50 protein-coding genes and 1 tRNA gene are annotated in these 56,412 nt (G+C 73.4%); 27 read left to right on the forward strand and 24 right to left on the reverse strand.

Going from position 1 to position 56,412, the window contains the following annotated elements; translation table 11 throughout:
• Positions 1–178: 178 nt before the first annotated feature.
• From PKC53_RS01680 to PKC53_RS01700, 5 genes are all read left to right on the forward strand, one after another.
• The gene (locus PKC53_RS01680; protein ID WP_324425645.1) at positions 179–607 is read left to right on the forward strand and encodes a PaaI family thioesterase; all 429 of its coding nucleotides are present in this window, start codon (positions 179–181) and stop codon (positions 605–607) included.
• A 7-nt stretch (positions 608–614) separates the two neighbouring features.
• Positions 615–1,172, forward strand: a complete 558-nt coding sequence (locus tag PKC53_RS01685) for a LuxR C-terminal-related transcriptional regulator (protein ID WP_324425873.1) — start codon at positions 615–617, stop codon at positions 1,170–1,172.
• Positions 1,173–1,372: 200 nt separating this feature from the next.
• Positions 1,373–3,301, forward strand: coding sequence for a DUF6351 family protein (locus PKC53_RS01690; RefSeq protein ID WP_324425647.1), 1,929 nt, complete (start codon positions 1,373–1,375; stop codon positions 3,299–3,301).
• Positions 3,302–3,398: 97 nt separating this feature from the next.
• On the forward strand, positions 3,399–3,872 hold the full coding sequence (locus PKC53_RS01695) for a MarR family winged helix-turn-helix transcriptional regulator (protein ID WP_324425649.1): 474 nt from the start codon (positions 3,399–3,401) through the stop codon (positions 3,870–3,872).
• A 156-nt stretch (positions 3,873–4,028) separates the two neighbouring features.
• Positions 4,029–4,703: a glutathione S-transferase gene (locus tag PKC53_RS01700; protein ID WP_324425651.1), complete on the forward strand. Its 675-nt coding sequence runs from the start codon at positions 4,029–4,031 to the stop codon at positions 4,701–4,703.
• Between the two features lie 251 nt (positions 4,704–4,954).
• Here the strand turns inward: PKC53_RS01700 and PKC53_RS01705 are convergent, their stop codons facing one another.
• The 4 genes from PKC53_RS01705 to PKC53_RS01720 form a co-directional block, all read right to left on the reverse strand.
• Entirely contained in the window at positions 4,955–7,486 is a 2,532-nt protein-coding gene (locus PKC53_RS01705; RefSeq protein WP_324425653.1) for a transporter substrate-binding domain-containing protein, read from the reverse strand.
• Positions 7,487–7,626: 140 nt separating this feature from the next.
• A complete protein-coding gene (locus PKC53_RS01710) occupies positions 7,627–8,046 on the reverse strand; it encodes a thioesterase family protein (protein WP_324425655.1) in 420 nt (139 codons plus the stop codon).
• A 6-nt stretch (positions 8,047–8,052) separates the two neighbouring features.
• Positions 8,053–8,718, reverse strand: a complete 666-nt coding sequence (locus PKC53_RS01715) for a YceH family protein (protein WP_324425657.1) — start codon at positions 8,716–8,718, stop codon at positions 8,053–8,055.
• Between the two features lie 144 nt (positions 8,719–8,862).
• Entirely contained in the window at positions 8,863–9,645 is a 783-nt protein-coding gene (locus PKC53_RS01720; RefSeq protein ID WP_324425659.1) for an SDR family oxidoreductase, read from the reverse strand.
• Between the two features lie 160 nt (positions 9,646–9,805).
• On the opposite strand from PKC53_RS01720, the gene PKC53_RS01725 reads away from it, so the two are divergent.
• The 6 genes from PKC53_RS01725 (at position 9,806) to PKC53_RS01750 (ending at position 17,009) form a co-directional block, all read left to right on the forward strand.
• Complete coding sequence (locus tag PKC53_RS01725; RefSeq protein ID WP_324425661.1) at positions 9,806–11,479, forward strand: electron transfer flavoprotein-ubiquinone oxidoreductase; 1,674 nt, start codon at positions 9,806–9,808, stop codon at positions 11,477–11,479.
• A 180-nt stretch (positions 11,480–11,659) separates the two neighbouring features.
• Positions 11,660–13,177: a Ni/Fe hydrogenase subunit alpha gene (locus PKC53_RS01730; RefSeq protein WP_324425663.1), complete on the forward strand. Its 1,518-nt coding sequence runs from the start codon at positions 11,660–11,662 to the stop codon at positions 13,175–13,177.
• Positions 13,174–13,656 (forward strand): hydrogenase maturation protease, encoded by a 483-nt coding sequence (locus PKC53_RS01735; protein ID WP_324425665.1) that lies wholly within the window; start codon positions 13,174–13,176, stop codon positions 13,654–13,656. Before PKC53_RS01730 ends, PKC53_RS01735 begins: the two co-directional genes overlap by 4 nt.
• The gene (locus tag PKC53_RS01740) at positions 13,653–15,467 is read left to right on the forward strand and encodes an NAD(P)H-dependent oxidoreductase subunit E (protein WP_324425667.1); all 1,815 of its coding nucleotides are present in this window, start codon (positions 13,653–13,655) and stop codon (positions 15,465–15,467) included. Before PKC53_RS01735 ends, PKC53_RS01740 begins: the two co-directional genes overlap by 4 nt.
• Before the next feature lie 244 nt (positions 15,468–15,711).
• Positions 15,712–16,446 (forward strand): 2Fe-2S iron-sulfur cluster-binding protein, encoded by a 735-nt coding sequence (locus tag PKC53_RS01745; RefSeq protein ID WP_324425669.1) that lies wholly within the window; start codon positions 15,712–15,714, stop codon positions 16,444–16,446.
• On the forward strand, positions 16,443–17,009 hold the full coding sequence (locus tag PKC53_RS01750; protein ID WP_324425671.1) for an NADP oxidoreductase: 567 nt from the start codon (positions 16,443–16,445) through the stop codon (positions 17,007–17,009). The genes PKC53_RS01745 and PKC53_RS01750 overlap by 4 nt, the downstream gene beginning before the upstream one ends.
• Here PKC53_RS01750 and PKC53_RS01755 read toward each other — a convergent pair.
• Positions 17,000–17,548, reverse strand: a complete 549-nt coding sequence (locus tag PKC53_RS01755) for a DUF2505 domain-containing protein (protein ID WP_324425673.1) — start codon at positions 17,546–17,548, stop codon at positions 17,000–17,002. The genes PKC53_RS01750 and PKC53_RS01755 overlap by 10 nt on opposite strands.
• Entirely contained in the window at positions 17,541–18,431 is an 891-nt protein-coding gene (locus PKC53_RS01760) for a MaoC family dehydratase N-terminal domain-containing protein (protein ID WP_324425675.1), read from the reverse strand. Before PKC53_RS01760 ends, PKC53_RS01755 begins: the two co-directional genes overlap by 8 nt.
• Positions 18,432–18,496: 65 nt before the next feature.
• On the opposite strand from PKC53_RS01760, the gene PKC53_RS01765 reads away from it, so the two are divergent.
• The 3 genes from PKC53_RS01765 to PKC53_RS01775 all read left to right on the forward strand — a co-directional run bounded on the left by PKC53_RS01765 (position 18,497) and on the right by PKC53_RS01775 (position 23,243).
• Positions 18,497–19,825 carry an MFS transporter gene (locus tag PKC53_RS01765; protein ID WP_324425677.1) on the forward strand — a complete coding sequence of 443 codons (1,329 nt, stop codon included), beginning with the start codon at positions 18,497–18,499 and terminating at the stop codon, positions 19,823–19,825.
• 15 nt (positions 19,826–19,840) lie between these two features.
• Positions 19,841–20,917 carry an acyltransferase gene (locus PKC53_RS01770; RefSeq protein WP_324425679.1) on the forward strand — a complete coding sequence of 359 codons (1,077 nt, stop codon included), beginning with the start codon at positions 19,841–19,843 and terminating at the stop codon, positions 20,915–20,917.
• A 442-nt stretch (positions 20,918–21,359) separates the two neighbouring features.
• Positions 21,360–23,243 (forward strand): SLC13 family permease, encoded by a 1,884-nt coding sequence (locus tag PKC53_RS01775; protein WP_324425681.1) that lies wholly within the window; start codon positions 21,360–21,362, stop codon positions 23,241–23,243.
• A gap of 32 nt (positions 23,244–23,275) precedes the next feature.
• On the opposite strand, the gene PKC53_RS01780 is transcribed toward PKC53_RS01775, so the two are convergent.
• Positions 23,276–23,974, reverse strand: coding sequence for a MarC family protein (locus PKC53_RS01780; protein WP_324425683.1), 699 nt, complete (start codon positions 23,972–23,974; stop codon positions 23,276–23,278).
• Between the two features lie 5 nt (positions 23,975–23,979).
• Positions 23,980–25,500 carry a BCCT family transporter gene (locus tag PKC53_RS01785; protein WP_324425685.1) on the reverse strand — a complete coding sequence of 507 codons (1,521 nt, stop codon included), beginning with the start codon at positions 25,498–25,500 and terminating at the stop codon, positions 23,980–23,982.
• Between the two features lie 145 nt (positions 25,501–25,645).
• Between PKC53_RS01785 and PKC53_RS01790 the strand changes: the two genes are divergently transcribed.
• The 8 genes from PKC53_RS01790 to PKC53_RS01825 all read left to right on the forward strand — a co-directional run bounded on the left by PKC53_RS01790 (position 25,646) and on the right by PKC53_RS01825 (position 33,574).
• Complete coding sequence (locus PKC53_RS01790) at positions 25,646–25,993, forward strand: hydrogenase maturation nickel metallochaperone HypA (RefSeq protein WP_324425687.1); 348 nt, start codon at positions 25,646–25,648, stop codon at positions 25,991–25,993.
• Positions 25,994–26,038: 45 nt separating this feature from the next.
• Entirely contained in the window at positions 26,039–26,956 is a 918-nt protein-coding gene (hypB, locus tag PKC53_RS01795) for a hydrogenase nickel incorporation protein HypB (protein WP_324425875.1), read from the forward strand.
• Positions 26,957–26,965: 9 nt separating this feature from the next.
• The gene (locus PKC53_RS01800) at positions 26,966–28,174 is read left to right on the forward strand and encodes a carbamoyltransferase HypF (protein ID WP_324425689.1); all 1,209 of its coding nucleotides are present in this window, start codon (positions 26,966–26,968) and stop codon (positions 28,172–28,174) included.
• A complete protein-coding gene (locus tag PKC53_RS01805; RefSeq protein WP_324425691.1) occupies positions 28,150–28,383 on the forward strand; it encodes a HypC/HybG/HupF family hydrogenase formation chaperone in 234 nt (77 codons plus the stop codon). Before PKC53_RS01800 ends, PKC53_RS01805 begins: the two co-directional genes overlap by 25 nt.
• Positions 28,380–29,564: a hydrogenase formation protein HypD gene (gene hypD / locus PKC53_RS01810; protein WP_324425693.1), complete on the forward strand. Its 1,185-nt coding sequence runs from the start codon at positions 28,380–28,382 to the stop codon at positions 29,562–29,564. Before PKC53_RS01805 ends, hypD begins: the two co-directional genes overlap by 4 nt.
• Positions 29,561–30,613, forward strand: a complete 1,053-nt coding sequence (gene hypE, locus PKC53_RS01815; protein WP_324425695.1) for a hydrogenase expression/formation protein HypE — start codon at positions 29,561–29,563, stop codon at positions 30,611–30,613. The genes hypD and hypE overlap by 4 nt, the downstream gene beginning before the upstream one ends.
• 355 nt (positions 30,614–30,968) lie before the next feature.
• Entirely contained in the window at positions 30,969–31,784 is an 816-nt protein-coding gene (locus PKC53_RS01820) for an SDR family oxidoreductase (protein ID WP_324425698.1), read from the forward strand.
• Between the two features lie 44 nt (positions 31,785–31,828).
• The gene (locus tag PKC53_RS01825; protein WP_324425700.1) at positions 31,829–33,574 is read left to right on the forward strand and encodes an alpha/beta fold hydrolase; all 1,746 of its coding nucleotides are present in this window, start codon (positions 31,829–31,831) and stop codon (positions 33,572–33,574) included.
• A gap of 39 nt (positions 33,575–33,613) precedes the next feature.
• Here PKC53_RS01825 and PKC53_RS01830 read toward each other — a convergent pair whose 3' ends face one another.
• Together PKC53_RS01830 and PKC53_RS01835 are read right to left on the reverse strand one after the other, a co-directional pair.
• The gene (locus PKC53_RS01830; RefSeq protein ID WP_324425702.1) at positions 33,614–34,813 is read right to left on the reverse strand and encodes an MFS transporter; all 1,200 of its coding nucleotides are present in this window, start codon (positions 34,811–34,813) and stop codon (positions 33,614–33,616) included.
• Between the two features lie 89 nt (positions 34,814–34,902).
• Positions 34,903–35,241 carry a hypothetical protein gene (locus PKC53_RS01835; protein ID WP_324425704.1) on the reverse strand — a complete coding sequence of 113 codons (339 nt, stop codon included), beginning with the start codon at positions 35,239–35,241 and terminating at the stop codon, positions 34,903–34,905.
• Between the two features lie 81 nt (positions 35,242–35,322).
• Between PKC53_RS01835 and PKC53_RS01840 the strand changes: the two genes are divergently transcribed.
• Positions 35,323–35,682, forward strand: coding sequence for a group 1 truncated hemoglobin (locus tag PKC53_RS01840; protein WP_324425706.1), 360 nt, complete (start codon positions 35,323–35,325; stop codon positions 35,680–35,682).
• 34 nt (positions 35,683–35,716) lie between these two features.
• On the opposite strand, the gene PKC53_RS01845 is transcribed toward PKC53_RS01840, so the two are convergent.
• The 11 genes from PKC53_RS01845 to PKC53_RS01895 all read right to left on the reverse strand — a co-directional run bounded on the left by PKC53_RS01845 (position 35,717) and on the right by PKC53_RS01895 (position 50,366).
• Complete coding sequence (locus PKC53_RS01845; protein WP_324425708.1) at positions 35,717–37,834, reverse strand: PQQ-dependent dehydrogenase, methanol/ethanol family; 2,118 nt, start codon at positions 37,832–37,834, stop codon at positions 35,717–35,719.
• Between the two features lie 246 nt (positions 37,835–38,080).
• Positions 38,081–38,695 carry a leucine efflux protein LeuE gene (leuE, locus tag PKC53_RS01850; RefSeq protein WP_324425710.1) on the reverse strand — a complete coding sequence of 205 codons (615 nt, stop codon included), beginning with the start codon at positions 38,693–38,695 and terminating at the stop codon, positions 38,081–38,083.
• Positions 38,696–38,793: 98 nt separating this feature from the next.
• On the reverse strand, positions 38,794–41,676 hold the full coding sequence (locus PKC53_RS01855; RefSeq protein WP_324425712.1) for an AMP-binding protein: 2,883 nt from the start codon (positions 41,674–41,676) through the stop codon (positions 38,794–38,796).
• Positions 41,677–41,787: 111 nt separating this feature from the next.
• Positions 41,788–43,113, reverse strand: a complete 1,326-nt coding sequence (locus PKC53_RS01860) for a TRAP transporter large permease (protein WP_324425714.1) — start codon at positions 43,111–43,113, stop codon at positions 41,788–41,790.
• Positions 43,110–43,601, reverse strand: coding sequence for a TRAP transporter small permease subunit (locus tag PKC53_RS01865; RefSeq protein ID WP_324425716.1), 492 nt, complete (start codon positions 43,599–43,601; stop codon positions 43,110–43,112). The genes PKC53_RS01860 and PKC53_RS01865 overlap by 4 nt, the downstream gene beginning before the upstream one ends.
• Before the next feature lie 102 nt (positions 43,602–43,703).
• On the reverse strand, positions 43,704–44,735 hold the full coding sequence (locus PKC53_RS01870) for a TRAP transporter substrate-binding protein (protein WP_324425718.1): 1,032 nt from the start codon (positions 44,733–44,735) through the stop codon (positions 43,704–43,706).
• Between the two features lie 203 nt (positions 44,736–44,938).
• On the reverse strand, positions 44,939–46,246 hold the full coding sequence (gene fahA / locus PKC53_RS01875) for a fumarylacetoacetase (protein ID WP_324425720.1): 1,308 nt from the start codon (positions 46,244–46,246) through the stop codon (positions 44,939–44,941).
• Positions 46,243–47,532, reverse strand: coding sequence for a homogentisate 1,2-dioxygenase (hmgA, locus tag PKC53_RS01880; protein WP_324425722.1), 1,290 nt, complete (start codon positions 47,530–47,532; stop codon positions 46,243–46,245). The genes fahA and hmgA overlap by 4 nt, the downstream gene beginning before the upstream one ends.
• Positions 47,529–47,750, reverse strand: a complete 222-nt coding sequence (locus tag PKC53_RS01885; RefSeq protein WP_324425724.1) for a DUF2783 domain-containing protein — start codon at positions 47,748–47,750, stop codon at positions 47,529–47,531. The genes hmgA and PKC53_RS01885 overlap by 4 nt, the downstream gene beginning before the upstream one ends.
• A 10-nt stretch (positions 47,751–47,760) precedes the next feature.
• Positions 47,761–49,404 (reverse strand): FAD-dependent oxidoreductase, encoded by a 1,644-nt coding sequence (locus tag PKC53_RS01890; RefSeq protein ID WP_324425726.1) that lies wholly within the window; start codon positions 49,402–49,404, stop codon positions 47,761–47,763.
• Positions 49,405–49,412: 8 nt separating this feature from the next.
• A complete protein-coding gene (locus PKC53_RS01895) occupies positions 49,413–50,366 on the reverse strand; it encodes an MBL fold metallo-hydrolase (RefSeq protein WP_324425728.1) in 954 nt (317 codons plus the stop codon).
• Between the two features lie 121 nt (positions 50,367–50,487).
• Here PKC53_RS01895 and PKC53_RS01900 point away from each other — a divergent pair, with 121 nt between their 5' ends.
• Entirely contained in the window at positions 50,488–51,279 is a 792-nt protein-coding gene (locus tag PKC53_RS01900; RefSeq protein WP_324425730.1) for an IclR family transcriptional regulator, read from the forward strand.
• A gap of 13 nt (positions 51,280–51,292) precedes the next feature.
• Here the strand turns inward: PKC53_RS01900 and pcaD are convergent, their stop codons facing one another.
• From pcaD to PKC53_RS01915, 3 genes are read right to left on the reverse strand one after another with little or no spacing between them, the layout of a single operon-like run.
• Positions 51,293–52,102: a 3-oxoadipate enol-lactonase gene (pcaD, locus tag PKC53_RS01905; protein WP_324425732.1), complete on the reverse strand. Its 810-nt coding sequence runs from the start codon at positions 52,100–52,102 to the stop codon at positions 51,293–51,295.
• A gap of 14 nt (positions 52,103–52,116) precedes the next feature.
• Positions 52,117–52,860 (reverse strand): SapC family protein, encoded by a 744-nt coding sequence (locus tag PKC53_RS01910; protein ID WP_324425734.1) that lies wholly within the window; start codon positions 52,858–52,860, stop codon positions 52,117–52,119.
• Positions 52,857–54,173: a hemolysin family protein gene (locus PKC53_RS01915; protein ID WP_324425736.1), complete on the reverse strand. Its 1,317-nt coding sequence runs from the start codon at positions 54,171–54,173 to the stop codon at positions 52,857–52,859. Before PKC53_RS01915 ends, PKC53_RS01910 begins: the two co-directional genes overlap by 4 nt.
• A gap of 96 nt (positions 54,174–54,269) precedes the next feature.
• Here PKC53_RS01915 and PKC53_RS01920 point away from each other — a divergent pair, with 96 nt between their 5' ends.
• The 3 genes from PKC53_RS01920 (at position 54,270) to PKC53_RS01930 (ending at position 56,379) form a co-directional block, all read left to right on the forward strand.
• On the forward strand, positions 54,270–55,091 hold the full coding sequence (locus PKC53_RS01920; protein WP_324425738.1) for a symmetrical bis(5'-nucleosyl)-tetraphosphatase: 822 nt from the start codon (positions 54,270–54,272) through the stop codon (positions 55,089–55,091).
• Between the two features lie 56 nt (positions 55,092–55,147).
• Positions 55,148–55,235, forward strand: a tRNA-Ser gene (locus PKC53_RS01925).
• A gap of 7 nt (positions 55,236–55,242) precedes the next feature.
• Positions 55,243–56,379 carry an FAD-dependent oxidoreductase gene (locus tag PKC53_RS01930; protein ID WP_324425740.1) on the forward strand — a complete coding sequence of 379 codons (1,137 nt, stop codon included), beginning with the start codon at positions 55,243–55,245 and terminating at the stop codon, positions 56,377–56,379.
• The last annotated feature ends 33 nt before the right edge of the window (positions 56,380–56,412 follow it).

The following is a 56,412-nucleotide window of genomic DNA, read 5'->3' on the forward strand; positions in this document are numbered from 1 at the left end:
CTGGCCGTCGCGCACGATGCCCCTCAGCGCCGCGTCGGCACTGGGATAGAGCTTGTTCATCAGGATGCCTCCGGGAGAGCGAGGGGAAGTCCGAGGCGGGAAGATACTACGTAATGCGTTACGTAGTCAGTACGTAGAATCAACTAGCGGCGAACCCTGCCGCTGTCGAGGGACAAAGATGAAGCGACCGAGCGACGATGAACTCGTCAGCCGCCTCGAAGCGACGTACGCCCGGGTCGCTGCGCCTTTCGTGCAGTCGCTGAACCTGCGCGTGGTCTCGGCGACGAAGACCGAGTCGGTGCTGGCGCTGCCGATCGTGCCGCACCTGGTGCACGGCGGCGGCGTGCTGTGCGGGCAGGCGATGCTCGCCGCGGCCGACACCGCGATGGTGCTCGCGCTGTCGGCGTGGTTCGGCGAGTTCCGGCCGATGACCACCGTGCAGCTGAGCACCAGCTTCATTCGCCCGGTGCCCGGCGACGCCGGCGAGGCCTTGGTCGCCTGCCGCATCCTGCGCTGCGGCAAGTCGCTGGCCTTCGGCGAGATCGACCTGAGGCTCGCCGACGGCACGCTGTTCGCACACGCGACCACCACCTACGCGCTGCTGTGACGTGAGCGTGCCGCCACTGGACTACCGCACGGCGTTCGACCTGGCGCCGATCGGGCTGGTGCTGTCGCGCAACCGGCTGATGGTCGACTGCAACCGGCGCGTGCTCGAGATGTTCGGCGCCGAGCGCGAGCAGCTCGTCGGGCGCTCGTTCGAGGTGCTGTACCCCACGCACGAGGAGTTCGAGCGCACCGGCGAGCGCATCGTCGCCAGCCTCGACCGCGACGGCTGGTACGCCGACGACCGGGTGATGAAACGCGTCGACGGCCCGCGCCGCGGCGAGCTGTTCTGGTGCCACGTCTCGGGCCGCGCGCTCGACCCGGCGCGCCCGCACGCCGCCGGCATCTGGGCTTTCGAGGACCTGTCGTCGCGGCGCGTGCTCAAGGTCGAGTTCACCGCGCGCGAACGCGAGATCGCCGCGCTGCTGATCGAGGGGCTGACGAGCAAGCTGATCGGCAAGAAGCTGGCGATCAGCCCGCGCACCGTCGACGTCTACCGCGCGCGGCTGATGCGCAAGGTCGGCGCGGCCACCACGCCCGAGCTGGTGCAGAAGCTGTTGAGCGCCTGAAGCAGCCCCGCCCGCCGGGCCGCGGCGCCCGATGGTCGCGCCCCTGCGCGGGCCGCTCGGGACACGGGCGCGCCACAGGTAATCCCTAGGTCGCCATCGTGTCTTTAGTTATATAAATTAACTAATGATCTGAATCAACGGCCGCGACACCCGCCGGCCCGCCAGGCCGGCACCCCCCACCGAGGAAGGAGACCACGACCATGCTTCCCCATGCTCTCGGCGCCACCGCACTGGCGGTGGCCGCGCTCGCGGTCCTGCCGGCCGCGACGGCGCAGGCACGCAGTCCGTTCGGGTTCGACACCTACAGCTTTCCTCCGTCGGCCGCCGATGCCGTCTCGCTGACCGTTCGTGCGCCGTCGCACGCGACCGCGCGGCAGGTCGCCGTGTTCCTCAACGGCAAGGACGTCACCGTGTCACTGCAACCGGTTCCGGACACCGACACGCTGGCCGGCACCGTGACCGGCCTGGTGCCCGGCGCCAACACGCTCGAGCTGCGGCCGCGCGCCAACGCCGCGGCGGTCGCCCGGCTGAAGGTGCACGTCATCACCGCCGCCGACTGCAACAGCGCCCGCCTCGGTTCCGACATCGACCCCGCATCGATCGGCGAGCCGGTCTCCGCCGTGACACTGACCAGCACCACCTGGACCGCCGCCACGGCGTCGAACCAGGCCTTCTGCCGCGTCAACGGCAGCATGGCGCCGATCGACCCGGCGGCACCGAACATCAACTTTGGCACCACGCTGCCCGCACGCTGGGCCTACCGCTACGCGCAGATGGGCGGCGGCGGCATGAACGGCTCGATTCCCGCGCTGGCCGGGGCCGCCTACAACAACCGCGGCATGGCCACCGCGGGCAGCGACTCGGGTCATCAGTTCGTCGGCGGCAACGCCTGGGCGCTGAACGAGGAGGCGATCAAGAACCTCGGCTACATGCAGATGAAGAAGACCTACGACGCCGCCCGCGTGCTGCAGCAGCGCGCCTACGGTGCGGCGCCGCAGCACACCTACTGGTTCGGCAGCTCGCAGGGCGGCCGCGAGGGCCTGACGATGGCCCAGCGCTATCCAGAGGCCTTCGACGGCGTCTCGGTGCAGGTGCAGATCGTCAACTTCTCGTCGCTGATGCTGGGGCCGGTGCTGCTGCGCCAGCAGGAGATCGCGCTGGCCAACTGGGTGACCCAGGCCAAGCGCACCGCGATCGCGACCGAGGTGATTCGCCAGTGCGACGGCCTCGACGGGCTGTTCGACGGTCTGATCAACAACTACCAGGCCTGTCGAGCGATCTTCGACGTCAACCAGGGGACGCCGAACCGCCAGCCCTGGGCCGCCAAACGCTGCCCGGGCAACATCGACCCCAACCCGGCGGACACCTCGGCGAACGCCTGCCTGACCGACGGGCAGATCGAGACGCTGCAGTTCACGCACACGCCATATCTGTTCGCGACCCCGCTGGCGCACGACAACCCGCGGTTCGGCATGTGGCTGCCCGGCACCGACCCCGGCGGCAGCGGGCTGATCGTGCCGACGCGCTACCGCGGCCAGGAGGGCGCGGCCGCCAACGCCCCGCTGTACACCCACCTGGGCATCGTGGGCGTCACCGGCTTCCTGTTCCAGGACCTGAACGCCAACGCGCTGGACTACGTGGAAGGCGGGCCGCTGAACGACCGGCGGGTCGAGATCTCGGCCTGGCTGGACGCCACCGACCCGGACCTGCGCCCGTTCAAGAACCGCGGCGGCAAGCTGATCTCGGTGATCGGCACCAACGACACGCTGGCCTCGCCGGGCGCGCAGCTGGACTATTACCAGTCGGTGCTCGACACCATGGGCCGAGGCTCGGTCGACCAGTTCGCGCGGCTGTGGGTGCTGCCGATGACCAACCACGGCCTGGGCGGCAGCAGCTACAACGTCAACGGCGCCGGCGAGCCGAATGCGCCCTTCCCCATCCCGAACGGTCACGACCGGGTGACGATGATCGTCGACTGGGTCGAACAGGGCGTCGCGCCGCCGAAGGCGCCGACCGTCACCGCCGGCGCACGGTCGCTGCCGATGTGCTCGTACCCGGCGTATCCACGCTACCTCGGCGAGGGTCGCCCGGCGACCGAGGCCGCCTCGTACGAGTGCACCGTCGACTGACGCGCAAGGACCCGCCGCGGGCCCGGCAGCAGCAACTGCCGGGCCCGTGCCGATCGTCGGCGACTGGGTTGCGGACGGGCGGGTACACTGACCGTCGATGGCCAGTCCTCGCAGCAGCGACGGTGCCCCGACGCCGGTCGACCAGTCCTCGCTGGCGCATTTGCTCGGCTACCACATGGCCCAGGCCGACATCCCGGCCAAGGCCGCCTTCTACAAGTACATCGGTGAGCCGCTGGCGCTGCGGCACGTCGATTTCACGATCCTGATGCTGGTGCGGTCCAACCCCGGCATCACTCAGAAGCAGCTGTCGCAGACCCTGGCGGTCTCGGCGCCGAACATCACCACGCTGCTCGAGCGCATCGAGTCCAAGGGCCTGATCGAGCGCGTCCGCTCCGACGCCGATCGCCGGCTGCAGCACGTGCGATTGACACCTGCCGGTGCCCGCATCGCGAAGCGCTCGTACGAACTCTCGCTGGACTGCGAGCGCGAGATGCTCAAGCACCTGACCGCCGGTGAACGGGCCCTGCTGCTGGAGCTGCTCGACAAGGTCGCCAGGCACCGGCGCGTTTGACGGACACGCGCTTGCCTGGCGGTGCGCACCCGTGGCAGGCGCGCTGACGGCCCGCCGGCCGTCGGCGGCGTCGGTGCAGGCGGCTTGCCCGGCTCGTGTCGCGCGCCACGCCGGGGCGATGCATGATGTAGAGCACGCGTTACGAAGGCCGCCGCGATGATCACCGTCCACCACCTGGAAAACTCGCGCTCGCAGCGCGTGCTGTGGCTGCTCGAGGAGCTCGGCGTGGGCTACGAGATCCGGCGCTACGCGCGCGACCCGAAGACCCTGTACGCGCCGCCCGAACTGCGGCGCGTGCACCCGCTGGGCAAGAGCCCGGTGATCACCGACGGCGACGTGACCGTGGCCGAGTCGGGCGCGATCGTCGAGTACCTGCTCGACACCTACGACGCGAAGGGTCGCCTGCGCCCGCCGCCGGGCACGCCCGAGCGGCGCCGCTTCACCTACTGGCTGCACTTCGCCGAAGGCAGCGCGATGCCGCCGCTGCTGATGAAGCTGGTGTTCGACAAGGTGCGCCGCGCGCCGGTGCCGTTCTTCGTCAAGCCGGTGACGCGCGGCATCGCCGACAAGGTCATGGCGAGCTTCGTCACGCCCAACCTCGAGCGCATGTACGCGTTCATGGAAGGCGAACTGGGCGAGCGGGCCTGGTTCGCCGGCGACGCCTTCAGCGCGGCCGATGTGCAGATGAGCTTTGCGCTCGAGGCCGCGGCGCAGCGCGGCGGGCTCGACGCGCGCTACCCGCGCCTTCGCGACTGGCTCGAACGCGTCCACGCGCGCCCGGCGTACCGCCGTGCACTCGAACGCGGCGGGCCGTACACGATCGCCGACTGACGCCGCGTCCGACGTGGCGCCACGCGGGCGCCGTCGGCGCAAGCCGCCGCCCACCGGCCGGTGGATCGGCGCCGCTCGTGCGTCGATCCGCGACCGCATGGTCGCGGCCGCAACGGCCGCACCACCACGGGCGCGCAAGCCACGACGTCGACGAGGCGGCACGAAGGCGGCGGGAAGGCGGCATGACATCCGACGCCCTGGCCCGTCAAGACCTCCTGGGCGCAGGTCGTCCCGGAACCGCCGGCACGCCGTCAGTGCCTCGCGGCGCCGCCGCCGAACTCACGCCAGGGCGGGCGAGCGCGATCGCCGCCGGCCGGCCCCGCGCCGCCTGCCGCGCCGGCAGTGGCCGCGCCCGCCGGCTGCGGCGGTGCGGCCACCGGCTGCGGCGGTGCGGCCACCGGAACGACGACACGGAACACCGCGCCGCCTTCGTCGCGGTTGCCGGCGTCGATGCGCCCGCCCATCGCGGTGACGATCTGCCGGCTGATCGCCAGGCCCAGCCCGGCGCCCTGCCGGCGCGCGCGGCCCTGCTCGCCTTGCGCGTAGGGCTCGAACAGGCGATCGAGGTCGGCCGCACTGAGCCCGGGGCCGTCGTCGAGCACCTCGACGCACAGCTCGCGCCGCCCTTCGCGCTCGCGCGCCTCGGCACGCACCGCCACCGGCCCCCGGCGCGCGAACTTGACCGCGTTGTGCACCAGGTTCTGCACCACCTGTTGCAGCCGCGTCGCGTCGATCTCCAGCGTCGCCGGCATGCGCTGCACGTCGCGTTCGAGCCGCAGGCCGCGCGCGCGCGCCGCCAGCTCGCCCGGCGCCAGCGCCTGCGTCCAGAACGCCGCCATCGACGTCGGCTTCACGTCGAGCACCAGCGGTGCGCCGAGCAGCTGCTCGTAGGCCAGTGTGTCGTCGAGCACCTGCCGCAGCCCCTGCGAGCTGCGGGCGATCGCGTCGAGCAGCTTGTCGCGCAACGCCGGGTCGTCGTGCTCGCGAAGCATCTCGGCGCCGGCGCTGACCGCGCCGAGCCCGCCGCGCAGTTCGTGCGACAGGTAGGCGAGGAAACGCCCGCGCGCGGCGGTGGCCTGCTCGGCCATCCGGCGTGCGTCGCGCTCGAACTCGCGCGCCGCGCGCAACCGGCGGTTGCCGCGCGCCAGCAGGTACAGGTAGCCGAGCAAGGCAGCGAGCACCGGCAACGCGATCGACGCGACGCGGGCCCAGTCGGTGCCCGCTTTCACCTGCACCGTCATCCAGCGCGACTGCAGCATCGCACGATCGCTGTCGTTGAGCGCCTCGAACCCGCGGTGCAGCAGCCGGGTGAGCTCGGGCAGCCGGCGCGGCACGGCGAAGTACAGCTCGCTGTCGCCGCCGCGCACGATGCCGGTGATGCGCAGCTGGCCGGCGAAACGTCGCTCGATCAGGTCGTTGATCACCGTGATGTTGCCCAGCCCGACCTGCGCCGCGCCTTCGGCCACCGCCGCCAGCACCTGGTCCTGGCGGTCGAGCTCGACGAGCTGGATGCCCGGGTGGCGCGCTCGCAGTTCGGGGATCAGGAAGTGCGCGCGCAGCAGCGCGAGCCTGCGCAGCCCGACCTGCGCGGTGTCGGTGACCGCGGCGCCGTCGACCGCGGTGAACAGCGCGGTGGGCACGCTGGCGAAGGGACCGACGAAGTCGACGTCGCGCCTGCGCAGCGGCGTGCGCGCAACGCCGACGACGACCTCGATCGAGCCGGCGAGCGCGCCGTCGTAGACCTCGGCGAAGCTGGCGCCGATCTCCTGGACGATCTCCAGGCCGACCTTGCCGGCGGCCAGCCGCAGCGCATCGGCGCCGAGCCCCTGGAACTCGCCGAGCGGGCCGCGCTGCGTGAACGGCGCGAAGTCGGCGTCGTAACCGACGCGGATGCGCCCGTGCTGCCGCAGCCAGGCGCGTTCGGCCGCGGTGAGCTCGACGGCAGTCGGCGGCAGCGGCACCAGCGCGCCCGCGGGCAGCCAGCGCTCGGCAAGCCGCGAGCGGTCGGCCGCGGTCACCGACTCGATCGCCCGGTCGAGAATGGCGCGCAGCTCGGGCAGGTCGCGCCGCACCGCGGGCCCGAGCGGCGCGGCACCCGGCCCGAGGTTGCGCCGCAGCTCGACGTTGGCCAGCAGGTTCTTCTCGACGTGGAACACGACCTCGTGCTGGAAGCCGATGAACAGGTCGACCTGACCGCCGGCCAGCGCGCGCAGCGCCTCGTCGGCGCGCTCGTAGGTGTGCACCGCGGCCTGCGGGTGCCGATCGCGCAGCAATGCCAGCGCCGCCGAGTCGGCCACCGCGGCGACGCGCCGGCCGCCGAAGTCGGCGGTGGGCGACACGTCGGGCACGTCGCGACGCGCGGCGAGCACCAGGTTGGTGGTGAACGCCGCTCGCGTGTACAGCGCGGCGTCGGCGATCTGCGGCAGCGGCGCGGCGAACGGCAGCATGTCGATCTCGCCGCGGCGCAGCGCGTCGAGCGCATCGGCGAAGCGCGGCACGTGCCGGTACTCGAAGCGCAGGCCGCTGCGCTGCGACCACAGGTCGAGCATCTCGACGACGAAGCCGTGCGGGTGCCCGCTGCGCTCGTCGTTGAAGTAGTACGGCGGGAACTCGCGCGTCAGCGCGACGCGCACCACCGGGTGGGCGGCGACCCAGGCACGCTCGCGTTCGGTCAGCGCCAGCGTCTGCGCCGCGGCGGCGTGCGCGAACACGACGCACAGCAGTGCCGGCGCCCACCCCCGCAGCCACGATGCCCAGCGTTGCCACTTCGTCGAGCCCGCCACCGGCGCCACCCCATCCAGGCCCCCTGAGGGCCTGCATGGTGCCAATGTACGCGACCCGTGGCGATGCGTCGTCGCCGGGCCGCGCCGCAACGACTCAGTGCCCGGGACGCCGCGAGCCAGCCGAGCGCGCGGGCCTCAGTTCAACCGACGACCGCGCGCAGCCAGTCGGGCAGCGGCACCGACTTGCCGCGCGGAAAGTCGACCCACACCGTCTTCGCGCCGCCGCTGGCGTAGATCACGCCGGGTTCGTCGGTACGCTCGAGGGTGATGTAAGTCTCGAAGCTGGAGCGCCCCGGCTTGGCGACGTAGTGGCGCGCGAGCACGTCGCCGGGGTACTCGAGCTGCTTGAGGAAGTTGCAGAACGCGTTGACGATCACCGGGCCGGTGCCCTGCGGGTCGGGAGGCCCGCCCAGCGAGTGGAGCCACTCGATGCGCACGATCTCCATGAAGCGGAAATAGACCGTGTTGTTGACGTGGCCCATCGCGTCCATGTCGCCCCAGCGGATCGGGATCACCGACTGGTGCACCAGCTTCTTGTGGTCGGGCAGGTCGAATCGCATCGTGTTTCAAGAGGTCGTGGTGTCGGGATCGATGCCCAGCTCGCCGGCAATGCGCTGCACGGTGGCGCGCAGCGCGTCGAGCTCGCGCGCAAGCCGCGCCTGTTCGGCCTTCAGCGCCGCGACCTCGCCGGAGCTCACGCCGCCGGCATCACCGCCCAAGGACTCGGCCGCGGCGGGCAGCGCGACGTCACCGCACAGGCGGTGCGCCCAGCGCGGCTCGCGCGCGCCCGGCGCGCGGGGCAGGCGCACGACGCGCGGCGGGTCCTTGGCCGCGAGCTCGTCGAGAAAAGCCTCGACCGACGAGATGTCGGCGAAGCGGTGAAGGCGCTCGCAGTTCAGCCGCAGTTCGGCCGCGGTCTGCGGCCCGCGCAGCATCAGCACCGCGAGCAGCGCCACCGCCGCACCCGGCACGCCGAGCACGCGAGGCGCGTTGTGCTCGAAGCGCACGACGCGGCTGCCGCTGACCTCGAACACCAGCGACAGCTCCTTCAGGCCGTCGACGGCGGTCAGCACCTCGGCGTCGGTGGCCGCGATCACCGGGTCGCGCGCCGTCTTCTGGTTGCAGCCGGCGACCAGGGCGTTCAGGCTCAGCGGGTAGGTGTCGGGCACCGTCGCCTGCTTCTCGACGAGCACGCCGAGCACGCGGGCTTCCAGCGGTGTGAGAGCACGCACTTGCGCCGACCCCGTCGCAAACCGATCAGGCGGACGCCGCGGATGCGGCCGCGCCGGCGGGCTGGCGTCGGCCCCGGGGGCTCGACAAGGCCGGTTCGTGGCCCTCGGGGCGGGCGCCGCAGGCGCTTCGGGGGTGGTTCATCCCTACACGCCGAAGCCGTCGTCGGCCGCGATCACGGCGCCGTTGACGAAGTGGCTCTCGTTGGCGCACAGCATCACGAGCACCGCGTCGAGGTCGCGCGGCTGGCCGACGCGCTTGCGCGGCAGCATCGCGACGAGCTTCTGCCCGGCGTCGGTGCTCCAGTGGTGGTGGTTGATCTCGGTGTCGATGTAGCCCGGGCACAGCGCGTTGACGTTGATGCCGAAGCGCCCCCACTCGAGCGCCATCGCGCGCGTCATGTGCACCACGGCGGCCTTGCTCATCGCGTAGACGCCGATCTGGCCGAGCACGCGCAGCCCCGCCATCGACGCGACGTTGACGATGCGCCCGCCGGTGAAGGTGCCCGGCGCGGCGCCGCGGCTGCGCGCGATCATGCGCTTGCCCACCTCCTGCGCGACGAAGAACGCGCCGCGCGTGTTGGTGTCCATCACGTAGTCGTAGTCGTCGGGCGTCACGTCGACCAGCTTCTGCGTCGTGCTGACGCCCGAGTTGTTGACCAGGATGTCGATCGTTCCCATCTCGGTCTCGGCGTGCGCCACCGCGGCCTTGATGCTGTCGGTGTCGGTCACGTCGAGGCCGACGACGTGCGCGTCGCCGCCGGCGGCCTCGATCTCGGCGCGCAGCGTCTTGAGCCGCTCGACGCGGCGCGCCGCGAGCACCACCGCGGCACCGGCGTGCGCGAGCGTGCGCGCGAACTGCGCCCCGAGGCCGCTCGACGCGCCGGTGACCATCGCCACGCGCCCCGACAGGTCGATCTGATACGTCATCGCGCTCTCCCGCACCCGAAGTCGCGGGCGACGATAGCACGCGCACGCGGCAGCGAAGCGGCGTCGCCGGGGAAAATAGCACGATCGTTCGTTTTTGTCGGTGACCGCTCTAGAATGCGCGTTTGACCGGCCCCGCACACCGCCCAAGGAGAAGCCCGCCATGTCGCCCGACGAGATCCTCGAGCAGTACGGCCCGCGCGAGTCGATGGCGTACGACGTGGTCGTCGTCGGCGCCGGCCCGGCCGGGCTGGCGTGCGCGATCCGCCTGAAGCAGCTCGACGCCGCGCTGTCGGTGGTCGTGCTCGAGAAGGGCTCCGCGCCCGGCGCGCACATCCTGTCGGGCGCGGTGATGGATCCGCGCGCGATCGACGAGCTGTTGCCCGACTGGAAGCAGCGCGGCGCGCCGCTCAACCAACCCGTGACCGCCGACCAGGTGCTGTTCCTGCACCGCACGACGGCCAGCGCGACGCCGCGCTGGCTGATCCCGCAGTGCTTCCACAACGAGGGCAACTACGTCGTCAGCCTCGGCGCCGTGACCCAGTGGCTGGCCGCACAGGCCGAGGCGCTGGGTGTGGAGATCTTCCCCGGCTTCGCCGCCGCCGAGGTGCTGTACGACGAACGCGGCGCGGTGCGCGGCGTGGCCACCGGCAACCTCGGCGTCGGCAAGGACGGCCGGCCCACCGACGCGTTCCAGCTCGGCATGGAGCTCACCGCCAAGTACACCGTGTTCGCCGAAGGCGCGCGCGGCCACCTGGGCAAACAGCTGATCGCGAAGTACCGCCTCGACGACGGCCGCGACCCGCAAAGCTACGCCATCGGCATCAAGGAGCTGTGGGACGTGCCCGCCGGCCAGGCTCGCCCGGGCCTGGTGGTGCACACCGCCGGCTGGCCGATGGACCCGAACACCTACGGCGGCGGTTTCCTGTACCACCTCGAAGGCGGCAAGGTCACGCTGGGCTTCGTCGTCGGGCTCGACTACCAGAACCCCTGGCTGAGCCCGTTCGAGGAGATGCAGCGCTGGAAGACGCACCCGGCGATCCGCGCGCACATCGAAGGCGGCAAGCGCATCGGCTACGGCGCGCGCGCGATCACCGCCGGCGGCCTGCTGAGCCTGCCCAAGCTGGTGTTCCCCGGCGGCGCGCTGGTCGGCTGCGACGCCGGCACGCTCAATGCCGCACGCATCAAGGGCAGCCACGCGGCGATCAAGACCGGCATGCTCGCCGCCGAGGCGATCGTGCCGGCGCTGGCCGCCGGGCGCGCCGGCGACGAGCTCGGCGGCTACCCCGAGGCGTTCGAGCGCAGCTGGCTGCACGACGAGCTGGCGCGCGCGCGCAACTTCAAGCAGTGGTTCAAGAAGGGCAACCTGGTCGGCGCGGCGATGACCGGCGTCGAGCACTGGCTGCTGCCCAAGCTCGGCGTGAAGACCCCGCCGTGGACGATCCACCGCCACGACCCGGACCACGTCCGGCTGTCGGCGGCAGGCCAGTGCGACAAGATCGCCTATCCCCGGCCCGACGGCGTGCTCACCTTCGACCGACTGAGCTCGGTGTTCATCAGCAACACCAACCACGAGGAGAACCAGCCGGCGCACCTGACGCTGAAAGACGCGGGCGTGCCGGTGGAGGTGAACCTCGCCACCTACGCCGGCCCGGAGAGCCGCTACTGCCCGGCCGGCGTGTACGAGTTCGTCGGCGTCGACGAGGGCGCGCCGCGGCTGGTGATCAACGCGCAGAACTGCGTGCACTGCAAGACCTGCGACATCAAGGACCCGACGCAGAACATCGTCTGGGTCACGCCCGAGGGGGGCGGCGGGCCGAACTACGCGGGGATGTGAGCGCCGCTCTCAGGCCCCGCGCCGCGTGATTCACGCGGGGATGTGAGCGCCGCTCTCAGGCCCCGCGCCGCGTGATTCACGCGGGGCCGCCGCGACAAGCCCGCACACTGCGCTCGCCGATGCGCGGCCGCGTCGCGGCGGCACGCTAGGATGGCCGCGCAGACTGCCCTGCCCGCCGCGATGAGTGCCGATCTCGAGACCGCCGCCGAACCGCAACGCCTGCGCCGCGTCGCGATCGACCCCGTCTCGCGCGTCGAGGGGCACGGCAAGGTCACGCTGCTGCTCGACGACGCCGGGCGTGTGCAGCAGGCGCGGCTGCACATCGTCGAGTTCCGCGGCTTCGAGCGCTTCATCCAGGGCCGGCCGTACTGGGAAGTGCCAGTGATGGTGCAGCGCCTGTGCGGCATCTGCCCGGTGTCGCACCACCTGGCGGCGAGCAAGGCGCTCGACGCGGTGGTCGGCGCGCCGACCGTCACACCCACGGCCGACAAGATCCGCCGGCTGATGCACTACGGCCAGGTGATGCAGTCGCACGCGCTGCACTTCTTCCACCTGTCGTCGCCCGACCTGCTGTTCGGCTTCGACGCCGAAGCGGCGCGGCGCCACATCGTCGGCGTCGCCGCGGCGCACCCCGGGATCGCGCGCCAGGGCGTCGCGCTGCGCCGCTACGGGCAGGAGGTGATCCGCGCCACCGCCGGCAAGCGCGTGCACGGCACCGGGTCGGTGCCCGGCGGCGTCAACCGCCACGTGTCGGCCGACGACCTCGCGCTGCTGCGCGCCGAGGTGGCGACGATGGTCGACCACGCCGAGCGCGCCGTCGACATCGCCGCGCAGCTGCACGCGGCGCAGCCGGCGCTGTACGACGGCTTCGCGAAGTTCCACTCGAACTGGCTGTCGATCGTGCGCGCCGACGGCGCGCTCGAGCTGTACGACGGCGCGATCCGCGTGCGCGACGCGGACGGGCGCATCCTCGTCGACGGTCACCCCTGCGCGCGCTACCTCGACCTGATCGAGGAGGAGGTGCGCCCCTGGACCTACATGAAGTTCCCTTACCTGCGCGCGCTCGGCGCCGACGCCGGCTGGTACCGCGTCGGGCCGCTGGCACGCGTGCAGAACTGCGACCGCATCGCGACCCCGCGCGCCGAGGCCAGGCGGCAGGAGTTCGTCGCCACCGGCGGCGGCGCGCCCGTGCACGCCAGCCTGGCGTACCACTGGGCGCGCATGGTCGAGATGCTGCACGCGATGGAGGTCATCGCCGCGCTGCTCGCCGACCCCGACATCGCCGCCGGCGAGCGCATGGCGGGCGACGCGTCGCTGGCGGTGCGCGCGGCCAACGGCGAGCGCGAGGGCATCGGCGTGATCGAGGCGCCGCGCGGCACGCTGATCCACCACTACCGCGTCGGCGACGACGACCTCGTCACCGCGTGCAACCTGATCGTCTCGACGACGCACAACAACCAGGCGATGAACGAGGCGGTGCGTGCCGTCGCGCGCGAGCGCTTCGACGGCCGCGCTGTCGACGAGGCGCTGCTCAACAGCGTCGAGGTCGCGATCCGCGCGTACGACCCCTGCCTGTCGTGCGCGACGCATGCGCTCGGGCGCATGCCGCTGGACCTCAGCGTCGTCGCCGCCGACGACACGCTGGTCGACCGCGTGCTGAAGGACGGCGACGGGCGCATCGAACGGATCGCCGGATGAACGAGGCGCGTGCGCCGCTGCTGGTGTTCGGCTGGGGCAACCCCAGCCGCGGCGACGATGCACTGGGCCCGCTGTTCGTCGAACGGCTGCAGCGCGACTGCGGCGACGACCCGCGCATCGCGTGGCTGACCGACTTCCAGCCGCAGGTCGAACACGCGCTCGACCTGGCCGGTCGCGCGCGCGTGCTGCTCGTCGACGCCAGCGTCGTGGCCGACGCGCCGTTCGCCGTCACGCAGCCGCGGCCGCACCGCGACGCCAGCTTCGGCACGCACGCGATCAGTCCGTCGGCGCTGCTACAGGCCTACGTCGACCTGCACGGCGGCGCCGCGCCGCCGCCGACGACGCTGCTCGCGATCCGAGGCGCGTCGTTCGAGCTCGGCGAGCCGCTCGGCGACGAGGCTCGGCGCCACCTCGGCGCGGCGCTCGAGTGGGGCCGGCGCTGGCTGCGCGGCGTCGCGGCGCCGGAGGACGCAGCGTGAACGAGCGCCGCCCGGCGGCCCCCGACGACGACGCCGCGGCGGTCGTCGACGCCGCGCTGGCGCGCCACGCGCACGACGCGCACCGGCTGGTGCAGATCCTGCGCGAAGTGCAGGCGCTGACCTGCTGGCTGCCGCGGCCGCTGCTGGCACGCGTGGCCGATGGCCTGGCATTGACACTGGCGCACGTCGAGGGCGTGGCCGGGTTCTACCGCTTCTTCCACCTGCGCCCGGTCGGGCGCTGGCACCTGCTGTTCTCCGACAACGTCACCGACCGCATGGCCGGCAGCGTCGAACTCGCCGACGAACTGTGCCGGCGCCTGCGCGTGCCGCTGGGCACGACGCGCGCCGACGGGCGCGTCAGCGTCGCACGCGCCTCGTGCACCGGCATGGCCGACCAGGCCCCGGCGCTGCTCGTCAACCACCACCAGGTGATCACGCGGCTCGACGCGCAGCGCGTCGCCGAACTCGCCGCGCTGGTCGAGGCCGACGCGCCGGTCGCGCACTGGCCGCCGGGCTGGTTCGTCGTCGACACGCCGATCCGCCGCGCCGACGTGCTGCTCGCGCAGGCCGCCACGCCCGGCGACGCGCTCGCCGCCGCGCTGGCGCGCACGCCGCAGGCGATGCTCGACGAGGTCAAGGCCTCGGGGCTGCGCGGGCGCGGCGGCGCGGGTTTTTCGACCGGCAGCAAGTGGCAGTACTGCCGCGACGCGGCCGGCGACGAGCGCATCGTCGTCTGCAACGCCGACGAGGGCGAACCCGGCACGTTCAAGGACCGCGTGCTGCTGGCGCGCCACGCCGACGACGTGTTCGAGGGCATGACGATCGCCGCCTGGGCGCTCGGCGCGCGCCGCGGCTTCGTCTACCTGCGCGGCGAGTACCGCTACCTGCTCGACCATCTGCTGGCCGTGCTGTCGCGCCGGCGCGCCGGCGGGCTGCTCGGCGCCGGCATCGGCGGCGCGCGCGGCTGCGACTTCGACATCGACATCCACCTCGGCGCCGGCGCCTACGTCTGCGGCGAGGAGTCGGCGCTGATCGAGTCGCTCGAAGGCCGGCGCGGCACGCCGCGCATCCGCCCGCCGTTCCCGGCCGAGCGCGGCTACCTGGGCCGCCCGACGGTGGTCAACAACGTCGAGACCTTCTGCGCCGTCACGCACATCGCGCGCCACGGCGGCACGTGGTGGGCCGGCATCGGCACGCGCCAGTCGACCGGCACGAAAATCCATTCGGTGTCGGGCGACTGCGAGCGCCCCGGGCTGTACGAGTACCCGTTCGGCACGCGCATCGGCCGCATCCTCGAAGACTGCGGCGCACGCGACACGCAGGCGGTGCAGGTCGGCGGGCCGTCGGGCGCGTGCCTGTCGGCGTTCGAGTTCGGCCGCCGCATCGCCTTCGAAGACGTGCCCACCGCGGGCGCGTTCATGGTGTTCGACCGCTCGCGCGACATGTTCGAGGTGGCGCGCAATTTCTCGCACTTCTTCGCGCACGAAAGCTGCGGCTTCTGCACCCCGTGCCGCGTCGGCACCGAACTCGTCGTGCGGCGCATGGACAAGCTCGCCGCCGGGCGCGGCTCGCGCCACGACATCGACGTGCTGTTCGAACTCGACCGCCTGCTGCACACGACGACGCACTGCGGGCTGGGTGCCACGGCGTGCAACCCGCTGCGCGACACGATCGCCAAGTTCCGCCCGGCCTACGAACGCCACCTGCTGAGCCTGCACTTCGAGCCGGCGTTCGACCTCGACGCCGAGCTGTCGGTGGCGCGCCAGCTGACCGGGCGCAGCGACGCCGGCGCCTTCCTGGAGCGCAAGTGATCGACCTGCGTCGCGCATTCGTCCGTGCGCACGGGCCCGCGTTGCCGGCGCACGTCGATGCGCCGCGACGGCCCGTGGCTGCACAGGTCGCCGCGGTGTCGCCGCCGGCGGGGCGGGGAGACATGCAGGGCCAGCGCTCCCGCCGGCGTCGGCTCGCTCGGCCTCTGCCAGCGCGGTGCGCGCGGGCGGGGATGTCCGGGCCCGGCCCATCGCGCGTCGCGCCACGCTGCCCGGAGCCCCGGACGTGACCGACACGGCACCCCCCCGCTTCACGCTCGACGGCGACGAAGTCCCGTTCACGCCGGGCGAGACGATCATCGAAGCCGCGGCCCGCGCCGGGCACTGGATCGCGCACCTGTGCTGGCACCCCGACTTCGCGCCGCACGGCTCGTGCCGCGTGTGCCAGGTCGAGGTCGACGGCCGCGCGGTGACCGCGTGCACCACACGTGCGCGCGACGGCCAGCACGTCGTCAACCGCAGCGCAACGCTCGACGCGATGCGCAAGACGCTGCTGCAGATGCTGTTCGTCGAGGGCAACCACTTCTGCCCGAGCTGCGAGAAGAGCGGCAACTGCCTGCTGCAGGCCACCGCGTACGAAATGGGCATGGAAGGCCCGCACTTCGAGGAGTTCTACCCCGACCGCCCGGTCGACGCGAGCCACCCCGACGTGCTGCTCGACTTCAACCGCTGCATCCTGTGCGAGCTGTGCGTGCGCGCCAGCCGCGACGTCGACGGCAAGCACGTGTTCGCGATCGGCGGCCACGGCATCGGCGCCAGGCTGCTCGTCGACAGCGCCAGCGGCCGGCTCGTCGACACCGACATCGCGCCGGGCGACCGTGCGCTCGAGGTCTGCCCGGTCGGCGTGATCCTGCCCAAGCGCCGCGGTTTCGCGGTGCCGATCGGCGAGCGGCGCTTCGACGCGCAGCCGGTGTCGGCGCAGCCGCACCCGCTGCCGTCGACGAAGGACCCCCGGCCGTGAGCGACACCGCGCTGCCGCACGCGCCGCGCAAGCTGCGCCTCGCCACGGTGTCGCTCGCGGGCTGCTTCGGCTGCCACATGTCGCTGCTCGACATCGACGAGCGGCTGTTCGAACTCGTCGAGCACGTCGAGTTCGACCGCTCGCCGCTGACCGACATCAAGCACGTCACCCACTGCGACATCGGCCTGGTCGAAGGCGGACTGTGCAACGCCGAGAACGTGCAGGTGCTGCGCGAGTTCCGCGCGCAGTGCAAGACGCTGGTCGCGGTCGGCGCGTGCGCGATCACCGGCGGGCTGCCGGCGCTGCGCAACCCGCTCGACGTCGGCGAGCTGCTGGTCGACGTCTACCGCGAGCGTGCGGGGCTCGCATCGGGCAGCCGCGTTCCCGACGACCCCGAGCTGCCGCTGCCGCTGAACCGCGTGCACCCGATCCACGAGGTGGTGCACGTCGACTACTTCCTGCCCGGCTGTCCGCCCGGCGCCGACGCGTTCTGGCAGTTCCTCACCGACCTGATGGCCGGGCGCACGCCGCGGCTGGCGCACGGGTTGATCCGCTACGACTGACGCGCCGCCGCGGCGGCGGCGTGATGCCCCGAGGCGGCGAGGCGGTCGACCGTGAAGGCGTGATCCGCGTCGAGCGCGCCGCGCAGCTCGCGCGCGAACAGCCGCGCCGCCGCGGCGCCGACCAGCGGCACGTCGCACCGCACGCGCACGCGCCAGGCCAGGTGCGTGCACCCCGGCCCGCGCTCGACGACGTCGCCGCGGCAGTGCGCGCGCAGCGGCAGGCGCGCCGGCTCGACGTCGAGCTGCGCCTCGGCGCGCTGCGGCCCGCGGCGGTACCAATGGCTGCGCTGGTGCAGCGCCTGCGCCCGCTCGGCGAAGCCGCGTGCCCAGGCCGGCAGGGCCGCCGGCACGACGGCCCGGATGCGCTCGAGCTCCACGTCGATCGTCACAGCGTCGGCGTGGAAGCGCAGGATGCGTGGCGGCGCGCCGTCGAGCGCACGGTACTTGCTGTCGACGTACTCGCGCCGGCCCAGCGCCAGCCACAGCGCGCCGAGCCCGGCCGGGTAGTCGTGCTCGAGCGCAAAGGCGACCTCAGCCATGCGCGCCGCGGCGCAGCGTGGCGGTCGCGTCGACCGCCACGGCGCCGTCGCAGGCCAGCACCCACAGCCGCACGCGAGCGTCGCCGGCCACGGCGCCGCACAGCGTGAGTGCCGCGCCGTCGAACAGCGGGCGCAGCGCGCGGAACTCGAACGTGTCGAGCACCGCGTCGGGGCGGTGCTCGCGCAGCAGTTCGAGCAGCAGCGTCGCCAGCAGCGGACCGTGCACGACCAGCCCCGGGTAGCCCTCCACGCCGGTCGCGAACGCACGGTCGTAGTGGATGCGGTGGCCGTTGAAGGTCAACGCCGAATAGCGGAACAGCAGCACCGCGTCGGGCGTGGCGCGGCGCTGCCACTGCGGCACCGCCGGCGGCGCCATCGGTGGCGGCGACGCGCCGCCGGGCCGCGGCGCCTCGCGGTAGACGATGTGGTGCCACTCGCACAGCGCCGGCGCGGCGTCGCCCTCGGCGCGGATTTCGTGGCGCACGGTGACGAACACCAGCGCGCCGCTGCGTCCGTGCCTGCACCGCACGTCCTCGACCGTCGACTCGCGCTCGATGCGCTGGCCGACGCGCAGCGGCCGCGCGCCGAACTCGAAGCGGCTGCCGGCCCACATGCGGCGCGGCAGCGCCACCGGCGGCAGGAAGCCGCCGCGCCGGGCGTGACCGTCCTCGCCCAGCTCGCTGGCGCGCGGGTGCGGCAGGAAGTACAGCCAGTGCCACAGCGGCGGCAGCGCGTCGCCGTCGCGCACCTCGCGCGCCGGGCGGTCGAGCGTGGCCGCCAGCGCCGCCACCGGCGCGGCGGTGACCCGGTCGCGCGCGCGCTCGCTGCGGCCGATCCAGGCCGACAGGCCGGCCTCGTCACGGTCGTCCTCGGGCGAGGTCATCGTTCGGTCGTCGTCGGGGCCACCGGGGCGGTGATACTGCGCATTGCCCCACCATCGTATCCGCCATGGCCCGTTGGTCCCAGGACGCGCTGAACCCCGGCGTGCGCAAGCGCGAGGTGTTCGGCTGGGCGATGTACGACTTCGCCAACTCCGGCTACACGACGGTCGTGCTGACCGCGGTGTTCAGCGCCTACTTCGTCGGCGGCGTCGCCGGCGGCGCGAGCTGGGCCACGCTGGCCTGGACCTCGGCGCTGGCGCTGTCGAGCCTGATCGTGATGGCGACGATGCCGGCGATCGGCGCCTACGCCGACCTGCGCGGCGCGAAGAAGCGCCTGCTCGCGCTGTCGACGCTGGGCTGCGTCGTGACCACCGCGGCGCTGGCACACGCCGGGCCCGGCCAGGTGGCCTGGGCGGTCGCGGCGATCGTGCTGTCGAACGTGTTCTACAGCTACGGCGAATCGCTGATCGCGGCCTTCCTGCCCGAGCTGGCGCGCGATAGCAGCCTCGGTCGCGTGTCGGGCTGGGGCTGGAGCTTCGGCTACTTCGGCGGCATGCTCACGCTGGGGCTGAGCCTGGGCTACGTGATCTGGGCGCAGGGCCGGGGGCTGCCGGCATCGCACTTCGTGCCGGTGACGATGCTCATCACGGCCGGCGTGTTCGCGCTCGCGTCGCTGGCCACCTTCGCGCTGCTTCGCGAGCGCGCGCGGCCGCAACCGGACCCGGCGCACGAGGCGGGGCTGCGGGCGTCGCTGCACCGGCTGCGGCACACCTGGCGCGAGTCGCGGCGCTTCCGCGACTTCAGCGCGCTGCTGGCCTGCGCGGTGGCGTACCAGGCGGGCATCTCGGTGGTCATCGCGCTGGCCGCGGTGTACGCCGAGCAGGTGCTGCAGTTCCGCCAGACGCAGACGATGGCGCTGATCTTCCTCGTCAACATCGCCGCCGCGGTCGGCGCCTTTGCCTGGGGCTACGTGCAGGACCGCATCGGTCACCGACCGGCGCTGGCGGTGACGCTGGCGGGCTGGATCGTGATGACGGTGCTCGCCGCGCTGGCCACCGGCCCGGGGCTGTTCTGGGTCGCCGCGGTGATCGCCGGGCTGTGCATGGGCAGCAGCCAGTCGGCCGGGCGTGCGCTGGCCGGCGCGCTGTCGCCGGCGGCACGGCGCGCCGAGTTCTACGGCCTGTGGACCTTCGCGATCCGGCTGTCGGCGATCCTCGGGCCGATGACCTACGGCCTGGTCACGCTGCTCAGCGGCGGCAACCACCGGCTGGCGATCGCGTCCACCGGCGCCTTCTTCGTGCTCGGACTGGGGCTGCTGGCGCTGGTCGACGTGCCGCGCGGCATCGCGGCAGCGGCGCAAACCGCTGCGCACGCGCCGCGCGCGCCGGCGCGCTGACGACACCGCCGCCCGATGGTCGAGCCCAAGTCGCAGATCCACTTCCTCGACGTCCTGCGCGGCGCGGCAGCCTGGCTCGTGGTGTGGGACCACCTGTTCGCCATCTACCCCGAACGGCTCGGCACGACGCTGACCGTCGTCGATGCGGTCAACCGATGGGTCAACCAGCCGCTGGGCCTGATCCAGAACTTCGGCTGGTTCGGCGTGTGCCTGTTCTTCCTGATCAGCGGCTTCGTCATCACGCATGTCTCCCTGCGCGAGACGGCCGCCGAGTTCGCGCTCAAGCGCGCGCTGCGCATCTTTCCGCTGCTCGCGCTGGCGGTGCTGCTGTCGGTGGCGCTGGACGAGAACGCGCGGCAGCAGGCCAGCCCCGCGGCGGTGCTCACGAGCATGCTGCTGGTCAACTACTGGATCCACCCGCAGGTGGTGCTCGTCGGCGTGGCGTGGACGCTGGCCATCGAGGTGCTGTTCTATGCGTGGGTGCTGCTGTCGTTCCCGTTGCGCCGCTGGCCCGCCGCCAGGGCCGTGCTGCTGCTCGGCGCGGTGATCGCGACGGTGCTGACCGCACGGCAGTTCGGCCACGGCTACTTCCTGTTCGCCGCCACCGCGGCCTACCTGCCCTACCTCGCGGTCGGCCAGGTGCTGTACTTCGCGCTGCACCAGCGCTCGATCGGGCCGGCACTCGCCGCGGGCCTGCTGGTGCTGGCTCACGTCGCCCTGGTGCTGGGGCTGCGGCAGATCCACGTGCAGTTCCTGCCGCTCGACAACTCGTACCTCGTCAGCTTCCTGGCCGCGATGGCGGTGTTCCTGCTCGCCTGGGCGGTCAACGACCGGCTGCGGCCCGGGCCCGTCGTTCGTGCGCTCGCCGACACGAGCTACTCGGTGTACCTGTTCCACGGCATCGTCGGGTTCTACCTGCTCGATCGCTGGGTGCCGCACCTGGGACTGGCGTCCGCGCTCGCCCTCACGGTGCCGGTGATGTTCGCCTTCGTGCTGCTCGTGCACCACACGGTGGAGAGGCCGCTGCTCGCGCAGGCGCGCCGGCTCGCGGCCCGGCTGCGCTCGCACGCTGCGGCCGCGAACGCCCCATGAGCCGCACGGGCGGCGGTGCCCGGCGCACACGGCGCATCGGAAATCGCCGGCGCGAACGCGTACACGCGCCCTTGCGTTCGATCGCTAGAGCCGCGGGCCATCGGCATCGCCGGCAACGCACCGCACGCCGTCAGGATCGCGCCGGGGGTCGCCGTGGCGCGCTGCGGCGCGCCGCCCCTCAGCAAGTGGTTGGCGCAGACCCTCGGCGTCGCGCAGGTCGCCGGCCCCGGCGCGCGTCGCGGGCCCGATGCCGGCAGGCGCTCGCCGCGCCATCGCAGCAGCGCGCGCTTGGCGGCGAGGTCGTCGCGCGGCGCCGCGGGGCGCGCCCGCTCGGGGGCGGGCCGGCTCCAGGCGTCAGAGCTTGCAGATCCGGCGCGGCGGCCGCAGCGCGGCGGCGCACCGCGGCTCGAAGATACTGCGCGTCGCACCCGACGCCGACGCGATGACCTCCGACCAGACGCTGATCCTGCTCATCCTCGCGGGCACCGTCGCGGCGTTCCTGTGGGGACGCTGGCGCCACGACATGGTCGCCGTGGGTGCGCTGCTGGCCTGCGTGGTCGCCGGACTGGTCGCGCCGGCCGACGCGTTCGCCGGCTTCGGCCACCCGGCGGTCGTCACGGTGGCCTGCGTGCTGGTGCTCAGCCGCGCGCTGCAGACCTCGGGCGCGGTCGACGCGCTCACGCGCGCCGTGCTGCCCGCGCGCACCGGGCCGACGCTGGCGATCGCCGCGCTGACGACGCTCGCAGCCGTGCTGTCGGCGTTCATGAACAACGTCGGCGCGCTGGCGCTGCTGATGCCGGTGGCGGTGCAGGTCGCGCGTCGGCAGCAACTGCCGCCCGCACGCGTGCTGATGCCGCTGGCGTTCGGCTCGATCCTCGGCGGCATGACCACGCTGATCGGCACGCCGCCGAACCTGATCGTCTCGGGCTTCCGCGACCGCGCCGGCGCCGGCAGCTTCGGCATGTTCGACTTCACGCCGGTGGGGCTGGCGGTGGCCGCCGCCGGCGTGGTGTTCATCGCCGCGATCGGCTGGCGCCTGGTGCCGGCGCGCAAGAGCGCCGGCGTCGAAGGTTTCGACACCGGTGCCTACCTCACCGAGGCGCGCGTCGGTGAAGGCAGCAAGGCCGCCGGCAAGACGCTGCACGAGATCGAGCGCCTGCTCGACGGGGCCGACGCGCAGGTCGTCGGACTGGTGCGCAACGAGGTGCGTGTCACCGCACCGAGCCCAGGGCGCATCGTGCGCGCCGGCGACATCCTCGTCATCGAGGCCGAGGCCGAGGCGCTGAGCCAGGCGCTGAGCAGCGCCGGGCTGCAGCTCGAGGAGGCGCGGCCCCCGCCCGCGGGCGACGACGCGTCGGCCGCGGGCGACACCCCGGCCGAAGTCGCGGCGGCGCGCGCGCAGCGCCAGCCGCGCGACGGCGATGCCGGCGACGACGACAGCGACGGCGATGCCGACGCGGCGCCGTCCGACGAGATCGTGCTGATGGAGCTCGCGATACTGCCCGGCTCGACACTGGCCGCACGCTCGGCCACCGACGTGCAGTTGCGCACGCGCTACGGCATCAACCTGCTCGCGGTGTCGCGCCAGGGGCGGCGCTCGACGGCGCGGCTGCGCTCGCTGGTGCTGCAACCCGGTGACCTGTTGCTGATGCAGGGCCCGCCCGAGGTGCTGGTGGACTTCGCCAGCCAGCACGGCTGCGTGCCGCTGGCCGAGCGCGAGCTGCGCATCCCCGATCGCCGCCGCGCGGTCGAGGCCAGCCTGATCCTGACGCTGGCGGTGGCCGGCGCGGCGTTCGGGCTGGTGCCGGCGGCGGTGGCGTTCGCCGCCGGCGTGCTCGCGTCGTTGGCGCTGCGCACCGTGCCGCCGCGTGCGGTCTACGACGCCGTCGACTGGCCGGTGATCGTGCTGCTGGCGGCGCTGATGCCGGTGGCCGGCGCGATGGCCTCGAGCGGCGCGGCCGACCTGCTCGCGCGCTGGCTGCTCGACGGCGTCGCGCAGGGCCACGCGCTGGTCGCGCTGGCGCTGATCCTGGTGGTCACGATGATGCTGTCGGACGTGATGAACAACGCCGCCACCGCCGCGGTGATGTGCCCGGTCGCGCTCGGCACCGCGTCGGCGCTGGGCGCGAACGCCGACGCGTTCCTGATGGCGGTGGCGATCGGCGCATCGTGCGCCTTCCTCACCCCGATCGGGCACCAGAACAACACGCTGATCCTCGGCCCCGGCGGGCTGCGCTTCGGCGACTACTGGCGCCTCGGCCTGCCGGTGGAGCTGCTGGTGCTCGCCGTCGCGCTGCCGCTGCTGCCGTGGGTCTGGCCGCTGTAGCGGCATCGGCGCGCGCCGGTCGGTCAGCGGCCTCAGCGAGCGACCTCGGCGAGCACGCCGCGCAGCAGTTCGCTGACGCCGTCCCACACGATCTGCACGCCCAGGCACAGCAGGATGAACGCCGACAGCCGCAGGAACACGATCGTGCCGGCCTCGCCCAGCGGGCGCAGCAGCCGCGACGCGTAGCGGAACGCGAGGTACATCACGACGCCGATCAGCGCCAGCGCGACCAGCGCGCCGCCCATGCGGGCGAGCGACAGCGCGAGCTGGGCGTCGTGCAGTGCGACGCCGACCGTGATCGCCGCGGCGATCGAGCCGGGCCCGCAGCTGATCGGGAAGGTCAGCGGGTAGAACGCCTGGCGTCGCGCCTGCTCGGGCGTGAACGCCTCGGCCAGGTCGGTGCGCGAGTCCAGCGTCGCGTGCGTGGCGGTGAGCAGCCGCCACGCGGTGGCGGCGACGATCAGCCCGCCGCCGACGCGCACGATCGGCAGCGAGATGCCGAAGAAGTCGAGCACGAACGAGCCCACGAGCATCGAGCCGGCCATCAGCGCGAACATGTTGCGCGCGATGCGCCGCGCCAGCAGCGCCCGCGTCGCCGCGCTGGCACCCTCGGTCAGGCCGAGGAAGATCGGCGCGGTGGCCGCCGGGTTGAGGATCGGCAGGATCGTCGCGAACGCGAACAGCGCGCTCTTGCCGAACGCCAAGGCGAGCGCCGCGAGGTCGACCGGCATCGCGCCTACTTCGTGCCGGCCATCTCGCGCAGGCGCCGGCGCAGTTCGCGCTCGCGCCGGTTCTCCTCGCGCCAGTCCTCGCGCACCGCGCGCCACAGCGCCACCGTCATCAGCACGATCACCAGCGTGAAAGGCAGCGCGAACACGATGGTCGCGGTCTGCACCGCCTTGATGCCGCCGGTGAGCAGCAGGCTCGCGGCGATGCCCGCCACCAGCAGCCCCCACACCACCTTGACGCGCGCCTTCGGGTCGGGCGTGCCGCCGGTGCTCATCATGCCCAGCACCAGCGTCGCGGAATCCCCCGAGGTGACGAAGAACACGAGCACCAGCACGGTGGCCACGACCGACAGCAGCGCGCTCATCGGCAGCGCGTCGAACATCGCGAACAGCGCGGTCGACACGTCGGCGGCCACCGCCTCGGCGATCGGCACGCCGGTGAAGATCTCCAGGTGCAGCGCGGTGCCGCCGAACACGGCGAACCACGCGAAGCCGGCCAGCGTCGGCGCGAACACGGTGCCGGCGATGAACTCGCGGATCGTGCGCCCGCGCGACACGCGGGCGATGAACAGGCCGACGAACGGCGACCACGACACCCACCAGGCCCAGTAGAACACCGTCCAGCCGCCGACCCAGCCGCTGTCGCGAAACGGCGTCGTGCGCAGGCTCATGCGCACGAACTCGCTGGCGTAAGCGCCCAGCGTGGTGGTGAAGGTGTCGATGATCGCCACCGTCGGGCCGACGACGAAGACCGTCGCCATCAGCAGCGCGGCCAGCGCCAGGTTGATGCTCGACAGCCACTTGATGCCGCGCGTCACGCCGGTGATCGCCGAGCCGAGGAACAGCGCGGTGGTCACCGCGATGATCGCCAGCTGCGACGCCTCGCCCACCGGCAGCCCGAACACCGCGTGCAGCCCGCTGTTGATCTGCAGCGCGCCGATGCCCAGCGACGCGGCCACGCCGAACGCGGTGGCGACCACCGCCAGCACGTCGACCAGCGGCGACAGCGCACGCACCCACGGCCAGGGCAGCGACTCGGTGGCCGCGCTGACCAGCGCCGCCTTGCCGCGACGGAAGCTGAAGAACGCGATCGCCAGCGCGACCACGCTGTAGACGGCCCACGGGTGCAGCCCCCAGTGGAAGAAGCTGTAGCGCATCGCCGCGTTGGCCGCCTCGGGCGTGTTCGCGGCGATGCCCGGCGGCGGCGCGCCGTAGTGCGACAGCGGCTCGGCGACGCCCCAGAACACCAGGCCGATGCCCATGCCGGCGGCGAACAGCATCGCGAACCAGCTGCCCAGCGAGAACTCGGGCTCGTCGTCCTCGCCGCCGAGCTTGAGGTCGCCGTAGCGGCTGAACGCCAGCAGCGCGGCGACGACCACCAGCGCGAGCACCACCCACAGGTACAGCCAGCCGAAGTTCACCGTGATCAGCGCCAGCGCACGCTCGAAGAACGCGCCCAGCGACGCCGGCCACAGCAGCCCCCACAGCACGATCGCGGCGATGCCGCCAGCGGACAGGATCAGTTGCACGTCGCTCCCCCTTGCGTCTTTCGGCGCCAGCGGCGCAGCCGCCGCCGGCGAGGGGACATGGCCCGACGCGGCACCGCGGCAGCGCACAATGCGGCGTCGACCATAACCGAGATCCGGCGGTCCCCCCCCCCGCGCACCCGACGCCATGCACGAGCTGAGCCTGGCCGGCAGCATCCTCGAGATCGTCGAGCGCGCGGCGGCGCGCGAGCGCGCCGCCCGCGTGGCGCGCGTGGGGATCGAGGTCGGCCGGCTCGCCGGCGTCGAGGTCGACGCGCTGCGCTTCGCGCTGACGGCGATCGCGCCGGGCACCTGCCTCGACGGCGCGGCGATCGACATCGCCGAACCCGCCGGCGAGGCTTGGTGCGAGACCTGCGGCCGCGCCACGCCGCTGGCGCATCGTGGCGACGCCTGCCGCCACTGCGGCGGCTGGCAGCTGCGCCCGACCGCCGGCACGGCGCTGCGCGTGGTCGAATTGCAGGTGGTGCAGGCATGATCGGGCCGGCGTGCGGTGACTTCGGCGACAGGATGGGCAGCGGTGATGTGCGTGGTGTGCGGTTGCAGTGACCCGGGTGCCCCGACGGCTGGCGCGCGCGTCGACGCGACCACCGGCGACCTCGACTACGGCGGCGGCGCCGCGCGCGTGTCCGTGCCCGGGCTCGACGCCGGACGCACGATCCGCCTCGAAGCCGACGTGCTCGGCGCGAACGACCGCATCGCCGCGTCGAACCGCCGCCACTTCGAGGCGCACGGCGTGATCGCGCTGAACCTGCTGTCGGGGCCCGGCGCCGGCAAGACGACGCTGCTGGTGGCCACGCTGCGCGCGCTGCAGCGCCGCCGCCCCGCGCTGGCGCTGGGTGTCGTCGAAGGCGACCAGCAGACCTCGCGCGACGCCGAGCGCATCCGCGCCGTCGGCGTGCCCGCGATCCAGGTGAACACCGGCAAGGGCTGTCACCTCGACGCGCGCATGGTCGCCGACGCGTTCGCGCGGCTGCCGCTGCACGACCACGGGCACGGGCACGACCACCCCCCCGTTCAGGGGCACGACGGGCACCCCGCGCGCCCGCCGGCGCTGCTGCTGATCGAAAACGTCGGCAACCTCGTGTGCCCGGCGCTGTGGGACCTCGGCGAGCACGCCAAGGTCGCGCTGCTGTCGGTCACCGAAGGCGACGACAAGCCGCTGAAGTACCCCGACCTGTTCGCCGCCGCGTCGCTGCTGTTGATCAGCAAGGTCGACCTGCTGCCGCACGTCGACTTCGACGTCGCGCGCTGCATCGACCATGCGCGGCGCGTCAACCCGCGCATCGAGGTGCTGCAGGTCTCGGCCACCCGCGGCGACGGCCTCGACGCCTGGCTCGACTGGCTCGACGCCATGCTGCGCGCGCCGTCGGTGGCCGCGCTCGAGCAGCGCGTTGCGCAGCTCGAGGCGCGCCTGCGCGCCGCCGGCATCGACCCCTGAGTGACGGCGATGCCCGCGCCGACGCCCCCCGACACGCAGGTGCTGCCCGCCGCGGCGCCGCACGGCGTGCTCGCACTGGGCGCCTACCTGAAGAACCGGGCCTGCACGCTGGCGGGCGACGCCGTGCGCTGGTCGACGCTGCACGGCGACCTCGCCGACCCCGCCGCCTGCGTCGCGCTCGAGGCGTCCGCCGAGTCACTGCTTGCCGCGCTGCTGCAGCCGCCGGCGGCGGTCGCGCACGACCTGCACCCCGACTTCCACAGCACCCGCCTGGCGCAGGCGCTGGCCGCGCGGCTGCACGTGCCGGCGGTCGCGGTGCAGCACCACCACGCGCACCTGGCGCTGGTGGCCGCCGAGCACGGCCTCGTCGACGAGCCGCTGCTCGGCTGGGCGCTCGACGGCGTCGGCCTCGGCCTCGACGGCCACGCCTGGGGTGGTGAGCTGCTGTGGCTCGACGCCGCGTCGCGCTCGACCGCCTGGCAGCGTGTCGCTCACCTGCCGCCGCTGGCGCTGCCCGGCGGCGACCGCGCCGCGCGCGAGCCCTGGCGCATGGCCGCCGCGCTGCTGCACGCGCTCGGGCGCGGCGACGAGATCGTGTCGCGGTTCTCGGCCAGCGTCGGCACCGACGCGGCCGCCACGGTGCAGCGCATGCTGGCGCGCACGCTGAACTGCCCGCCGACCACCGCCGGCGGGCGCTGGTTCGACGCCGCGGCGGCGGCGCTGGGCGTGCACCCGCAGACGCAGCGCGACGCCGAGGCGGCGATGGCGCTCGAGGCCGAAGCGGCGCGCTGGCTCGCCGTGCACGCCGCGCCGCCGCCGGCGTCGACGCTGGCCGAGCTGCCGGCCGAGGTCGCGGCGCTGTTCGACCTGCCCGCCGAGCGGCGCGGCGAAGCCGCCGCGCGATTCCACCTGCGGCTGGCCGACGCGCTGGCGCACGCCGCCGCGGCCGCGGCGCAGGAGTACGGCGTGCGCTGCGTCGTGCTCGGCGGCGGCTGCTTCGCGAACCGCGTGCTGTCGCAGCGGCTGGCCGAGCGTCTCGACGCCGCCGGCCTGCGCGTGCTGCGCCCCGGCGCCGTCAGCGGTTGCGGCGACGCCGGCCTCGCGCTGGGGCAGGCGTGGGTCGCCGCGTGGGCGGTCGAGCGCGGCGAGGCGCAGCGCCGCGCGGACGACGCGCGGACGCAGGAACCTGCGGCATGTGCCTCGCGCTGCCTGCACTGATCGTCGCGGTCGACGGCGACGACGCGCTCGTCGAGCTCGGCGGCGTGCGCAAGCGCGTGTCGGTCGCGCTCGTGCCCGAGGCGCGCGCGGGCGACTACGCGATCGTGCACGTCGGCCACGCGATCGGGCTGCTCGACCCCGACGAGGCCGAGCGCACGCTGGCGCTGTTCGCGCAGCTGCGGGCCGCCGACGACGACGGCGCGCGATGAAGTACGTCGACGAGTTCCGCGACGGCGCACTGGCGGCGCGCATCGCCGCGCGCATCGCCGCCGAGGTGCAGCCGGGGCGACGCTACCGCTTCATGGAGTTCTGCGGCGGGCACACGCACGCGATCTCGCGCTACGGCGTGACCGACCTGCTGCCGCCGGCCGTGACGATGATCCACGGGCCCGGCTGCCCGGTGTGCGTGCTGCCGATCGGGCGCATCGACCAGGCGATCGCGCTGGCGCTCGACCGCGGCGTCACGCTGGCCACCTACGGCGACGTGCTGCGCGTGCCGGCGTCGCCGCGGCCGGCGGCCGGCTCGCGCGGCGGCGAGGCGCTGTCGCTGCTGAAGGCGCGCGCGCTCGGCGCCGACGTGCGGCTCGTCTACTCGGTGGCCGACGCGCTGGCGCTGGCGCGCGCGCAGCCGCGGCGCGAGGTGGTGTTCCTCGCGATCGGCTTCGAGACCACGACCCCGCCGACCGCGCTGGCGCTGCGCCAGGCCGCCGCCGAGCGGCTCGACAACTTCAGCGTGCTCAGCTGCCACGTGCTGACGCCGGCGGCGATCGCGCACCTGCTCGACGCCGCCGAGGCGCGCGCGCTGGGCACGGTGCCGATCGACGGCTTCGTCGGCCCGGCGCACGTCAGCGTGGTGATCGGCACGCGCGCCTACGAGCGCTTCGCGCGCACGCACCGCAAGCCGGTCGTGATCGCCGGCTTCGAGCCGCTGGACGTGATGCAGGCGGTGCTGTTGCTGGTGCGCCAGGTCAACGACGGCCGCGCCGAGGTCGAGAACGAGTTCAGCCGCGCCGTCACGCGCGACGGCAATCGCACCGCGCAGGCGGTGGTCGACGAGGTGTTCGAGCCGCGCGAGAGCTTCGAGTGGCGCGGCCTCGGCGAGGTGCCGGCCAGCGCGCTGCGCATCCGCCCCGCGTACGCGCGCTGGGACGCCGAGCGGCGCTACGCGCTGGCCTACCGCGCGGTGCCCGATCACCCGAAGTGCGAGTGCGGCGCGATCCTGCGCGGCGTGAAGGCGCCCGCCGACTGCACGCTGTTCGGCAGCGTGTGCACGCCGTCGACGCCGATGGGCTCGTGCATGGTCTCCAGCGAGGGGGCGTGCGCGGCGCACTTCAGCTATGGGCGCTGGCGCGACGCCGCACCGTCGGCCAGCGGCGTGGAGGCCGCGTGAAGCCCGGCTACGAGCGCCCGCTGGACTGGAAGCACGGCCGCGTCGACATGAACCACGGCGCCGGCGGGCGCGCGTCGGCGCAGCTGGTGCGCGAGCTGTTCGTGCGTGCCTTCGACCACCCCGCGCTCGCCGCCGGCGACGACGGCGCCTGCCTGCCCGCGCCACCGCCGGGGCACCGGCTGGTGGTCAGCACCGACACGCACGTGGTCTCGCCGCTGTTCTTCCCCGGCGGCGACATCGGCAGCCTCGCGGTGCACGGCACGATCAACGACGTCGCGATGATGGGCGCGGTGCCGCTGGCGCTGACCGCGGGGTTCGTGCTCGAGGAGGGTTTCGCGCTGGCCGACCTGCGGCGCATCGCCGGGTCGATGGCCGCCGCGTCGCGCGCCGCCGGCGTGCCGGTGGTCGCCGGCGACACCAAGGTCGTCGAGCGCGGCCACGGCGACGGCGTGTTCGTCTGCACCACCGGCGTCGGCGCGCTGCCGCCCGGGCGCGAGATCGGCGGGGCGCGCGCCCGCGCCGGCGACGCGGTGCTGGTGTCGGGCACGCTGGGCGACCACGGCGTGGCGGTGCTGTCGCGGCGCGAGTCGCTGGGCTTCGACACCGAGATCGTCTCCGACAGCGCCGCGCTGCACGGGCTGGTGGCCGCGCTGCTGGCCGCGCTGCCCGAGGGCGCGGTGCGCGTGCTGCGCGACCCCACGCGCGGCGGGCTGGCCACCACGCTCAACGAGATCGCGCAGCAGTCGCGCGTGGGCATGCTCGTCGACGAGTCGGCGCTGCCGGTGCGCGCGCAGGTGGCCGGCGCCTGCGAACTGCTCGGGCTGGACCCGCTGTACGTCGCCAACGAGGGCAAGCTGGTGGCCGTGGTCGACGCGTCGCACGCCGACGCGGCGCTCGCCGCGCTGCGCGCGCACCCGCTGGGCGCCGAGGCGGCGCGCGTCGGCACCGTCGCCGACGACCCGCGGTGTTTCGTGCAGATGGCCACGCGGCTCGGCGGGCGGCGCATGGTCGACTGGCTCACCGGCGAGCCGCTGCCGCGCATCTGCTGACGCCGGCCGGCCCGGGAGCCCCGCGGCGATGCCACCCGCGGCGTGCCGACGGATCGCGCCGGCATCGGCGGCGCCATCGTCCGGCCGGGCGCGCGAGCGCGGCATCGGCCGGGGGTGCCTCGACGCAGGTCACGGGTTCCTGGCTCCGCCCGATGTTGCGGTCGATTGCCGTCGAAGTGCGCGCAGTGTAGGCACCGCCCGCGACGGATCGATGACAGAACAGCGGCCGATTCACGGCACACTTCGCCGGCGCGCGCGGCCGCCCGCGCCGCCGCCGCAGCCGAGCGAGCCGCCAGAGCGAGTCGCTGCAGCGAGCCGCTAGAATGTTGCGCCGCAACATCAACCCGGAGCCCGCATGGATCTCTCGAACAAGGTTGCCGTGATCACCGGCGGCGGCAGCGGCATCGGCCGTGCCGTGGCGGCGGCGATGGCACGGCGCGGCGTGACCGGCGTGGCGCTGGTGGACATGAACGAGTCGATCGGCCAGATCGCCGAGACGCTCAACGCCGACGCCGGCCGCGCGTTCGCGCTGCCGTTTCGCGGCGACACCACCGACGAGGCGTTCCGCGTGTCGGTGTTCGACGAGATGGCGCGCCGCTTCGGCCGCGTCTCGCTGTGCGTGCCGGCCGCCGGCATCACGCGCGACGACCTCGCGGTGCGCATCGACAAGGCCACCGGCAAGGCGCGCATCTACCCGCTCGAACAGTTCAAGCTGGTGGTCGACGTGAACCTGATCGCACCGGTGTACTGGGCGCTCGAGATGATCGGCCGCATCGCCGAGGACCGCGCCGCGCGCGGCCTGAAGCGCTGGAACCCGGACGAGGGCATGCAGGGCGCCGTGGTGTTCATCGGCTCGGTGTCGTCGCAGGGCAACCGCGGGCAGATCTCCTACGCCAGCACCAAGGCCGGCCTCGAGGGCGCGGCGGCGACGATCACGAAGGAGGCGATGTTCCACGGCGTGCGCTGCAGCGTGATCCACCCCGGTTTCACCGACACGCCGATGGTGCGCGCGATGGGCATGGACTACGTGGCGAAGAACATCCTGCCGTACACGCAGCTCGGCCGCCTGATCCGCCCCGAGGAGATCGCCGAGGCGATCTGCTTCATGCTCGCCAACTCGGCGGTCAGCGGCGAGCTGTGGGTCGACGCCGGCTGGCACGCGCCGGCCTGAGCGCAGCGCGACCGCACCCCGACCCGCACCGAGGAGACACCGCGATGGCACGCCGCCGCAATCCCGCCCCGACGGGCCAGGACTTCGACCGCGAGTTCCGCGCCCAGGTCGCGCAGATGACCGCCGGGCTCGCGCCCACCGCCTTCACCACCGCCTGGGCCGACTGGGCGATGCACCTCGCGCAGTCGCCGGCGCGGCAAGGCGAACTGCGCCAGGAGGCGCTCGACCGCGCCGTCGACACCTGGGCCTTCGCGCTGCGTGCGCTGGCCGGCGCGCCGGTGCCGCCGTCCGAAGGGCTGGCCGGCGAGCCCGACCCGCGTTTCGGGTCGAACGAGTGGGCGACGTTCCCGTTCAACGTCTACGCGCGCGCCTACCAGAACAGCGTCGCGCTGATGAAGGACGCGGTGCGCGACGTCGACGGCGTCACCGACTACCACGCGCAGTTGCTCGAGTTCGCGGTGCGCATGCTGCTCGACGCCAGCTCGCCCGCGAACTACCTGGCGTCCAACCCCGAACTGCTCGCGCTGACGCAGGCCGAGAAGGGGCAGAACCTGCTGCGCGGCCTCGAGCACTGGCTCGACGACGTGCAGCGCACGCTCGAGGGCGCCGCGCCGCCGGGCACCGAGGCCTTCGAGGTCGGCAAGAGCGTCGCGACGACGCCGGGCAAGGTGGTGCTGCGCAACGAGCTGATCGAGCTGATCCAGTACACGCCGACCACCAGGCAGGTGCACGCCGAGCCGCTGCTGATCGTGCCGGCGTGGATCATGAAGTACTACATCCTCGACCTGAGCGCGCGCAACTCGCTGGTCAAGTACCTCGTCGACCAGGGCCACACGGTGTTCATGATCTCGTGGAAGAACCCCGACGCGGGCGACCGCGAGGTCGGCATGGACGACTACCTCGAGCAGGGCCTGCGCGCCGCGCTCGACGCCGTCACCGCGATCGTGCCCAGGCGCAAGGTGCACGCGGTGGGCTACTGCATCGGCGGCACGCTGCTGTCGATCGGCGCGGCGGCGCTGGCGCGCGAGCGCGACGAGCGGCTGGCGACGATCTCGCTGTTCGCCGCGCAGACCGACTTCTCCGAGCCCGGCGAGCTGGCGTTTTTCATCAACCCCAGCCAGCTCGCGATGCTCGAGGCGTCGATGCACAAGAAGGGCGTGCTCGACAGCCGCCAGATGGGCGGCGCGTTCGCGCTGCTGCGCGCGCAGGACCTGGTGTGGCAGCCGATCGTCAACAACTACCTCAAGGGCCGGCGCGACCCGATGATCGACCTGATGGCGTGGAACGCCGACGGCACGCGCATGCCCTGGCGCATGCACACCGAGTACCTGTACCGCTTGTACCTGGACAACGAGCTGGCGACCAACCGCTTCCCGGTCGGCGGCGCGCTGGTGCGGCTGTCGGACATCCGCGCGCCGATGTTCGTCGTCGGCACCGAGACCGACCACGTCGCGCCGTGGAAGTCGGTGTACAAGGTCGACAACCTGGTGCGCAGCGACGACTTCACGTTCCTGCTGACCTCGGGCGGGCACAACGCCGGCATCGTCTGCGGGCCGGTGCACCCGAAGCGCCACTACCGCGTCAAGACGCGCCGCCTGGCCGACCCGCACCTCGCCCCCGACGACTGGCTCGCCGGCGCGACACGGCACGACGGTTCGTGGTGGCCGGCGTGGCAGCGCTGGCTCGCCGAGCACTCGAGCGGCCAGGCCAAGCCGCCCGCGCTCGGTGCGCCGGCCAAGGGTCATGGCGTGCTCGACGACGCGCCGGGGCGCTACGTGCGGCAGCGCTGAAGTCCGCGGCCCGACGCGGCGGGCCGCAGGTCGCAGCGATCAGCCGGCGGCCTTCGGCCGGCTGACCAGGAACCAGGCGAAGCCGGCGACCTGCAGCGCCAGCAGCGCCGCGAACGCCGCGCGGTGCGCGGCGGGCACCGCCCAGCCCGCCGCCTGCAGGCCGTCGAGCAGCACGCCGTAACCCCACTGCACCGCGAAGGCGCCGACGAACGCGGCCAGGTTGAGCGCCGCGTTGACGCGCCCGGCCAGCGCCGGCCCGAACAAGCCGGTGAGTTCGGCGTAGGCGATGTTGCCGACCGCGAAGACCACGCCGAGCACGAACCACAGCACCTCGCTGCTGCCCGCGTCGCGCCAGATCGCGGCCATCGCCAGCAGCCCCAGCGCGTTGCCCAGCGTCATCACCCGCCCCGGCGGCACGCCCCAGCGGCGCAGCGTGCCGATGCCCAGCGCGGTGGCCAGGAAGCCGCACACCATCGCCAGCGTGGTCAGCAGCATGTGCCAGGCGGCGACCTCGCGCGTGTGCCCGCCCGCCTGCATCAGCCACGGCACGGCCCACAGCCCCTGCAGCGCGATGAAGCCGCCCAGGCCGGCGGCGGCCATCGGCGCGTAGCGCCAGAAGTCGCGGCTGCGCAGCACCCGGCCCAGCTCGCGCAGCTGCTGGCCGAGCGAGTCGCCGGCCGCCGCGGCGGGCTTGTCCGGCGTCGAGAGGATCGCCAGCGCGGCCAGCACGGTGAGCACGGCCAGGCCGAGGAACAGGCCGCGCCAGCCGAACACCGGCACCGCCCAGGCCAGCGGCGTCGTCGCCGTCAACGCGCCGAGCCCGCCGGCGACCATCACCGCGGCGTTCAGCGACGGCAGCCGCTGCACCGGGTACCACGTCGCGAAGGCCTTGAACGCGGCCATCAGGCAGGCGCACACGCCCAGCCCGATCGTCGCGCGCGCCAGCGCCAGCGCGCCCAGGCTGGTGCCGGTGGCGAACCACGCGCTGCCCGCCGCGGCGACCAGCAGCAGCGCGGCCTCGACGCGCCGCGGCCCGTAGCGGTCGAGCAGGATGCCCAGCGGCAGCTGGAACGAGCCGAAGGCCAGCAGGTACGCCGAGGTCAGCAGGCCCAGGTCGGCCGCCGAGACGCCGAGCTCGCGCGTGAGCTCGGGCGCGATGATCGCGTTGACGTTGCGCAGCAGGTACGACAGGAAGTAGCCGGCGGCAAACGGCAGGAACAGGCGCAGTCCGAGGTGCATGCGAGGCGACGCGAAGGCGGGCCGACAGGCCCTGCGGCAAAAGGGCCCGATGGTAGCGGCAGGGCCGGCGCGCCGCGGCGGCGCCGGGATCAGCGCGCTCGACCGGCCAGCTGCTCGCAGCGCAGCGCGTCGAGCCGGTGGCCCGCCGCGCGAAAGCCATGCGCGGCGGCCGCGAAACGCGCGGCGGCGCCGCCGCCGTCGCCCCGCGCGCGGGCGACGTGCGCGTGCACCTCGTGCAGCGCCGCGCGCCACGCCGGCAGGCGCATCACGACGTTGGCGAGGCACTCGCACGACTTCGCGTGCGCCTCGGCCAGGTCGAGCCGGCGCGCACGCGCCGCGGCGATCGCTGCCGGCACCGCGAAGGTGATGCGGCATCCCGGGCAGGTCTCGAGCGGGCCGCGCCCCGCGTCCTGCGCGTCGTCGAGCATCGCGGCGGCCTCGTCGCGCCGGCCGCGCTGGAGTACGACGCCTGGGCGATCGACGCCCGCCACTGAACGCAGGAGCCCACCATGGCTGACTCGCTGTACCAACGCCTCGGCGGCGCCGAACGCATCGGCGCGATCATCGACGAGGCGATCGACCGGCACGCCGCCAACCCGGTGCTCGCGCCGCGCTTTCGCGGCAAGGACCTGCCGCGCCTGAAGCGCCTGGGCACGCAGTTCTTCTGCGCCGGCATCGGCGGCGACCCGACCTGCGAAGGCCGCGACCTGCGCAGCGCGCACGCCGACATGAACGTCAGCGAGCAGGAGTTCCTCGCGACGATGGACGACATCGTCGCCGCGCTGCAGTCGCACGGCGTCGGCGCAGCCGAGACGAACGAGGTGGTGGCGATCCCGTACTCGCTGAGGAACGACGTGCTGCGGCTGTGACGCGGCGCCGGCGACGCGGTCCGGCGCGCCGGACTCAGTTCTTCGGCCGGATCGCGTCGGCCGTGCCCTGGATGAAGGCCTGCAGCTTCGGCACGTCCGCGGGCTGCAGCTTGCCGGTGAAGTCGGGCATGCCGTTCTTCGTCGCCGGGCCGTTGAACAGCCACTTGTCGAGGTTGGCGATGACCTCGGTCGCCGAGTAGCCGAGGTTCGGGATGTTGCCGCCGCGGTCGACGCCCGGCACGCCGTGGCAGAAGGCGCAGTTGCTGACGTACAGCGCGGTGCCGGCGTCGTAGTCCTTCTTGTCGTAGAGCACGCCCTGCAGCAGCGCGGCGAGCTTGTACTCGACGAAGGCCGGCGGCTGCGCCTTGCCGCCGAGCGCGAAGGTGTAGACCGTGCCGGGGCCCTTGCGCTCGGTGTGCCGAGCGGCGAGGCCGTAGACCCCGCCCCAGCCGACCGCGATCGACACGTACTGCTGGCCGTCGACCTCGTAGGTGGCCGGCGCGGCGACGACGCCGGTGCCGGTGGCCGTCTCCCACAGCTTCTTGCCGTCGCGGGCGTCGAAGGCGATGAAGCGGCCGTCGGCCGTGCCCTGGAACACCAGGTTGCCGGCGGTGCTCAGCGTGCCGCCGTTCCACGGCGAGACATGCTCGACGGTCCACTTCGCCTGCTGCGCCACCGGGTCCCACGCGACGAGGCGGCCGTAGGGCTGGCTCTTCGGCGGCTCGGCGTTGGCGAACATGCCGACGTTCCAGCCGAGGTTGCTGTGCGGCTCGAGCGGCGACGACGCGTTGAACTTCCAGTTCTTGTTGTCCATCAGCGTGAACGGCACGTTCTGCACCGGCATGTAGGCCAGCCCGGTCGCCGGGTTGAACGACATCGAGTGCCAGTTGCGCGCGCCGAAGGGCGTGGGCGTGATCTCGCGCGGGCGGTCGACGACGCGCGCGATCTCGGTCTCGATCGGCCGGCCGTTCTTGTCGTAGCCCTTCGCCCAGTTGACCTCGACGAAGTTGCGCGCCGAGATGAACCTGCCGTTCGTGCGGTCGATGACGAAGAAGAAGCCGTTCTTCGGCGCGTGCAGGATCACCTTGCGCGGCTTGCCGCCGATCTTCAGGTCGGCCAGGATCATCGGCTGCGTCGACGTGAAGTCCCAGTTGTCGCCGGGCGTCTGCTGGTAGTGCCAGACGTACTTGCCGGTGTCCGGGTTCAGCGCGACGATCGACGCGAGGTACAGGTTGTCGCCGCCCTTCGGGCTGCGCTTGGCCTGCGCCCAGGGGCTGCCGTTGCCGGTGCCGATGTACATCAGGTTCAGCTCGGGGTCGAAGGCCATCGTGTCCCACACGGTGCCGCCGCCGCCGGCCTCCCACCACTTCACCGACGCGTCCCAGGTCTTCGCGGCCTTCGCCATCGCGTCGTTCTCGAAGCCCTTCGCCGGGTCGCCGGGCACGGTGAACCAGCGCCAGGCCTGCTTGCCGGTCGCGGCGTCGTAGGCGGTGATGTAGCCGCGCACGCCGAACTCGGCGCCGCCGTTGCCGATGATCACCTTGCCCTTGAACACCCGCGGCGCGCCGGTGATCGTGTAGCTGAACTTGTGGTCGATGATCGTGTCCTGCTCCCAGACCTTGCGGCCGGTCGCCGCGTCGAGCGCGATCAGCCGGCCGTCGTAGGCGCCGACGAAGACCAAGCCCCTCCACACCGCGACGCCGCGGTTGACCACGTCGCAGCAGCCGCGGTAGCCCTTGGACTTGTCGACCTGCGGGTCGAAGACCCACAGCCGCTTGCCGGTGCGCACGTCGATCGCGTGCACGACGCTCCACGAGGCGGTGACGTACATGATGCCGTCCACCACCACCGGCGTCGCCTCGACGCCGCGCGTCGACTCGAGGTCGTAGGACCAGACGAGGCCGAGGTCCTTGACGTTGTCGGTCGTCAGCTGCGCGAGCTTCGAGTGCCGCGTCTCCGCGTAGTCGAGGCCGTAGCTCGGCCAGTCGCGGCCGGTGGCGGCGTTGGCGCGGATGAAGCGGCCGTCGACCTTCGCGACGGCGGCCTGGATGTGCTCGGGGCTGCCCTTGGCAGGCTGGGCCGGCGCGCTCAGCGGCCAGGCCAGCGCCACGGCCAGCGCCGCGGCGATGCGGGATGCGGAATCGAGGTGCACGGCGTCTCCTTGTGCGGCGATGGACCCACCCGCGACCCCGGCGGCGGGGCCGACCGGAGCGGCGATGGCGAAGGATCGCGCAGTCGCCGGCGTGCGGCATGTTCGGGTATTCCCTGATTCAGCCCCGTGGCGTCGCACAACGGGGCCCCGGCAGCACGCATCGAGCGCCGCCGGCCGCCCCGCAGGCGGGCCGGCGAGGCAGGGATGCGCGTCGTCGTCGCGCCGCGTGAACCTGCGCGCGGCCCGTCAGCGCGACAGCGCCAGCCGCAGTCCGAAGCCCAGCAGCAGCGTGCCGGCGATGCGGTTCAGCCAGCGCGCCAGGCGCGGGCTCGCGCTCAGGCGGTCGGCCAGCCGCCGCGTCAGCAGCACGACGACGCTGCAGTACGCCAGTGTCAGTGCCGCGATCGTCGCGGCCATGAACACGAAGGTCACCAGCCCCTCGTGCCGCGCCGGGTCGACGAACAGCGGGAAGAACGCCATGTAGAACACGATGGCCTTCGGGTTGAGCAGCGTGATCGCCAGCGCCTGGCGGAAGTAGTGCCCGGCGTGGATGCGCACCACCGGCGCGTCGCCGGGCCGCGCGACGATCATCTTCGCGCCGAGCCACGCCAGGTACGCCGCGCCGAGCCACTGCACCGCGGCGAACAGCGCCGGCGACGCCCGCAGCACCGCGGCCACGCCGGCCACCGCGAGCCACATCAGCACCTGGTCGCCGGCGATCACGCCGGCCGTGGCCGCGAAGCCGCCGGCCAGCCCGCCCTTGCCGGTCGAGGTGACCAGCGCCAGGTTGCCCGGCCCGGGCACGGCGAGGAAGACGATGACGGCGACGGCGAAGGCGCCGTAATCGGTGACTCCGAACATGGAAGCGGTTGGAACGGGGAAGCGGTCGACGCCGATCGGGCCGCAGCGCGGCGGGCGCCCGATTGTCGCCGCCCGCGCCCCGCAGTCGCCGTGCCGGCTCAGGTCTCGTCGGTGTCCAGGCGGCGTGCGATCACGGCCTGCGCGGCGTCGCGCAGCCGCACCGCGGCGGCGAAGGCGTCGGCGGCGTCTCGCGGCACCTCGATCGGCGCTTCGATGCGCAGCCGCAGCGCCGCGCGGCGCGGCCAGCGGCGCTCGCCGGGCAGCAGCGTGCGCGTGCCGGTGAGCACCAGCGGCAGCACCGGCACGCCGGCCTGCGCCGCGGCGAGGAAGGCGCCGAGATGGAACGGCAGCAGCTGCGGCTCGTCGACGAAGGTGCGTTCGGGAAACACCAGCAGCGTGTGGCCGTCGCGTGCCAGCGCGGCCAGGCGCTGCGCATCGGCGACGCCACGCTGCGCCTGCACGCGCTCGACGAACACCGCGCCGAGGTGGCGCAGGAACGGCCCGGCGACGCACTGGTGCTCGAGTTCGCGTTTGGCGACGAACACGCACGGCCGCGGCAGTGCCGCCACCAGCACCATGCCGTCGGCGTAGCTGCCGTGGTTGCACACGAGCATCGCCGGCCGGCCGTCGCGCAGGTGCGCGAGCCCGTCGACCGTCAGCGGCACGCCGCCCAGGCGCAGCAGCGTGCGCGCCGCACGGTGGCCGAACGCCCAGGCCGCCTGCGGGCGGCGCAGGCCCAGCGTGACCAGCCACGCCGGCGGCGCGAGCAGCCAGAACAGCAGCGATGCGCGCGCGCCGAACCACGCGGCGCCGAGCGCGCCGGCGGCGGCGCGTGCACGCAGCGCGACCGCTCCGGCGGCCAGGCGCAGCCACTGCCGGCGCGCACCGGGCGTCGCGCGCCCCACGCGCCCCTGCTCGACCAGCTCGCGGCAGGCCGCGCGCCGCACCTTGCCGCTGGAGGTCTTGAGCACGGTGTGCGGCGGCGCGAGCACGATCTCGTCGGCCGGCTCGCCGATCGCACCGACCACCGCCTGCGCCACCGCGTCGCGCAGCGCGGCGGCGTCGGGCGCGCGGCGCGGATCGACCTCGGCAAGCACGACCAGCCGCTCGGTGCCGCTGCGCGCATCGGCGCGGCCGAACACCGCCACGCCGCCCTTGCGCACGCCGTCGACCGCGGCCACCGCGTCCTCGATCTCCTGCGGGTACAGGTTGCGCCCGCCGCGGATCACGATGTCCTTCACGCGCCCGGTGACGTACACGTCGCCGTCGGCGACGTAGGCGCGGTCGCCGGTGTCGAGCCAGCCGCGGTCGAACAGCCGTGCGGTCTGCTGCGGATTGCGCCAGTAGCCGCGCGTGGCCGACGGCCCGCGGAACTCGAGGCGGCCCTCGACGCGCTCGGCCAGCGGTCGGCCGGCGTCGTCGACGATGCGCACCTCGTGGCCCGGCAGCACGCGACCGCACGCGACGAAGCGCAGCGCCGTGGGGTCGTCGTCGCCGGCCGGCTGCGCACGGCGCTCGCGCTCGAAGGTGTCTCGCTGCACGCGGTCGATGCGTGGGCCGCGTCCCGGCGGCGGGAACAGCAGCCCCACCGCCGACTCCGCCAGCCCGTACACCGGCGTCACCGCCTCGGGGCGCAGGCCGCAGGCAGCGAAGCGCTGCGCGAAACGCGCCACCGTGTCCGGGCTCACCGCCTCGGCACCGTTGAATGCCAGGCGCCAGCTGCGCAGGTCGAGCCCGCGCAGCGTGGCGTCGTCGATGCGCGCCAGGCACAGTTCGTAGGCGAAGTTCGGCCCCGCCGACAGCGTGCCGCGCCAGCGCGTGATCGCCTGCAGCCAGCGCTCGGGCCGCGCGAGGAACGCCAGCGGCGACATCACCACCAGCGGGAAGCCGACCACCAGGCTGCCGAGCCAGGCGCCGATCAGCCCCATGTCGTGGTACAGCGGCAGCCAGCTGACGAACACGTCGTCGGGCGTCGCGTCGACGGCACGCGCCATCGCGCGGATGTTGGCCAGCAGGTTGGCGTGTGTCAGCGCGACGCCCTTCGGCTGCCCGGTGCTGCCCGAGGTGTACTGGATGAACGCGACGTCGCCGGCGCGCACCGCCACCGGCCGCGGCGCCGGCGCCCCGGCGGCGAGCTGCGACGGCCTGAGCACCTGGCGCAGCCCCGGCACGCGCGCCTGCAGCAGCCGCGCCACCGCCATCGCCTGCGGCACGCTGACCAGCGCCACGGCCTGCGCGTTGGCCAGGATGCCGGTGTGGCGGCGCACGTGGTCCTCGAGCTGCGAGGCGCGTGCCGGCGGGTAGATCGGCACCGGGATCGCGCCGGCGCGCAGGATGCCGAGGTAGGTGAAGAAGTACGCCGGCGATGTCGGCAGCATGATCGCCACCGTCTGCCGCGGCTGCACGCCGGCGCGCTGCAGCCCGCCGGCCACCGCCGCCGACGCGCCGGCGAGCTCGCGATAGCTGATGCGCGTCTCGACCGCATCGCCGCCGGGATCGCCCAGGTGCACGATCTGCGTGCGCTCGGGATGCAGCCGCAGGTGCGCGTCGAGCGCGTCGAGCAGCGTCGTCGCGCCGTCGATCGTCGGCGCGTCGTGCGCAGCGGCCGCCGTGTCGGGCGTCGCGCCGCCCGTCACGCCACCCGCCACGGCCGCTGCGACGAGCGCAGGCGCGACCGGCCCGCGCTCGCCGGCGCCGCGCGCGCGGGCGCGTTGCACCGCGCGCCACAGGTCGCCAACGGTCTCGGCGGCCGACAGCGTGTCCTCCGGCAGCGCGACGCCGGCGGCGCGCTCGATGCGCAGCAGCAGCTCCATGCGCCCGAGGCTGTCGAGCCCCAGGTCGCGATCGAGCACGCTGGCCGCCTGCACCGTGGTCGGGCCCGGCGCGCCGGGGTGCAGATCGTCGAGCGTCGAAGCCACCAGCGCGCACAGCGCGGCCTCGTCGGGCAGCCCGGCGGGTGGCGGGGGCATGTTCGCAGGCATGAACGGCGATCATCGCGCGGTGCGCGTCGCCGCGACCGCGCCGCACGCCCTGCCGTTGACACGCATCAGCGCGCAGGGGCGACGCCGCGACGCCCTGCGCAGGCGGCTGCGCTAGCCGTACAGCCAGCCGACCAGCGCCAGGCTCAGCGACGGGAACAGCAGCACCAGCAGCACGCGCAGCGCGTCGCTGGCGAGGAACGGCAGCACGCCCTTGTAGGTCTCGACGATGGGCACGTCCTTGGTGATGCCGTTGACGACGTAGACGTTGAGCCCCACGGGCGGCGCGATCAGCCCGATGCCCATCGTCATCAGCACCAGGATGCCGAACCAGATCGCCTTGGACTCGCCGGCCAGTCCCATCAGCTCGAGGCCCATGATCGCCGGGAACAGCACCGGCACGGTCAGCAGCACCATCGACAGCTCGTCCATCACGCAGCCGAGCGCGACGTAGAACAGCAGCACGCAGCCGACGATGACCAGCGGCGAGACGTCGAGCGTCGACACCCACAGCGCCAGCTGCGCCGGCAACTGCGTCACCGCCAGCGTCGAGTTCATCATGTCGGCGCCGAGGAAGATCATGAACACCATCGCCGAGGTCTCGGCGGCGCCGAGGAAACTGCGCGCGATGCCGGCCCAGTCGAGTTCGCGGCGCAGCAGCCCGGCGACGAAGGTGCTCATCGCGCCCACCGCGGCGCCCTCGGTGGGCGAAAAGACGCCGCCGTAGATGCCGCCGAAGACGATCGCGAAGATCGCGACGATCGGCCACACGCCGGCCAGCGCGCGCCAGCGGCGCGGCCACGGCAGCGGCTCGCTCGGCGTGGCCAGTTGCGGGCGCAGCCGGCACACCAGCGCGACGACGCCGACGTACAGCGCCACCGCGATCAGCCCCGGCACCAACGCCGCGGCGAACAGCTTGGCGATGTTCTGCTCGGTGAGGATCGCGTAGACCACCAGCGGCACCGACGGCGGGATCAGGATGCCCAGCCCGCCGCCGACGGCCAGCGACCCGGTGGCCAGCCGCCCCGAGTAGCCGTGCTTCTTCATCTCGGGGTAGGCCACCTGCGTGATCGTCGCCGCGGTGGCCACCGCCGAGCCGCACACCGCGCCGAACACGCCGGCGCTGAGGATCGAGGCCATCGCCAGCCCGCCGCGCACGTGGCCGACGAAGGCGGCGGCGGCCTGGAACAGCACCCGGCTCAGGCCACCCTGCGTCGCGAACTGCCCCATCAGCAGGAACAGCGGAATCACCGACAGGTCGTACACCGTCAGCCGCGCGACCGCCGAACCCTTGAGCAGGTTGATCAGCGAGCTCTCGTTGGTCAGCGCGACGTAGCCGAGCGCGCCGGGCACGAACATCGCGGCGGCGATCGGCACGCGCGCGGCCATCAGCAGCATCATCGCGGCGAACATCGCCAGCCCGATCGCGGTGGGCGTCACGCGCGGAACCCCGTCAGGTCGCGCCCGGCGGCCAGCAGCGCCGCCTGCACCAGGGCGATCAGCGCCGTCAGCGCCAGCCCCGGCGCCAGCGACGCGTAGACCCACCACATCGGCAGGTCGAGGATCATCGTCGCCTCGAAGGTCTGGCGCGAGTCGATCGCGCCCACCGCGGCGCGCCACGACAGCAGCGCCGCCATCGCCGCGAGCAGCAGCGCGCCGAGCGCGTCGAGCCAGGCGACGTGGCGCGCGCGCAGGCGCTGCGTGAAGAAGTCGACCATGATGTTGCTGCCGTGCAGCTGGCACCAGGGCAGGCTCAGCGAGATCGCCAGCGCGATGCCGAACTGCGTCAGCTCGACGTCGCCGGGGATCGGCGCGGAGACCGTCGCGCGGCTGGCGATCGAGACCACCACCGTCACCGCGATCGCGAGGGCGACCAGGCCGCCCGCGAGCGCGAACCCCCAGGCGATGCGGTTGAGCAGGCGAAGCATCGGCGAAACCCCCGATCGAACGAACGGGGCGGGGGCCACGACGGGCCGGCCGCCCCGTTCAGCGCAGCGCCGCGCGCCGAGCCGGCGCGCGGCGGCGGTGCGTCACTTCTTGGCGTACTTCGCGAGCAGGTCGCGGGCGTCCTTCAGCAGTTGCTGCCCGTTGCGGCCGCGCTTGTCCATGTCGGCCACCCATTCCTCGTACAGCTTGGCCGAGGCCTTGGCCCAGTTGTCGGTCTCCTCGGCGCTGAGCTCGAAGAAGGTGTTGCCGCGGTCGACCGCGTGCTTGCGCGCCGCGGGCTTGCTGTCGTCCCAGATCTTGCCGATCTGCTGCGACAGCGCGGCGCCGCTGTTCTCGTCGATCACCTTCTTCAGGTCGGCGGGCAGCTTGTCGTAGGCGGCCTGGTTCATCGCGAACACGAACACCGCCGAATACAGCGCCGGGCGCGACGGGTGCGTCTCGGTGTGGTACTTGACCATCTCGTGCATCTTCAGCGACGGGATCACCTCCCACGGCAGCAGGAAGCCGTCGATCGTGCCCTTGCTGATCGCGTCGGGGATCGCCGGCAGCGGCATGCCCACCGGCGCCGCCCCCAGAGTGGCCAGCAGCTTGTTCGTCTGCCGCGTCGGCGCACGCATCTTCAGCCCGCGGAAGTCGGCCAGCGACTTCACCTGCTTGTCGCGCGTGTGCACGTAACCTTCGTCGTGCACCCAGGTGGCGAGGATCTTCGTGCCCGGAAACTCGGCGGTGGCGTGCTTCTGCAGGTAGTCCCAGGCGGCCTGCGCGCCGGCCTCGGCCGAGTTGGTCATGAACGGCAGCTCGAACACCTCCATCGCCGGGAAGCGCCCGGCGGTGTAGCCGGGCAGCGTGATCACCAGGTCGGCGACGCCGTCGCGCACCTGGTCGACCAGCTGCGGCGGCGTGCCACCGAGCGACATCGACGGGAACACCTGGCACTTCAGCCGGTTCGCCGACGCCTTGGCGACCTTGTCGCACCACGGCGCGATGACGTTCACCGACGCCATCGCCTGCGTGTTCCAGATGTGGTTGAACTTCAGCGTGACGTCCTGCGCCGCCGCCGGCAGCGCCGCCGCCAGCGCCGCCGCCAGCGCGCCGATCTTCAGCAGGGTCTTCATCGCGAGGTCTCCGGGCCAGGGGCCATGGGGTTTCGACGCGCGGCAGCATATCGGGTCACACGGCCGCGGCCCATTCGCGGAACCCCCCAAGCGCCGGCGGACGCGCCCGGGCCGTCCCGATCGTGCCGCAGCGGCCGAGCGCTGCCGGGACCGCGCGGCGCCGTCCCCGCAGGCGCCGAAGGCGCACCGGAGCGCGCCTCACCTCATGCGACGACGGTGCCGATGCAGTCGCCGAAGCCGATGCGTCGCGCGCCCGGACCGGTGCAGTGGGCGCGCAGGATCACGGTGTCACCGTCGGCGAGGAAGGCGCGCGTCTCGCCCGAGGCCAGCACGAGGGGCTGGCGTCCCCCCTGGCTCAGCTCGAGCAGCGAGCCGCCCTGCCCCGGCTGCGGCCCCGACAGCGTGCCGGTGCCCAGCAGGTCACCGGGCTGCAGGTTGCAGCCGCCCACGGTGTGGTGCGCGAGCAACTGCGCCAATGTCCAGTAGGCGTCGAGGAAGTTCGACCGCATCAGCTGCTGCGCCGGCAGGCCGCGCTGGCGCATCGCCGCACTGTGCAGCCAGACCTCGAGCGTGACGTCGATCGCGCCATGCGTGCGGTTGAACTCGCTGTCCAGGTACGGCAGCGGCGCCGGATCGCCAGGCGGGTGCGCGAACGCCCGGCGGAACGGCGCCAGCGCGTCCATCGTCACGATCCACGGCGAGATCGTGCTGGCGAAGTTCTTCGACAGGAACGGCCCGAGCGGCTGGTACTCCCAGGCCTGGATGTCGCGCGCGGACCAGTCGTTGAGCAGCACCGTGCCGAACAGGTGCGCCTCGGCACGGTCGATCGGCACCGGGTCGCCGAGGGCATTGCCGACGCCGACGAACGCGCCGAGTTCGAGCTCGTAGTCCAGCCGCTGGCTGGGGCCGACGTCGGGCATGTCACGATCGGGGCGCTTGACCTGCCCGTGCGGGCGGCGAACCTCGTGCGGGCCGACACCGATCGACGAGGCGCGACCGTGGTAGCCGATCGGCACCCACTTGTAGTTCGGCAGCAGCGGGTGGTCGGGGCGGAACAGCTGGCCCACCGCGGTCGCATGGTGGATGCCGGTGTAGAAATCGGTGTAGTCGCCGATGCGGCAGGGCAACTGCATCTCGGCGTCGGACTGCGGCACCAGGCACAGCTCGAGGAACGGCCCCTGGTCGCTGTTTTCGGCAAGCGCCGCCGACAGCGCCGCGCGCACGCGCCGCCACGCCTTCGGACCCAGCGCCATGAACGCGGCGAGGTCGCCGGCGGCCAGCGGCACCAGCAGGTCGGTGACGCCGTCGGGCCAGGGGCACTGCGCGGCGGCGAGTTTCAGGTCGAGCACCTGGTCGCCGATGGCCACGCCGATGCGCACCGGCTCGTCGGTCTTCGCGCGGCGGAAGGCACCGAACGGCAGGTTCTGGATCGGGAAGTCGCAGTCGGCGGCGTTGGCCGAGGCGACCCAGCTCGTCAGCGCCGGGTCGTGCGTGGCATCGGTGAGGCTCATGGTCGGAAGCGGTCCTGCAGGCCGGCCCAGCAGCCGGCGTAGTCGGTGTCGAGCGCGCCGCAGGACAACGCGTACGCGGTGGGGCGGAAGCGCCAGCGGCTCTCGAACATGAAGGCCAGCGTCGCGTCGAGCTTGTGCGGCGCCAGTGCAGCGTGTGTCGCCTTGTCGAAGGCCTCGGCGTCGGGGCCGTGCGGCACCATGCAGTCGTGCAGGCTCATGCCGCCGGGGCGGAAGCCCTCCGGCTTGGCGTCGTACTGGCCGTGGACCAGTCCCATGAACTCGCTCATCACGTTGCGGTGGTACCAGGGCGGGCGGAACGTGTCCTCGGCGACCATCCAGCGCGGCGGGAAGATCACGAAGTCGCAGTTGGCCACGCCGGGCGTGTCGCTCGGGCTGGTGAGCACCGTGAAGATCGACGGGTCGGGGTGGTCGAAGCTGATCGAGCCGATGGTCATGAAGGTGCGTGTGTCGTAGACGTACGGCACCAGGTTGCCGTGCCAGGCGACGACGTCGAACGGCGTGTGGTCCTGGCGCGCGGCCCACAGCGCGCCGCCGAACTTGCGCACGATCTCGTGCGCGCCATCGTCGGCCTCGAAAGCCGCCACCGGGGCACGGAAGTCGCGTGCGTTGGCCAGCCCGTTGCTGCCGATCGGCCCGAGCTCGGGCAGGCGGAACGGCGCACCGTAGTTCTCGCACACGTAGATGCGCGACGCGCCGTCGACCGCGACCTTGAACACCATGCCGCGCGGCAGCAGCAGCACCTCGCCGGGCGCGGCGCGCAGCACGCCGCACTCGGTGGTCACCGTCAGCGCGCCCTGCTGCGGCACGAGCAGCATCTCGGCGTCGGCATTGACGAAGGCACGCCGCGTCATCGAGCGGTTGACCAGCGCCAGGTGCGCGGCCACGCCGGTCTGCGCTTCGGCGTCGCCGTTGACGACGATGGTGCGCATGCCGTCGACGAAGTCCAGCGGCTCGTCGGGCACCGGAATCGGCTGCCAGCGCAGCGGGTCGGGTGGCGTCGCGACACCGTCGGCGGCGCCGGTCTTCCAGAGCGGCTGCGCATACGCCTGGTAGCCGCCGACGGCCACCGACGGCCGGCGCCGGTACAGCCAGGTGCGCAGGTTCTGGTGCCGCGGGGCGGTGAACGCGGTGCCCGACAGCAGCTCGGCGTACAGGCCGTGCGGCGGCCGCTGCGGGCTGTTGCGGCCCTGCGGCAGCGCGCCGGGCACCGCCTCGGTGGCGAACTGGTTGCCGAAACCGCCCTGGTAGCCCGGGTCCGCGCTCATGCCGTTCTTCCTTCGCGCTGGCGCAGCACGCTGGCCCGCGCCGCGGCCAGCGCCTGGCGCAGCACGTCGAGCCGGCCGACGTGGTTGGCCAGCAGCAGCACGAGCTTGGCGTTGAGCTCGTGGCTCTGCGCGGTGCCCAGGTCGCGGTGCGCGTCGATCAGCGCCTCGTAGAAGTCGTCGGGCGCGTCGAGGTGAGGTTCGGTGATCAGCGTGTCCATGGGGTCCTCGTCAGGCCGTGGCGGTGGCGCGTGCGATCGCGTCCTCGACCGCGGCCGTCGTCGGTGCGCGCCAGCGCGCGGCCACATGCTGGTCGGGGCGCAGCAGGTAGGCGCTGCCGGGTCGCAGGTCGTAACGCCGGGCGAGCCAGCCGTCGGGGTCGTCGGCCGGCGACAGCACCAGCCGCTTGAGCGGCAGCCCGGTGCAGCAGCGCGGCGCGGTCTCCCAGGCGAGCAGCGTGAAGTCGCCGCCGAGCTCGCGCAGCAGCCAGCTCGCGCGGCCGTCGATCGCCAGCGGCGCGTCGGCCGCCGGCGCGCCGGGGCGCATCGCGCCCTGCCAGTCGGCGTCGGCGTCGGCCGTGTTCAGCGGCGAGCCGTCGTAGGTGCTCGGCAGCGACAGCCGTCCGCTGTTGACCAGCCGCCGCGCGAACGCGTGCTCGCGCGACAGGTCGAGCACGGCGTCGCGGAACAGCCGCGAGACCTCGCTCTTGGGCGTGATGAAATCGGTCGAACGCGTCGAGTTCAGCAGGTTCTCGTCGGCGGCGCGCTCGCGCTCGACGGCGTAGCTGTCGAGCAGCGACGCCGGCGACGCGCCGCGCAGCACGCGGTCGAGCTTCCAGGCCAGGTTGTCGACGTCCTGCACGCCCGAGTTCGCACCGCGCGCGCCGAACGGCGAGACGCGGTGCGCCGCGTCGCCGGCGAACAGCACGCGGCCGTGCCGGAAGCGGTCCATGCGCTCGCAGGCGAAGGTGTACACGCTGGCCCACTCCAGCTCGAACTTCGCGTGGGCGCCGAGCAGCGCACGCACGCGCGGCACGATGCGCTCGGGCTTCTTCTCCTCGTCGGCGTCGGCGTCCCAGCCGAGCTGGAAGTCGATGCGCCAGACGTTGTCGGGCTGGCGGTGCAGCAGCACGCTCTGGTTCGGATGGAACGGCGGATCGAACCAGAACCAGCGCTCGGTCGGGAAGTCGGCCGCCATCTTCACGTCGGCGATCAGGAAGCGGTCGCGGAAGGTGCGGCCCTTGCTCTCGAGCCCCATCAGCCGACGCAGCGGTGACCGCGCGCCGTCGCAGGCGACCAGCCAGTCGCTGGCGACCTCGTAGCGCCCCTCGGGCGTGTCGACGCCGAGCAGCACGCCGTCGTCGCGCGCCTCGAGCGCCACCACCTCGTGGCGGAAGCGCAGCTCGAGGTTCGGCAGCGCGGCGGCACGCGCGACCAGATAGGCCTCGGCGTAGTACTGCTGCAGGTTGACGAAGGCCGGCCGTTCGTGGCCGGGCTCGGGCAGCAGGTCGAAGGTGTAGACATGCTCGTCGCCGAAGAACACCTTGCCGACGTTCCAGCCCACGCCCTTGGCGACCATCGGCTCGCCGACGCCGAGACGGTCCCAGATCTCGAGCGTGCGCTTGGCGAAGCAGATCGCACGCGAGCCGACCGACAGGCGGCAGTCGTTGTCGAGCAGCAGCACGCGCTGGCCACGCTGCGCGAGGTCGATCGCCGCGCTCAGCCCCACCGGGCCGGCGCCGACGACGACCACCGCGTGGCGCGCCGGCCGGCCGTCGCGCGCGTACGCGTCCTGGTCGGCCGAACGCTGGTAGTCGAACTCGAGCGCCTGCAGTTGTGCACCGCCGGCGTCGGGCGGCAAGTCGATGGGCCTCATCGCGGCGCTCAGCTTTCCAGCGCCGCCCACATCTGGCGGTCGCGCTCGGCCGTCCACACGCGCGGGTCGGGGTGCTGCGTGGCCTCGTCGTAGGCGCGCGTCACGTCGAACGGCATGCAGTGGTCGAAGATCACCCACTGGCCGTAGCGCGGCTTGAGCCGGTCGTAGGTCTCGCGGTAGACGGCGTTCAGGTCCTTGCCGGCGGCCGCACCAGAGCGCACGCTGGCCCAGAGGTCGCTGACGAAGGCCCGGGTGCCGGCCAGGCCCTGCGCGACCTGCGCCTCGCCGCGCAGCGCGGCACCGCGCCCGGGCACCAGCGCCAGCGGGTTCAGCGCGGCGATGTTGTCCAGCGTGGTCGGCCAGTCCTCGAAGTAGGCGTCGCCGGCATACGGCGTGGCGCCGAACTCGACCAGGTCACCCGCGAGCATCGTGCGCTCGCCGGGCAGCCAGACCACGGTGTCGCCCTTGGTGTGGCCACGGCCGAGCTGCAGCAGCTGCACCTCGAGGCGGCCCAGCCACAGCGTCATCCTGCCGGTGAAGGTCATCGTCGGCCAGGTCAACCCCGGCGGCACCGTCTCGACGTTGCGGAACAGGCGCGGGAAGCGGCCGATCTCGCTGGCCTTGTCGGCCTCGCCGCGCTCGACGATGAGGTCGTAGGTGTCCTGGCTGGCGATGATCTCCTGCGGCCGGTAGGCGCTGGCGCCGAGCACGCGCACGGCGTGGTAGTGCGTCAGCACCACGTACTTGATCGGCTTGTCGGTGACCTCGCGGATGCGCCGGATCACGTCGGCGGCCATCGCCGGCGTGGCCTGCGTGTCGGCGACGAGCACGGCATCGTCGCCGACGACGACGCCGGTGTTCGGGTCGCCCTCGGCGGTGTAGGCCCAGGCGTGCTCGGAGATCTGCTCGAAGCTGACCTGCTTTTCTTCCAGGTCGGCTTGCGAGGCGAAGGCTTTGCTCATGGTCGGGTCCTCGGTCGCGCTGAATCGGTTCGGGATGGGGTTCTGGGCTTGATCTTAGTCAGAAAGTTCGTTAATGTCTAACTCATTCAATTAAGTAGAAGCGCGTAAGGCGGCCAGGACGATGGACGACACGACCCTCGGCGATCACGGCGCGCGCGGTTCGCGCGGCATCCAGAGCATCGAGGTCGGCGGCCAGTTGCTGCTCGCGCTCGCCCATCACGGCCGACCGATGGCCCTGAAGGACCTCGCACGCGACGCCGGCATGCCACCCGCCAAGGCGCACCCCTACCTGGTCAGCTTCGGCAAGCTCGGGCTCGTCGAGCGCGACGCCGCCAGCGGCCACTATGGACTCGGCCCGCTGGCGCTGCAACTGGGGCTGATCAGCCTGCAGCAGTTCGACCCGGTGCGCCTGGCCACCGCGGTGATCGACGAGCTCGCGCAGGCGATCGGCCACACGATGGCGATCGCCGTGTGGGGCAATCGCGGGCCGACGATCGTGCGCGTCGCGCCGCCGCCCGGCGCGGTGCACGTGGCGATGCGCCACGGCACCGTGATGAGCCTGACCGGCACCGCGTCGGGCTGGTTGTTCGCCGCCTGGCGGCCGTGGGCCGAGGTCGCGCCGCTGCTGGCGATCGAACGCGCGGCGGCACCGATGTCGGACGCGTCGCTGCGCCGACGGCTCGACGAAGTGCGCGAGCGGCGCCTGGCGCGCGTCGTCGACGCGTCGCTGCCCGGCGTCAGCGCGCTGGCGGCGCCGGTGTTCGACGAACGCGGCGCGCTGCTGCTGTCGCTGACCGCGATCGGCCCGACCGCGGCGCTCGACACGGGCTGGGACGGCGCGCCGGCCGCGCGGCTGCGCGACGCGGCCGACGACCTGTCGCGGCGCCTCGGCGGCACGCCGCCGCAGGCGTAGGCCCGCGCGCCCGTCAGCCGAGCCGCGCCGCCAGCGCGCGCACGCGCTGCATAAAACGCGCCGGGTGCTCGACCGCGCTCAGGTGCGCGCTGTCGTCCCACACCTCGAGCCCGGCGCCGGCGATGCGCTGCGCAATGTCGCGCGCCATCGCCGGCGGTGTGCCCTGGTCGTGCGCGCCCGCGATCACGAACGTCGGGCACGCGATGGCGCCGAGCGCGTCGAGCCAGTCGACGCCCGCCACCGCGTGGCAGGCCGCGACGTAACCCTGCGCGTCGCAGCGCAGCAGCGTCGCGCGCAGCGCCACGGCGGCCTGCGGGTGCGCCGCGCGGAACGCCGGCGTCAGCCAGCGCTCGATCGCCGCGTCGGCCACCGCAGCGAGGCCGCGGGCCTCGACCTCGGCGATGCGTTGACGCCACACCGGCAGCGCGTCGGCCGGGTATCGCGCCGCGGTGTTGGCCAGCAGCAGCGCGCGCACGCGGTCGGGGTGGCGCAGCGCCAGCCCCTGCGCGACCATGCCGCCCATCGACAAGCCGACGAACAGCACGCCGCCGCGGCCCCAGTCGTCGACGACGCGCGCCGCGTCGTCGGCGAGCTGCTCCATCGTGTACGGCCCCGCCGGCACCGCCGAGCCGCCGTGGCCGCGGTGGTCGACACACAGCACCGGGTGCGCGTCGGCGAGCTCGTCGGCCACCGCGTCCCACATCGACGCGTCGAGCCCGAGCGCGTGCGCCAGCAGCACCGGCACGCCGCGGCCACCGCGCTCGTACAGGCGAGCGTGCAGCGCCGGCGCCGAGCGGCTGGTCCAGGTCTCGAAGTCGGCCACCGCCGCCCCCTTGCTCAGGGCGCCGCCGCGCGGCGTCGCCGCTCGACCAGCCGGCGCAGGTTGCCCAGCGACACCTGGTGCAGCGTGATCAGCGCCAGCACGCCGCTGCGGTGCAGCTCGACGACGGTCGCGTCGTCGAGCGCGGCGAAGCGCTGCTCGTCGACCGCGAGGAAGCCGTCGACGCCGAGCTTGCTGCCGTCGGGCAGCGTCGCGTCGAAGCGCATGTCGCGCAGCAGGTCGAGCGCGAGCAGGCGCTCGCAGAACACGCGCGTGCGCTGCGTCTCGCCTTCGAGCCGGTCGAGCAGTGCGTGCATCTCGCGCAGCCTCGGCCCTTCCTGACCGTCGGCGTCGAACAGCGGCAGGCCTTCGGTGTCGGAGAAGCCGGCCCAGGCACGGTCGATGCACAGCACGCGACGCTGCGCGTCGACCTGGGCGGTGGCGAACGGGTAGGCGCGCAGCTGCGCCGGCATGTAGTCGGCGCACCAGCGCGTGCCCTCGACGAACAGGTTCTCGCCCTGCGCGAGCCCGAACACCGCCACCGGCGCGACCAGCGGCCGGCCGCCGGACTCGTCCTTGCCGGCGCGCACGAACACCAGCGGGAACTCCTTGCACAGGTCGGCGAACTCGACGGCGGCGACGAAGTACGCGTTCAGCCCAGCGGCCACCGACCAGTCGGGTGCGCCGGGGCGGATCTTCAGCGCGCGGTGGGCCTCGCGGTCGAGCGCCACCGGCTGGCGGTGCAGCGCGGGATGGATCACGTCGTTTCTCCCGGGGGGGGCGGTGGCAGCGGACTGACCATGACCTTGTCGACGCGCTTGCCGTCCATGTCGACGATCTCGAAGCGCCAGCCCTGCCACTCGACCTGGTCGGCGACCTGCGGCAGCCGCCCGAGCAGCAGCATGATCATGCCGGCCAGCGTGTTGTAGCGCCCGCGCTCCTCGTCGGGCAGGTTGCGCAGCTGCAGCCGGTCCTTCAGTTCGGGCACCGGGATCAGCCCGTCGAGCAGCCAGCTGCCGTCGTCGCGCTGCACCGCCCAGGCCTCCTCCTCGTCGCCGGCGGCGGGGGTGAACTCGCCGGTGATCGCCTCGAGCAGGTCGCGCACCGTGACCACGCCCTGCACGGCGCCGTACTCGTCGACGACGAACACCAGTTCGGCGCCCGAGAGCTTGAAGTGCTCGAGCAGCTCCATGCCGGACAGGGTCTCGGGCACGAACACCGGGGGCTCGAGCTGGTCGGCCAGCGACAGCGGCTGGCCGTGCACCATCTGACGCAGCAGGCGCTGCGACGAGACCACGCCGAGCACGTCGTCGAGGCCGCCGCGACACACCGGGTAGCGCGAGTGCGCGCCCTCGTCGAGCACGCGGCGGACCTCCTCGGCGTCGGCGGTCGCGTCGATCCACACGATCTCGGCGCGCGGGATCATCATCGAGCCGATCTGGCGCTCGTCGAGCAGGAACACGTTGCGCACCATGCGGTGCTCCTGCGCCTCGATCACCCCGGCGCCCACGCCCTCCTCGAGCTGCGCGGCGATCTCCTCCTCGGTGACGCTGGCCCCGGGCGCGTTGCCGCTGATGCCCAGCAGCCGCAGCACGCCGTGCGTCGACGTCGACAGCAGGTGCACGAAGGGTTTGGTCGCGGTCGACAGCCACAGCATCGGTCGCGCCACCAGCCGCGCGACGGCCTCCGGGTACATCTGGCCCAGCCGCTTGGGCACCAGTTCGCCGAACACGATCGTGCAGTAGGTGATCAGCACGATGACGCCGGCGGTGGCGACGATCTGCGCGACCTGTTCGGACCAGCCGTAGGTGGTGCCGAGCCAGGCCGCCAGCGGCTGCGCGAACGCGGCCTCGCCGACGATGCCGTTGAGCAGGCCGATCGAGGTGATGCCGACCTGCACCGTCGACAGCCAGCGCGTGGGGTCGTCGTGCAGCGCCATCGCGGCGCGCGCCCCGCCGTCGCCGGTTTCGACCATCACCTGCAGCCGGGCCTTGCGTGCCGCCGTCAGCCCCATCTCGGCCATCGCGAAGGCGCCGTTGAGCAGAATCAGGAAGACCAGTAACGCCGTGTCCATCGAGGACCCGGCCGTGGTCGTGCCGGGTGCGGTTGCGCAGCGTGCAAGGGTAGCAGACGCCACCGGCGCCCCGGCGCGCGCCGGCACAATGCGCCGATGCACTACCTGATCGGCGACCTGCAGGGCTGCGACGACGCCTTCGCGCGGCTGCTCGCCGAGATCGGCTTCTCGCCTTCGCGCGACCGCCTGCACCTGCTCGGCGACCTGGTCAACCGCGGCCCCGCGTCGCTGGCGGTGCTGCAGCGCCTCGAACGCCTGGGCGGCAGCGCGGTCGCGCTGCTGGGCAACCACGACCTGCACCTGCTCGCGGTGGCGCACGGCGTGCGCCCCGAACACCGCAGCGACACGCTGCGCGACATCCTGGCGCACCCGCGGCGCGACGCCTGGATCGAGCAGCTGCGCCGGCTGCCGCTGGCCGACACCGCGCACGGCTGGTTGCTCGTGCATGCCGGCGTCGCGCCGCAGTGGGACGCGTCGCAGGCGCTGGCGCTGGCGCGCGAGGTCGAGACCCTGCTGCGCGGCCCCGACCTGCCCGGGTTCCTGCGGGTCATGTACGGCAACGAGCCGGCGCGCTGGCGCGACGACCTGCAAGGCGTCGACCGCTGGCGCTGCGCGATCAACGTGTTCACGCGCATCCGCTTCGTCGACGCCGACGGCACGCTCGACTTCAGGGTCAAGGAGGGCGCCGCCGCGGCGCCGCCGGGGCTGGTGCCGTGGTACGACGCACCCCGGCGGCGCAGCGCCGGCGCGCCGATCGCGTTCGGCCACTGGAGCACGCTGGGTCTGCTCGAGCGGCCGGACCTGCTCGCGCTCGACACCGGCTGCGTGTGGGGCGGCCAGCTCACCGCGGTGCGCGTCGACGGCGGCCGCCGCGAGGTGACCCAGGTGGCCTGCGCGCAGTCAGCGGTGCCGGGATGACGACGTGCACGGGACGCACCGGGGCCCGGGCGGCGCTACAGTGCGTCGTCGACGACGGAAGCGTGGCCGAGTGGTTGAAGGCACCGGTCTTGAAAACCGGCAACGGGCAACCGTTCGTGGGTTCGAATCCCACCGCTTCCGCCAGCGCTGAATGACCGACACGCACGCCGATCGCTTCGACCTCGCCATCGTCGGCGCCGGCATCGCGGGCGCGTCGGTCGCGTTTTTCGCCAGCGCGCACGCGCGGGTGCTGCTGCTCGAGGGCGAGGCACAGCCGGGCCACCACAGCACCGGGCGCTCGGCGGCGATGTTCATGGAGAGCTACGGCCCGCCGCAGGTGCGCGCGCTGACGCGCGCCAGCCGCGACTTCCTCGAGCACCCGCCGGCGGGCTTCTGCGACGTGCCGCTGCTGCACCCGCGCGGCGCGCTGTACGTGGCCGGCGCCGCGCACGTGGCCGAGGCCCGCGCGCTGCACGACGCGCTGCGCCGCGACGGCTGCCCGGCGCAGTGGCTCGACGCCGCGCAGGCGATCACCCGCGTGCCGGTGCTGCGCCCCGAGGCCAGCGCCGCCGCGGTGTTCGACCCGCTGGCCGCCGACCTCGACGTCGACGCGCTGCACCAGGGCTTCCTGCGCGGTGCGCGCGCGCACGGCGCGCGGCTCGTGTGCGGCGCGCCGGTCGACGCACTGCAGCGCGACGCCGGTGGCTGGCGCATCGACACCGGCGCGCACCGCTGGCACGCGAGCGTCGTCGTCGACGCCGCCGGCGCCTGGGTCGACGAGGTCGCGGCGCTGGCCGGCGTCGCGCCGATCGGCATCGAGCCGCGCCGCCGCACCGCGTTCGTGTTCGCGCCGCCCGACGGCGTCGATGCGCGCGGCTGGCCCTGCGTCGCCGCGGTCGACGAGGGCTGGTACTTCAAGCCCGACGCCGGGCTGCTGCTCGGCTCGCCGGCCAACGCCGACCCCGTCGCGCCGCACGACGTCCTGCCCGAGGAGCTCGACGTCGCGCTGGGCATCCACCGCATCGAGCAGGCGACGACGCTGACGATCCGCCGCCCGCGCCGCACCTGGGCCGGGCTGCGCTCGTTCGTCGCCGACGGCGAACCGGTCGGCGGCTTCGACCCGCTCGCGCCCGGCTTCTTCTGGGTCGCCGCGCTGGGCGGCTACGGCATCCAGACCGCCGCCGCGATGGGCGCCACCTGCGCCGCGCTGCTCACCGGCCGGCCGCTGCCCGACGCCGTCGTGCGCGAGGGCATCGACGCGCACGCGCTGCGCGTGCGCCGCGCCTGAGCTGCGCCGGCGGCGCCCGCGACGACCCGCCGA

Origin of the sequence: Azohydromonas sp., assembly GCF_035325925.1 — a bacterium.
GTDB lineage: Bacteria > Pseudomonadota > Gammaproteobacteria > Burkholderiales > Burkholderiaceae_C > Calidifontimicrobium.

Excerpts from the sequence above, each read along its gene's own strand:
- PKC53_RS01700 (WP_324425651.1), top strand. The coding sequence starts at position 4,029 with ATGATCACCGTCCACCACCTGGAAAACTCGCGCTCGCAGCGCGTGCTG.
- PKC53_RS01870 (WP_324425718.1), bottom strand. The coding sequence starts at position 44,735 with ATGAAGACCCTGCTGAAGATCGGCGCGCTGGCGGCGGCGCTGGCGGCG.
- PKC53_RS01885 (WP_324425724.1), bottom strand. The coding sequence starts at position 47,750 with ATGGACACGCTGATCACCGAACCTCACCTCGACGCGCCCGACGACTTC.
- PKC53_RS01855 (WP_324425712.1), bottom strand. The coding sequence starts at position 41,676 with ATGCCTGCGAACATGCCCCCGCCACCCGCCGGGCTGCCCGACGAGGCC.
- PKC53_RS01695 (WP_324425649.1), top strand. The coding sequence starts at position 3,399 with ATGGCCAGTCCTCGCAGCAGCGACGGTGCCCCGACGCCGGTCGACCAG.
- PKC53_RS01895 (WP_324425728.1), bottom strand. The coding sequence starts at position 50,366 with ATGAGCAAAGCCTTCGCCTCGCAAGCCGACCTGGAAGAAAAGCAGGTC.
- PKC53_RS01900 (WP_324425730.1), top strand. The coding sequence starts at position 50,488 with ATGGACGACACGACCCTCGGCGATCACGGCGCGCGCGGTTCGCGCGGC.
- PKC53_RS01755 (WP_324425673.1), bottom strand. The coding sequence starts at position 17,548 with ATGGCTGAGGTCGCCTTTGCGCTCGAGCACGACTACCCGGCCGGGCTC.
- PKC53_RS01805 (WP_324425691.1), top strand. The coding sequence starts at position 28,150 with ATGTGCCTCGCGCTGCCTGCACTGATCGTCGCGGTCGACGGCGACGAC.
- PKC53_RS01840 (WP_324425706.1), top strand. The coding sequence starts at position 35,323 with ATGGCTGACTCGCTGTACCAACGCCTCGGCGGCGCCGAACGCATCGGC.
- PKC53_RS01915 (WP_324425736.1), bottom strand. The coding sequence starts at position 54,173 with ATGGACACGGCGTTACTGGTCTTCCTGATTCTGCTCAACGGCGCCTTC.
- PKC53_RS01890 (WP_324425726.1), bottom strand. The coding sequence starts at position 49,404 with ATGAGGCCCATCGACTTGCCGCCCGACGCCGGCGGTGCACAACTGCAG.
- PKC53_RS01920 (WP_324425738.1), top strand. The coding sequence starts at position 54,270 with ATGCACTACCTGATCGGCGACCTGCAGGGCTGCGACGACGCCTTCGCG.
- PKC53_RS01725 (WP_324425661.1), top strand. The coding sequence starts at position 9,806 with ATGTCGCCCGACGAGATCCTCGAGCAGTACGGCCCGCGCGAGTCGATG.
- PKC53_RS01770 (WP_324425679.1), top strand. The coding sequence starts at position 19,841 with ATGGTCGAGCCCAAGTCGCAGATCCACTTCCTCGACGTCCTGCGCGGC.
- PKC53_RS01710 (WP_324425655.1), bottom strand. The coding sequence starts at position 8,046 with ATGCGATTCGACCTGCCCGACCACAAGAAGCTGGTGCACCAGTCGGTG.
- PKC53_RS01835 (WP_324425704.1), bottom strand. The coding sequence starts at position 35,241 with ATGCTCGACGACGCGCAGGACGCGGGGCGCGGCCCGCTCGAGACCTGC.
- PKC53_RS01760 (WP_324425675.1), bottom strand. The coding sequence starts at position 18,431 with ATGACCTCGCCCGAGGACGACCGTGACGAGGCCGGCCTGTCGGCCTGG.
- PKC53_RS01735 (WP_324425665.1), top strand. The coding sequence starts at position 13,174 with ATGAACGAGGCGCGTGCGCCGCTGCTGGTGTTCGGCTGGGGCAACCCC.
- hmgA (WP_324425722.1), bottom strand. The coding sequence starts at position 47,532 with ATGAGCGCGGACCCGGGCTACCAGGGCGGTTTCGGCAACCAGTTCGCC.
- leuE (WP_324425710.1), bottom strand. The coding sequence starts at position 38,695 with ATGTTCGGAGTCACCGATTACGGCGCCTTCGCCGTCGCCGTCATCGTC.
- PKC53_RS01775 (WP_324425681.1), top strand. The coding sequence starts at position 21,360 with ATGACCTCCGACCAGACGCTGATCCTGCTCATCCTCGCGGGCACCGTC.
- PKC53_RS01765 (WP_324425677.1), top strand. The coding sequence starts at position 18,497 with ATGGCCCGTTGGTCCCAGGACGCGCTGAACCCCGGCGTGCGCAAGCGC.
- PKC53_RS01790 (WP_324425687.1), top strand. The coding sequence starts at position 25,646 with ATGCACGAGCTGAGCCTGGCCGGCAGCATCCTCGAGATCGTCGAGCGC.
- fahA (WP_324425720.1), bottom strand. The coding sequence starts at position 46,246 with ATGAGCCTCACCGATGCCACGCACGACCCGGCGCTGACGAGCTGGGTC.
- PKC53_RS01830 (WP_324425702.1), bottom strand. The coding sequence starts at position 34,813 with ATGCACCTCGGACTGCGCCTGTTCCTGCCGTTTGCCGCCGGCTACTTC.
- PKC53_RS01930 (WP_324425740.1), top strand. The coding sequence starts at position 55,243 with ATGACCGACACGCACGCCGATCGCTTCGACCTCGCCATCGTCGGCGCC.
- PKC53_RS01800 (WP_324425689.1), top strand. The coding sequence starts at position 26,966 with ATGCCCGCGCCGACGCCCCCCGACACGCAGGTGCTGCCCGCCGCGGCG.
- PKC53_RS01690 (WP_324425647.1), top strand. The coding sequence starts at position 1,373 with ATGCTTCCCCATGCTCTCGGCGCCACCGCACTGGCGGTGGCCGCGCTC.
- PKC53_RS01680 (WP_324425645.1), top strand. The coding sequence starts at position 179 with ATGAAGCGACCGAGCGACGATGAACTCGTCAGCCGCCTCGAAGCGACG.
- hypD (WP_324425693.1), top strand. The coding sequence starts at position 28,380 with ATGAAGTACGTCGACGAGTTCCGCGACGGCGCACTGGCGGCGCGCATC.
- PKC53_RS01825 (WP_324425700.1), top strand. The coding sequence starts at position 31,829 with ATGGCACGCCGCCGCAATCCCGCCCCGACGGGCCAGGACTTCGACCGC.
- PKC53_RS01780 (WP_324425683.1), bottom strand. The coding sequence starts at position 23,974 with ATGCCGGTCGACCTCGCGGCGCTCGCCTTGGCGTTCGGCAAGAGCGCG.
- PKC53_RS01865 (WP_324425716.1), bottom strand. The coding sequence starts at position 43,601 with ATGCTTCGCCTGCTCAACCGCATCGCCTGGGGGTTCGCGCTCGCGGGC.
- PKC53_RS01730 (WP_324425663.1), top strand. The coding sequence starts at position 11,660 with ATGAGTGCCGATCTCGAGACCGCCGCCGAACCGCAACGCCTGCGCCGC.
- PKC53_RS01820 (WP_324425698.1), top strand. The coding sequence starts at position 30,969 with ATGGATCTCTCGAACAAGGTTGCCGTGATCACCGGCGGCGGCAGCGGC.
- PKC53_RS01720 (WP_324425659.1), bottom strand. The coding sequence starts at position 9,645 with ATGACGTATCAGATCGACCTGTCGGGGCGCGTGGCGATGGTCACCGGC.
- hypB (WP_324425875.1), top strand. The coding sequence starts at position 26,039 with ATGTGCGTGGTGTGCGGTTGCAGTGACCCGGGTGCCCCGACGGCTGGC.